We start from the raw sequence: 56,185 nt of genomic DNA, 5'->3' as shown, positions 1-56,185 counted from the left end.
CTACAACTCCGACAACTTCGACTTTCCCTACATATCAAGGAGGGCTGAGATACTGGGGGTTGACCTCAACCCTGGATGGGATGGTTCAGGGATAAGGACCATGAGGAGGGGATTTGCAAACTCAACAGCCATCAGGGGCACGGTGCACGTGGACCTCTACCCTGTAATGAGGAGGTACATGAACCTTGACCGCTACACCCTTGAGCGGGTATACCGTGAACTCTTCGGTGAAGAAAAATTCGACCTCCCGGGCGATAGACTCTGGGAGTACTGGGACCGTGATGACCTCAGGGACGAACTATTCAGGTACTCCCTGGATGATGTCACCGCAACCTACCGTATCGCAGAGAAGATACTCCCCCTTAACATGGAACTCACCCGTGTGGTTGGCCAGCCCCTCTTTGACATATCAAGGATGGCGACGGGGCAGCAGGCGGAATGGTTCCTTGTAAGGAAGGCCCACCAGTACGGTGAACTGGTACCCAACAAGCCATCACAGTCAGAGTTCTCAGAGAGGAGGGGGAGGAGGGCTGTTGGGGGTTATGTTAAGGAGCCTGAGAAGGGCCTCCATGAGAACATAGTCCAGTTCGACTTCAGGAGCCTCTACCCGAGCATCATAATCTCAAAGAACATATCCCCTGACACCCTCACCACCGACCCTGAATGCGACTGCCATGTGGCGCCTGAATACGGGTACCGCTTCCTTAAGGATCCCAGGGGATTCATACCATCCGTTATAGGCGAGATCCTCTCAGAGAGGGTGAGGGTTAAGGGTGAAATGAAACGCTCAAAGGACCCTGTGGAGAAGAAACTCCTGAACGTCCAGCAGGAAGCCCTCAAGAGACTTGCAAATACCATGTACGGTGTTTACGGTTACTCAAGGTTCAGATGGTACTCGATGGAATGCGCCGAGGCCATAACAGCATGGGGTAGGGACTACATTAAAAGAACCATAAGGATGGCTGAGGACTTCGGCTTCCACACGGTTTATGCTGACACGGACGGATTCTACGCCACCTACACAGGCAGGAAGTCATAACTGTGGATTTCCTCGGCTTATCAGGATTTATGTCTGAGGGTCGTGCTGCACTTGTAAGGAAGGTGGTTGAGGTCGGGCTGATCCAGATGTCTGAAGGAACAGCATATGTAATGAATGGATGGACTTAGCAATGATTGAATGCTGAGATACTTAGCAATGATTGAATGCTGAGATACTTAGCAATGATTGAATGCTGAGATAATTCCAGGCCCTCAGTAAAGGGAAATAATTCAACCCCTGACTTCAGCCATGAACCTTTCAATTATCTCCACGGCGCTCATGTCGATGACAGGGACATCGGCGTTCCCCGGCTTTACGGGTACATGAACGAAAAGGGGGCCTGTGGCTTCAAGGGCCCTGGTGAAGTCCAGTTCCTCATCAAAACGGATAACCCTGAAACCCATGGCCCTGGCAACACCTCCAAGGTCTATGGTGTCAGCGTATGTGCACTGGGACCCTGTTGTGGCATAGCATTTATTGTCAAGGAGGACTATTATGAGGTTCCCTGGGGCCTGACCTGCAGCGGTTACAAGGCCCCCCAGGTTCATGAGGATGGACCCGTCACCGTCAAGGACAACAACCCTGCGCTCCTGTGTGAGGGCAAGTCCGAGTCCAATGGAGGAGGCCATTCCCATGGATCCAAGCATGTAGAAGTGGGTCCCCGAATCCTTGACACTGTAGAGTTCCCTTGATGGGAATCCCAGGTTGCATACAACGAGTTCATCATCAAGGACCTCAACGATCCTCTTTATGGCTTCGATTCTCTCAAGCATCGGCATCACCAGTATGAAATCTTTAAAAGGACGGCTGAGGGCCTCCTCATCTTCAGGGAATCATCTGTTAATTCCTTAATGGCCTTCCTGGCATCATCGGGGGTTTCAGGGGCCCTGAAGGGTATCCCGAGGATCTCAAGGATGCCCTCAGTGACCCTTCCCATGGGGACCTGGGCTTCCATGAACTCCCCCTCGGTACCCCTGTGGCTCACCACCATGGTTATGGGTATCCTGTAGAGACTGTAGAGTGATGCAAGGACATTGACCGAGTTACCGAGGCCGGAGTTCTGCATCAGTATCGCAGTGGTTTTACCGGCCATGTATGCGCCTGCAGCAACACCGAAGCCCTCCTCCTCCCTTGTCACGGGGATGTGCATGATTTCAGGGTCATCATCCACCATCTCAAGGACCCCTTTAAGGTTGACGCAGGGGACGCTGACGGCGAAGTCTATACCGGCATCCTTCATGCCCATGTAGACGGCGTCACTGCTATCCAATTTCATAACCCCTTGATTTCAAGGTCAAGGTTAAGGTCCTCGGAGATGCTTGTGAGGCTTTCAAGGAGTTTCTCATCGATCTCAATACCCTCCTCTCGCCTCCTTTTGATGTTCATGGCCTCGATGTCCCCGGGTATGAGGACGTCGCCGGAGGACTTGACCTCCTCTATGAATGCATCCACACTGGATTTGAATTCATCAACATCCCCCATCTTTGAGGGGTCTATGGCCATCATGAGATCTCCCTTGGTGCACATCTCCCTGGGATTGGCTGTGCCCTTAACCCCTGCTCCGAAGGCGGCCCCCACAAGGGGCCCTGCAAGTATCTCTATCATGAAGGATAATGCGTACCCCTTATGCCCCCCGAAGGGCAGTATGGATCCCTTAAGCGCCATTTCAGGGTCAGTTGTGGGCTTCCCGTCAGCATCAAGGGCCACGTTTTCAGGTATGCTTTCACCCTTCCTGGCGGCTTCAAGGAGCTTGCCCCTTGCAGATGCGGATGTTGCCATGTCAACAGATACGTAGTGCTTATCTGAGGGTATACCTATGGCGACGGGGTTTGTTCCGAGTATAGGTGTCTTACCTCCTACTGGCGCCACAGCTGGCTCCGTGTTTGCTATCACAACGCCTATCGTGTCATTCATCACCGCCATGTCCGAGTAGTAGCCGGCAACACCGAAGTGGTTGGAGTCATGGACACCCACGAGGCCGACCCCTGTGGATCCTGCCTTTTCTATTGCAATTTCCATGGCCCTGTATGCAACCACGTGGCCGAAGAGGTGGTTCCCGTTGATGATGGCGGTTGATTCTGTTTCCCTTTCAACGGTAATCTCACCATCCCTCTTTATGGTCCCGTAACGCAAACCCTCAACGTACTGGGGGAACCTTCCTATCCCGTGGGAGCTGAATCCCTTAAGATCGGCATCAAGTGTAACATCTGCAACGATGGCGGCGCTCTCCTCAGGGACCTCCATGGCCATGAGTATCTCCTTTATGATTTTAACTTCATCTTCAGCGCTTATCCTCATAGAAACCAACTCCTAAAGTATTATTGATTCTCCTGTGTAGGCTGTGATGTCCACACTGGAGGCTTTGTCCGTGACCTCTCCTATGACGTGTGCACGGTCACCCAGAACATCAACGGCATGGTCTGCTTCATCCTTCCCTACGATGGCGCAGAAACCAACACCCATGTTGAATACACGGTACATCTCCTCGATGGGGACACCTGAATCATGCATCACCCTGAAGATGTGCTGGGGCTCAGGGAGCATGTCAAGGCGATACCCCACCTCCTTTTTAAGCCTCTTAAGATTGCTGAATCCCCCGCCTGTAATATGGGCGAGTCCATTCACACCGACACCCGAGTCAATGAGCTCCATGACGGGCTCCACATAGATCCTTGTGGGTTTGAGGAGCGCATCCCCAACCGTAACATCGGAGCCAGGGAGGCTGTCATGGGGTGATAGTTCCAGTTCCTCAAAGAAGACCTTCCTTGCAAGGCTAAGGCCGTTACTGTGTATCCCGCTGCTTTCAATACCTATAACAGCGTCCCCTGGGGCTATCCTTTCCCCTGTTATGATTTTATCCGTATCAACGAATCCGATACCCGTGGCTGCAAGGTCAAAATTCCTTACTATACCTGGGAGGGATGCTGTCTCCCCACCGATTACTGCGATACGTGCCATATCAGCACCCCTTGCAAGGCCATGGCCTATCTCATCGGCCACCTCAGGGTCGGGGTGTTCGACTGCAAGGTAGTCGACGAGGGCGGCGGGCCTGGCACCGACACAGAGGATGTCATTGACCACCATTGCAATGCAGTCTATCCCCACGGTATCGTAGCGGTTCATCATCTCAGCCACGAGGATCTTGCTCCCAACACCGTCGGTGCTCATTGCAATGGCCACATCCCCCATCCTTACAAGGGCGGCGAAGTGCCCTGTTCCGGTAATAACGTCACAGTGTTTGAGTGTTCCGGCGAGCCTTGAGGTTAAACGGCGGACCGTCAGCTCCTCAAGGTCTATGTCCACTCCAGATTCAGAATAGGTTACCATTCAATCACCAAGATAATGATAGTCTGAGGTTATCTAAATAGCTCACTGTATACGGACCGTCTCAAGGTTGAGGGGCGTCTTTGTCTCTATACGGTAGGCCCTGTATATGCTTGAGGCAAGGTCAAGGGTCTTGTAGTTGTCACCGTGGCATATGAGTATCTTCTCGGGTTTGGGTGATATCCTCTTGACGTATTCCATGAGCTGCCTCCTGTCTGAGTGACCGCTGAACCCCTCGATGGTCTTAATGTTCATCCTGACATTGTAGACCCTCATCTTATCATCCTCATCCTTGAGGGGGATCTCCTTCCATCCCTTCTGTATCCTCCTACCCAGGGACCCCTCGGCCTGGTATCCCACGAAGACCAGGGAGTTGTCAGGGTCCTCACACAGCCACTTGAAGTACTCCAGGGAGTTTCCACCTGTCAGCATACCTGAGGTTGAGAGGATTATTGATGGTTCACCCTCCACTATCTCCCTGCGCTCATCCATACCGTTGACCTTGTGGAATATGTCGGAGATGAAGGGGTTGTGTCCCATATGGAATATCTGATCCCTCAGATCCTTACTCAGGTACTCGGGCCTTGCCGTGTGGATGGCGTTGGCCTCCCAGATCATACCATCGATGTAGACAGGGACATTATCTATTATACCCGTCCTTATGTATTCCTCAAGGACTATCATGAGTTCCTGGGCCCTTCCAACGGCAAAGACGGGTATGAGGATCTTACCACCCCTTTTGAGGGTGGAGTAGATGGTTTTAATGAGCTCCTTCTCTGCATGGTTCCTTGAGGGCTGGACATCATCGTGTCCCCCGTAGGTGCTCTCCATCACCAGGGTTTCAAGTCTCGGGAACCTGTTGGCTGCGGGTTCAAGGAGCCTGCTCTGCTCGTACTTGAAGTCCCCTGTGTAGACCATGTTGTGCTGTCCATCACCTATGTGGAGGTGGGCCATTGCAGAGCCAAGTATGTGGCCTGCATTGTGGAGTGTGAGCCTTATATCGGGTGCTATGTCGGTTACCTCACCGTAGTCAAGGGTTATGGTGTGCTTGACGCTCTTCTTCACGTGTTTCACGTTGAAGGGGAGGGGTTCGTCCTCACGGTGTGCTATGTCTATGTGGTCCAGCTGCAGCAGTGTCATGAGGTCCCTTGTCGGTGCCGTGCAGTAGACGGGTCCATCGTAGCCGTAGTGGTAGAGGTAGGGCAGGAACCCTGAATGGTCAAGGTGTGCATGGGTGATTATAACAGCGTCAAGGCTGTCCAGTGTGAACTCGGGGACGTTGAGGAATGGGTATGAGTTCTTATCGTCTCCACCTGCAACGTTAACACCGCAGTCAAGGAGCACCCTGCTGTTGGGGGTCTGGAGGTAGAGGCAGGATCTGCCCACCTCCCTGAACCCTCCCATGGCAGTCAGCCTTGCCCAGTCGTTGTCATACTTGGGCTTCTGGTGTATCCTGCTTCCAAGCTGCTGCAGGATCTTCTTACGCTCCTTGCTGTTCTTTCTGAGTGTTCTGCGGATTCTCTGGATTATCTCGGATGATATCGGCGGTGTCCTGAGTATCTTCGGGGCCCATCCAGTGTTCTTAACTATTTCCCTTGATGTTGACCCGTATTTACCTATAACGAGGCCTGGTTTACGGGCCTCTATTATAACCTCACAGGTCACATCATCGAAGGATATGTTGGTGATCTTGGCCTCTTCAGGGACTATCTCATGGATCTTCTTTATGGTCTTCTCAGGATCCATGAGGACTGACCTGTCGGATCTTATGATTATCCTCTTCCGTATGTCCTTCGCAATATCCCTTATGAGGTTGCCGTTCTCGGTTATTATTTCAGGGTTCTTTGTGTAGATAACCACCTCGGGCCCCTCAAATTCCACCTTGGCTACCTGGACCCTTTCAGGAAGTCTCTGTATTATCGTCCTTTTGATTTCTTCAAGCATCTCTGAAACCATAAAATCACTTCTAAAAAATAGGGGGTGTCAGTAAACGACTTGTTTACTGATTGTATGAAAATAAAGAAAAATCAGTTGAGGTCTTCAATCCTTTTCTGGATTTCCTCTTCAGTGATCATCCTGAAGCCTTCCTCCTCTGTCACGGTGGCCACGAGTATACCGTTTCCAGAGTATGTATCCCTTTCCATCGCAGACTTGATGGCCCTTATTGCGATATCCACTCCCTCATCAACGTAGAGGTCTTCTGTGTAGCGGTCCTCGAGGACACCGTAGGCGATGGGTGAGCCTGAACCTGTTGACACGAACTTATCGGGTATCATGCCGCCTGATGGGTCAAGGGAGTATATCTTGGCTCCTTTGTCATCAACCCCTCCCAGGAGGGTCTGGACGATGAATGGATAGAAGCGTGATGAGTGCAGTATGTTGGACGCAAGGGCAGCCGCTGCTTCTATGCTTATCCTTTCAGAATTCCTCATCCTGTAGAGGGCTGCCTCTGCCTTGAGGTACTTCATAAGGCTCTGGGCATCGGCCACTGATCCTGCGATTGTAGCCGCTATGTGTTCATCTATCCTGAAAATTTTGTCTGCGGTTTTATGGGCTATGAGGTTGCCCATGCTGGCCCTTCTTTCTGTGGCAAAAACAACTCCATCCCTGCATGTTATGCCAACAGTTGTAGTGCCTTTCAGTGTCTTTTTATCGTTCATGAATACACCTCGAGTAAAAATAATAAAAAACCAGTTCTTATTTTATAATTGTCCCCGGCCTGTATATAAAAGGTTGCCTTTAAGGGACTTTAAAACTTCTGGTATCAATATAACGCAGAGGTCCTTATTAAACTTTGCGATTTGATGATGTAAAAAAAATAGGTAATCAGGTTATGATTTCAGGGAGCTTGTCATTCTCTGCGGCAACCTTGATCTCCCTTGCAACACGCCGGCCCATACTCATACCTTCACCATGGAGGAGGCAGCTGTAGGTTGAACCATGCATGAAGGTGTTTGTACCTCCATCTGACCGTGCGCTTATCTCGAAGGTCACGATTTCAAGGTTGTCTGTGCACATTGTCTGGAGACAGAATGGACCGTTCATGCCTGGAGGCACCAGTTTTTCGGCTGCTTCAACCATGTTATCGCCCATGTCAAATACCTGGGGCAGCAGTGACTCCCTCATTGCAACCGGGTGGTTACCTGTTATCACATAGGATGGGTCAAGGTTTATCTCAAGCTGGTCCCTTGCCGGGATCCTGACAAGGCCGTCTATGTTTGATTCGAAACGGCTGTCCATACCCATGAGTTCCACTTCATCATTCATGATTGAGTAGAAGTAGTGAATGCAGAAGTTTGTACCTGAAACATACTCCTCGATGTGGGCATCCTTGATGTCGTCCTCGGTTATCCAGCCCCTTTCCATCATTGAGTCGATCTTCTCATTGAACTCCTCGGTGCTTGAGGCCACGAAGTAACCGCGACCACCCCTAGCGCCTGGGAATTTTACCATAACTGGCCTGTCGATATCTTCGGGATCCTTAAACTTCATAGGTATCCTTATCTCAGCCTCTGTAAGAAGTTTTCTTTCAAGTTCCCTTTCTGATTCCCAGCGTAGTATATCCCTGTTACCGAACATGGGGACATAGAAATCATTTTCAATGTGATCAAGACCCGCATAGGCTACAAATGACCCGTGGGGTACTATTATGCTGTTCATTGATCTCAGTTTCTCCTGTATGTCCTCGTTTACTATGTCGCTGAACCTGTCCACCATTATGAATTCATCAGCAACCCTGAAGCGCTGATATGGTACTTCACGTCCCTTTTCACAGACAACAGCAGTTCTGAAACCCTCTTTTTTTGCTCCGTGCAGGATGTGCATGGAGGTGTGGCTGCCAAGTGTTGCAATGGTCAGCTCTTCCTTATCGTACCCATCCAGGATGCCCAGTATCTCGTCTCTTTTTACCTTACTCATAAAGAATCCCCTTTTATTTATACAATTACTCTGCATAACCCTAATTATATTTTTTTTGCCTTCAAGAGAAGGCATTAAATATTTAAATCAAAAGAGTAACTATATCCTCCATTTTTCAAAATCACGCTTAAAAGTGGATGAACATGAAATGGTCAAGGATAGGTGACATCGTAGTTGTTAACCGGGAAGTGGATGAACCTTCCAAGTTCCTTAAAATCCCGGGTGTCCGGAGCGTTGTCTGTGTAGATGGCATCCAGGGACCCATGAGGAGGCCAACGGTGCGTGTACTTGCAGGGAGCGGCACCGAGACCCTTCACAGGGAGAACGGCTGCCTTTTCAGGATTGACCTCTCGAAGGTTATGTGGTCGCGGGGGAACATCAATGAAAGGGCCCGCATACCCCAACTCGTGGAGGACGGTGAGACCGTTGTTGACATGTTTGCAGGGATAGGGTACTTCTCAATACCAGTGGCTGTCCATGCAAACCCCCTGAGGGTCTACTCCATAGAGATAAACCCGGAATCCTTCAGGTACCTCAGGGATAACATTGTCCTTAACGGTGTTGAGGATGTGGTGGAACCCGTCCTGGGGGACTGCAGGGAGATGGCCCCGGAGCTGGAGGTGGACAGGGTTATAATGGGCTACGTGGGCACAACCCACCATTACCTTGAGGCTGCCATGGAGTGCCTGGTTGATGGGGGTGTTTTACACTACCATGAAACGGTGCCAGAGACCATGAAATTTTCAAGGCCCCTGAGGAGGATAGAGAGGGCCGCGCACCCAAGGAGGGTTAAACTATTGGACAGGAGGACCATCAAGAAGTACTCTCCTGGGGTCTGGCATGTGGTCCTGGATGCCAGGATAGGATGAGGTTCATATAATGATTTTCAGGGGGGCCACGGTAGCCACATCTGCTTGGACAGCTGCACAGATGAGGTTCATATAATGATTTTCAGAGGGACTGGAGGATGGCTGTAGCGGTGGATGACTTCAGGGTTGCAGGGGTTGACCTTGCAGCAGGAGAAGAGAATGAAACAGGATTTGCCGTAATAGAAGGCCTGAAACTCCACACATCTGGTTTATTCACATTGGATGAGATAACCGATGCTGTCATGGGCGCAGGGGTGGTGGCGGTGGACGCTCCCCTTTCACTACCATGGGGGAGGTGCTGCCTTGAAAGGGACTGTGGATGCAGCAGGTATGGCCACTTCAGACGCTCGGACATGGAGGCCAGGAGGTATGGAGGGGTCCTGCCACTCACATGGAGGGGGATGAAGGAACTCACACTCAGGGGAATTGAACTCAGAAAAAGACTTGAGGGTGAGGTGAAGGTCATAGAAACCCACGCCGGAACCGTGAGGAGGATGCGGAACATCACAGGGGAACTCAGGGAAACATTTAACCCTGGAGAACTTAACAGACACAGGATGGATGCGCTCATAGCCGCAGCAGTGGCCCTCTTTTACATGAGGGGCCGTTATATTGAACTTGGAGACCCTGATGAGGGGACAATAATCCTCCCCGCCCCGGAGGCACGCCTTAAGGATGTAATCTTCAGGGATCAATCCACTGGCACTAAATGAGGTCCTTGTAGAGTTCATTTATCTTATCAAGGACAAGGGGGCTCAGGAACTCCTCAGAGATGAACCTCCTGTACACTGGAAGCCTCTCCTCAAGGACGAAGCCAGCCGACTCGGTAACCCTTCTAAGCTCCTCAATGCCGGGCCAGGGAGCCTCAGGGTTCACATGGTCCCTGCCCACCGGTGAAACACCCCCCCAGTCATCTGCACCTGCAAGGAGGAACACCTCCCCTGTTTCCCTGTTGAGGTTGGGGGGGACCTGGACGCTCACATCAGGGAAGAGGAGACTTGTAACCGCAACCATCCTTACCATGTCAAGGAGTGGGGGCTCCGGATGGTTCTCCATGGGTATGCCCTCCTTTGACCTGAAGTTCTGTATGATTATCTCCTGTATATGCCCGTACCTGTCCTGGATGCGCCTGAGCTCCAGGAGGGAGTCGGCCCTCTCCTCAACGGTCTCACCTATACCCACAAGTATGCCTGTGGTGAAGGGTATCCTGAGACGACCGGCATCCCTGATTGTCCTGAGCCTCAGTTCAGGGTCCTTCCCGGGGCTTTCCCTGTGGGCATCTGTATACATGAGTCTGGGACTTGATGACTCAAGCATGAGGCCCATGGAGGCGTTAACCTCCCTCAGCCTTTTAAGGTCCCTGTAGGACAGGACCCCCATATTTGTATGGGGCAGGAGACCCGTCTCCTCAAGGGTCATCCTGCAGACATGACATGTGTAGTCCACCATGTCATTAAAACCCATCCCTTCAAGCTCCTCCCTGACAGCAGGGAACTGGTGGGCCTCCTCTCCGAAGGCGAAGAGGGCCTCGGTGCATCCGGCTCTGCGGGCACCTTTAAGTTCCTGGATTATAAGTTCAGGGCTCATTAAAGGGGGGTCAGGGGTGTCGGACCTGAAGGTGCAGTAACCGCACCTGTTGCGGCATGCCCTGGTGATGGGTATGAAGATATTCCTTGAGTAGGTCACCCTCCCCGGACTGCAGGCCCTCTTCATGAGGTCGAGGATATGGCAGCCCCCGGCTGAGAGCAGACCCACAAGTTCTTCCTTTGAGAAGACCATGGAGGCACCCTAATTATTCACCTATATCCGAGACCACAACCTCAACGAAGCAGGGCCCCACACCGCTCCTGTCCCTGTAGAGAACAACAAAGAGCCCTGTATCACCGGTGGTGAAGAGACGGTACTCCACGGCGAAATTCATATCCTCAAGGGACTCCTTCAGGCGGTGTATGCCCCCGATATCTGTTTCGGTTCCAACCTCAACACATGAACGTATCTGTTCATCCATTAAACCGATGAGGGCAGCGCCTTCATCTGAGAAAAGATCTATTTCAGTGGCATCAAGGTGTTCCAGGAGCCTGTCCAGTTCCTCACCCATATTATCTGATCCTATTCGTTTCCTGGACATTCCCCTTACGATAAGTATATCGCTGGCATTGAGGGCGGGTCTTGAGCCCTCAAATGCTTCAAGGTAGCCCATGATTTCTCCGGCTGTTCTGTGAAGCTTCATCATGGTATCAACTCCTGTTGTTGAGTTCCTCTATCTCGTAGCGGAGCTCTCCCATGGTGGCGACCTTCTCTGCGAAGGCATTGTGTCTGTGTATGCTCTCCTCATTTATCTGCCTCACGGTTACTATGGTGTCATCCGGCAGATGGGGGTATTCACTGACTATCCTGTGGACCATGTTACGGACACAGTCCTCAACGAACATGGGATTCTCATGGGCATTAACAACAACAGCATTCTCATCCGATCTTTTGAGGAGTTCATATACCGGTGAGCTCATGGAATCCTCTATGATCCTTATAAGGTTCTCGGCCCTTATGGTCTGATCCTCAGGGACCTCTATCATGATCATTCCACGGCCACGCTGGTTGTGGGATGCGAAGGAGACACAGTCAAGCACCCTCTCAACGGTTTCCTCATCAAGGAACTCCATGAGCTTCTGCCTGGAGGTTTCCTTGACAGATTCCTGTGCACATGGGCATACGGTCATCCCGACGACCTCTGCACCGATCATCTTACGTATCATTATCCCGTCATCATCACGGTACCCGATGGCGTCTGCCATGATCTTGGTCATCTCCTGGCTCTTCCTTCCGGTGACAGGGGATTTCTTCATGAACATGAAGTCGCTCTTCATGCTGACCTCAGCCCGACGGGCGTACCTGTGCTTATTGAGGAGTCTGTTGACGATCTCTGCGCAGAGTGACTCCAGTTCAAGGGCACTGTTTTCAACGACCTCCTCGAGGACATCGCTTATGGCCTCGGGGTTCCTTGACATGTGAATCCCCCTCTGCCTGCTCGGAAGGTCGACGAACGCATCAAATGTTGGTAGAAGGATTATGGGTCTTCTATTATCCCTTTCTATCTTCAGGAGCTTCTTAACACCTGTAACACCCACCCTTGTAAGGTGAACGGGGATGCTAGGTATATTGTCCTGTGTATCTGGAAAACAAACTAAGCCCAAATTTTACACCCCATAATAATAAATGACCATGGTTAGTCAGTTTTAAGTATAATAGTGGGAACTTGTTTATATACTTGTCCGGAGGGTATTACCATACCCTGGGGGGTTGTTAAATATCAGATCAGGTGCAGTTATCCCATAGAAGAGGATATGGAAAGGGGGGATTTCCAGGATCCGTGGCTGCACCGTACCATGAACCTAGGAGAGCATTTCCAGGATCTCCTCAGGGGTTGAGTCCTTGATGTTTTCCCTTAACCTTGCATCGGCACCGTAGAGTTCCCCGGCCCTCTCTGCAAGGAGTCTTGTGCTCTTATCATCCTCACCAAGGACGATAACCCTTTCAAGGGATTCAAGTTTTCTTTCTATATCATGTTTGAGGTGTTCGATCTTCTTCTCTATACCCTTAAGGGCTCCTTCAGGGATTTTGGGGTTTATTCTGCGCATATCCTCAATTGAAAGGGGGGCGCCTGCAACTATTATGTTCTGTGCTTCAGCACCGCTCTTTACAAGGAGTTTCTTCACTGAGCTGTTGTTGACTATTATAAGTTTACCCCCTGATATCTCCCGTATCCTTTCAGAGGGATCCTCCCTTTCAAGGACACCGAAATCTGCAAGCATATGGTCGATTGCATTCCTTGCAGATAGGAGTTTATGGCAGAAATCAGCAGCATCATCACCCCTGAGCTCATGTGATGGGAGGCTGAGGTATATGTATTCCTCGGCTTCAATCAGCATGTTCATGGCTTCCTGGAACTTTTCAGTGTTTATGGTCCCGTCACCCGGCTCTCCAGGAGTGATTACTCTTTTAATGTTTCTGCATGATTCTTTTATGAGTTTTTCAGCCTGCTTGAACCTAATTTTATCCATATAAGACACCACAGATCAATTTAACTAGAAGCTGAAGAAGGGTGAGAATGTGTCCTGCAGTTCTCTGAATATCTCGTGGACTCCTTGGGGGTCTGTGGAGTATCCTTCAGGTTCCTCACCTTCAAGGGCCCTCAGGAATGATACATTTGATTTTCCAAGGGCCACGGGATCATAGCCACCCTCAAGGACCACGGCGCCAGGCGCTCCTGTCCGGTGAAGGAACCAGCCGATCCATGAGAAGAAAAGTTCATCAACCTCCACAGAGGCTAAAGGATCGCTCCTGTGGGCATCAAAACCCGCGGATACGAATATCATCAGGGGTCTGATTTTCCTGATGACCTCGGGGAGGATTTCACCAAGTATCCAGATGTACTCATCGTTACCTGACCCTGGGGGCACGGGGATGTTAAGGTTGAAGCCCTCGCCCGCACCTTCACCGGTTTCAGCCACGAATCCAGTCCCTGGGAAGAGGGTCCTGGGGTCCTGGTGTATTGAGATGTACATGACCTCCGGGTCATGGTAGAATATGCTTGAGGTCCCGTTTCCATGGTGGACATCGAAGTCAAGGACAAGGAATCCTGAGACTCCATGGTTCTGGCGGCAGTGTTCAATGGCAACTGCCAGGTTGTTGAATATGCAGAACCCCATGGAGCGGTCGTAGCATGCATGGTGTCCGGGTGGCCTTGCCACAGAATATGACCACCCGCCATTGAGGGACTCCTCTGCAGCCACCATGGCGCCCCCTGCAGCGAGTCTTGCAACGTTGAAGGTGTCGGGGGTCATGTAGGTGTCGTAGTCAAGCCAGCCACCACCGCTACCAGAGAAGACCTCAAGGTACTCCACGTGTCTGCTGCTGTGGACCATCTGGATCTCATGGATGCCGGCGATCCGCGGCTCCATGAACTCGACTTCCAGGTCGGAGGCCCCTATGGCATCGATTATTGCGCGGGTCCTCCCCCTGTTTTCAACGTGATCCTCCCTGTTGTGGAGGTCATAGGTGGCTGAGTGGATGATCTTCATCAGAGATAATTATCTGCATTGTGGGATAAATAACTAATCGCCTATCATCTTTGAGGAGGTCATATCCTCCTTCACGATGTTGAGGACGGTCTGGGTGTAGGTCCTCTGGACGTCACCCTCACTGAGGAGGCCCTTTATGAAGCTGTCAAGTTCACTGGTGTCCTTGAACTTCCCTATAAGTATGGCATCGAATTCCCCTGTAACATCATAGACTGCAAGGACGTTCTTGTGGTAGGCTGTCCTTGTCTCCCAGTTTCTGAGGACACCGCCCTTAACCTTAACACCGATTATGGCCGTTAACTTGTAACCGAGCTTTGAATGGTCTATGATGGGTACGAACTTCTTTATAACACCCTTCTGGACGAGCTTTTCAACCCTGTTGTGGACGGTCCCCACCGAAACATCAAGTATCCTTGAGATGTTCCTGTAGGACATCCTTCCATCCTCATTAAGCAGATCTATTATTTTCCTGTCAATATCATCAATTTTGACGACTTCATCATCCATAGGAATCACCACTAAACAATGTATACTTGTATTGTTTGTATTATAAATTTTTTCAAAGGATAGGTCATTTCGTGTATTCTGATTTAGAAGAAGATGTTAACTCTTATATGCTTGGTGTCTGTTCCCTTATAAATGTTTAGAAAAAATTAAAAAATTGGGGGTTATTATTCGTAGGCGTATCTGAGTGCAAGGGCCCGGTTCCAGAACAGTACAATGTACGGAGTTATTATGAGGACCACTATGATTGCACCTATAACCGGGATGGCGCTGATAAAGCTTCCAACGAATCCGATGACAGCGGCTATTATCCCGACAACGATGTACCATATGATGTAGTCAACCCATCCGATCTGGGATATGACGTCAAGGATTTCACCGAACCTGAAGGCTGCTCCAAGTTCGCTGTCATTGTAGGCCATGTGGGCAATTGCAATTGTTTCTATAAGACCAAGGATTATTGCAAGTATGACGCCTATTATCATTGTACCGCCAAGGAGGCCTGTGAAGGCTGTGGGATTTGTTATCATTCCGGTGTCCGGTGATACCATTGAAAGGGAACCGAATACACCCGCAATTATTATTATCATTGGCACAATCATGTAGACTATCTGCACAACGAATACCTTGAGTCCATCAACAAACATCTCTCCCCATTCATCGAATTCAGGGAGCTCATCAAAACCTGCTATTGATGCCTTAAGGGCCCTGAACCCGTAACCAGTGGCCAGGAAGATGGGTATTATCAGAAAACTGATCAAAAAGAGAAGGCCAAGTATTATCACCTTCTTCCAGTCACTGGAGGGATACCTTATGGCATCATTCACAATTTCTCCTATATCCAATTTTACACCTCCGCGGAGTCATCCGCAACTAAAAATATATAAATCCCACTATATAAAACTGCTTTATCTTAACTGGACATATGATATTAATCCCTAGGAGGACGGTAACATTTCCAGAAGTGACTTGCAGGTGATGCATACTGATCATGGATGTTTATAAATGTGATGAAGCGGGTGTAATGGATGAATAAGGGCGCACTTATACTTGTAATCATAATTCTTGCAGGCAGCTATTTCTACTTCACCAGCACAGCAGGGGACTTCGAGCCCCTGGGGAGACTGGCCTTTGTTAAGATCGCCAACCCTGACATGTACCCGGGCCACATACATTCAAAGCTCCTTGCAGAGTATGCAAGGGAGGAGGGGTCCCCATGCATACTAGTTGTCCATTACGGCGGAAGCTCAAATTACAGGTGCTACATGGAGGGAGATGTTTACATCCTTGAACTGGCCTACGTTGAGAAGAATCAGTACACACCTGGTATAAACTGGACTGAGGTCTGGCAGGAGGGGATATACGGTGTTCCAGATGACAAATGGACCTACCGCTCAGATGGCAGGGAGTTCAGGACCCTTGACGAGGCCCTTCAATATATAAAGGAGAGGGCTGCCGAGCATGGCCAGACAGACCCCATACCCATGGTATACCATGGCACCGTGAGGCAGGGCGATGTTATTGTAAACCAGGGCTGCGGTTTCCCACTTTACTATAAGATTGCCAGGGAGGAGTACGGGCCCATCGCCGCCTACTTCTACGTTATAAAGGGGATAATCTTCCCCTACCTCAAGAACCCCTACAGGAACTTTGAACTTAAAAATGCCAGGGCACTCCAGTACTACTACAACCACAACATGCTCAACTATGAGTAGACACTTAAATATTAGATTAGGGAGCCCTTTATGGCATCCTTCACAGCCCCCAGATCAGCATCCGTCTTTATACCGGTGGGTTTGAAGTGGGTCCTTGAAACCCTGAAACCGTCACCCCTAAGGTGGTCCATCACTGAGTCGATGGGGGGCGCGCTGACACCCATACTGCTGCAGAGTTCATGGACATCATAGAATCCAGGGGGCATCCCCGCCTCCCTGATACATGTCTGCAGCAACCTGAGGACCTTCTCTTTCTGATTCAGCTTCTTATTCTCAGCCTCCTCTATCATGGAACCTATGAAGCCGGCGTCCTGGATATCACCAACCCACAGGGGCCCTGCAACATCAAGTTCCCGGCCACAGGATGGGCACTTCATGTTAATGGGGGTGAAGCCATTAACGTGTCCATGGAAGAGGCAGCTGAAACAGTGCAGGATGAAACCGATGTTTTTAAGCGACTCATCAGCCCTCCTGGCACCCCTACGCACCATGACGTACAGGCGCATGTAGTGCTTGGTGCTGTGTGAAAGGAGGAACTCCGAACCCTTCCGGTACCTTGCAAGGTTCATGGCAGTAAACCCTGCAAGTATACGCACACCTATCTCATGACAGTACTCTGTCTTAAGGGGCCTTGAAGAGTACTTCCTGAGGCAGGGCTTAACATAGGTCCCGCAGAGGCCTGATGTGTCTGTTGCGGTAACACCTATCATTGAACGGTTCCTTATGGCTGCTGCCGCAGAGTCCATGAAGGGTGCGGGGGTCCCGAAGGGATCAACATCAATAAAATCAAAGACCCCCTGGTTACTCCTTAAAAATACGCCGGCATCCTCCCGGCTCACAAGGGGTGACACGGAGTTCATCCTGGAGTTCCTCTCTATACATTCAACTGCAAGGGGGTTTATGTCATTGGCCCAAGCCTCTGCAACACCGTCAACCTCCTTCAGGTACCTTATGGCCCTTATACCGCTCCCTGCAAAGGTGTCTGCAACCTTTATCGCCCTGTCCACCATCCTCTGGAATACCTGCAGTGCAAGGACAGAAACGTCCCGGTTAAATTCCATGTCAGGGTTATAGAATACCGGGGCCTTCGATGAAACCCTGCTGAAATCAGGGACCTGTATTTTCACTGAACCCTCATTTACCGTTATCATACCTACCACTTTTCCCTGGAAAATATTTATTAGTCACCTGCACTTAATGATGTATGCTCATAACTCTAAGTAAATGTGGTATTATGTATCGGTTCCTGGACAGCGTCCACAGGGGGAGGAATGAGCTCTGGAGGTATGCCTTCACGGTGTTCCTGAGCTTCATAGTATCAAACCTGGGGGCGGGCTTTATAGCCGCAATCTTCATAGCAGCAGCTGTCATCTTAAGCAGGGGAGTCCTGAGTCCCGAGATAATTTCAGGGGGATTTTCAGGGCCCATCCTCCTGCTCCTTGTTGCCGTTAGTTTTTCGGCTTCGCTCTTTTTCCTCTACGTTGGTGTGAGGTTTATCCATAAACGTGAATTCATATCTGCGGTGAATGCAAGGGGCTACCTTGACTGGAGGAGGATCCTCAGGGGCGCCCTGGTATGGCTTCTTATTGTTGGTGTCGTTGATGCTGTTTCAATGATCCTTGACCCTTCAGGTTTCAGGTTCAGCTTCAACCCATCATCCTTCGGGTGGCTCCTCCTCCTTGCACTCATAGCCTTCCCGGTCCAAGCGTCCTTTGAGGAGATATTCTTCAGGGGTTACCTAATGCAGGGGATGTGGTCCGTCATAAGAAAACCTGTCCCCCTCATAATCCTTAATTCAGCCATATTCGCTGTTATGCACTGGTGGAACGGGACAAGCATCACCATGAGCCTGTCAATCGTCATAAGCACCTTCATAATAGGCGTTGCACTTGCGGTAACAGCCCTTGCAGATGATGGACTGGAACTTGCCATGGGGGTGCATATTGCAAACAACCTCTATGTGAGCGTGATACACAGCTCACCAGACAGCGGCCTCGGGGACCTTCCATCCATCATAATAAGCCCAACCGACCCCTACTCATCACCGGTCTTCCTTATAATCGCTTCACTGGTCATGATCCTCATACTATTCAGGGGGAGATATGATGATGTGTTGAGGATCTTCAGGGACCATTACTGAGGTTAATTATATTGTTGTTGACCTGGGTGTTCTTATATCATTTTCAGGGGGGTGTGTCATGGGGGATCCGTAACTTCAAGCACAGCCTCTGTGACATCAACCATAACCCTGCAGTGGTACCACACCAGTTTCAGGCACATCCTCTTCATGACATCCACCCAACCAGGATAATGGTGATGGTTTTTTTAAGGATAAAATTGAAACTGTAACTGTGAAGTTCATTTTCAGGTGTTCATATGATACCGGTCGCTACTCCAGTAATCGATGAAGAGGAAATAGAGGAAGTTGTAAAGGTGCTCAGATCAGGTTTCATCGCCCAGGGACCAAGGGTGGCTGAATTTGAGGAGAAATTCGCATCATACACGGGTACAGAGTATGCTGTTGCAACCAGTTCAGGTACAACAGCCCTCCACCTGGCCCTCCTTGCAGCGGGTGTGGGGAAGGGGGATGAGGTTATAACAACACCCTTCAGCTTCGCGGCAACAGCAAACGCAGCACTCTACGTGGGTGCGGAGCCGGTCTTTGCAGACATAGACCCCCTCACCTACAACATTGACCCTGAGGGGATAGAGGAACTGATAACCCCAAGGACCAGGGCCATAATCCCGGTCCACCTCTATGGCCAGCCCGCTGACATGGACCCCATCATGGATATAGCCTCAGAACATGACCTCATGGTCATTGAGGACGCTGCACAGGCCCATGGTGCCGAGTACCGTGGGAGGAAGGTGGGTTCAATGGGTGATGCGGCCTGCTTCAGCTTCTACCCCACCAAGAACATCACAACAGGCGAGGGAGGTATTATAACTACAGATAACGAGGAAATTGCAGAGATGGCCTCTGTTTTAAGGGCTCATGGTGAAACAGAACGATACAGACACACCTACCTGGGCTACAACTTCAGGATGACCGATATAGCCGCTGCAATAGGGATAGCGCAGCTTGCAAAGCTTGATGAGTTCAACAGGAGGAGGGCTGAGAACGCAGCATACCTTACAGAGAACCTCAGGGATATTGATGGTCTTGAAACACCCTTCGTTGCAGATGGTGTAGGGCACGTCTTCCACCAGTACACCCTGAGGGTCCCGGATGTGAGGGATGAACTCATGGAGTTCCTCAATGGGGAAGGTGTTGGCACCGGCATACATTACCCGATGCCCATATACATGCAGGAACTCTACAGGAGGCTGGGCTTCAAGGCAGAGTGTCCAGTGAGTGAAAGGGCAGCATCCGAGGTTCTCTCAATCCCTGTGCATCCAGCCCTCACATCAGATGACCTTGAAATGATTACAGGCACCATCAGGGCATTCTTTGAGCGGTAAACATATCGTGACACTCATTTCATCGGAAATCAAAAGTAACAGGGGGCAGGTTGTGTAAGGCTCAGGTATTCTCCTGCTTTAAGCAGAGAATTCTGAGGCAGGCTAATTTTTTTTAAAGGAGTCAAAATTTGAGGTTCATTTTAGTATTGACGGTTAAATTTTCCTTTTAACGGACTCCACCTTGTCCTTAAGGCCCCTATCAGCATCCCTCCGGTCATCTATCCTGATGGTTGTGTAGACCCTCTCTGAGCCGGCTTCAAGGACAGCCTCATGGGCAGCCTTCACAGCCTCAAGGAGCTCATCCAGGTCTTCAGCTTCAACCAGGGTGCCCATACCTGAGATCTCATACTTGACATCAAGGTCCTCAAGGGCACCCACCGCCGCAGCCACGTAGCTGCTGAGGGAGGTGCTACCTGTACCCAGGGGTATTATGGTGATTTCAGCCGTTATCATGGTTAACTATATGGGGCCGCCTTCATATATAGGGTTCCATGGACCATGAAGAATTCAACAGGAGACTCACAGCCCGCATCAGGGACCTGATAGAGTCCTTCAGACTGATAGATGAGGGTGAACATATAGCAGTGGCCCTTTCAGGTGGAAAGGACAGTGTGCTCACACTCCATGTCCTTGCAGATCTTCGTGAAGAACTTGAATTTGAATTAACAGCAATAACGGTCGATGAGGGTATCTCAGGTTACAGGGAGCACGGCCTTGAGGCTGCAAGGGAGAACGCCAGGCTTAAAAAGGTTGAACTCATAGAGAAATCCTTCATGGACGAATTCGGCTTCGGGCTTGATGATGTGGCCGATGGATTCAGGAGCCCCTGCATACCCTGCGGGGTCTTCAGGAGGTGGATACTTAACAGGACAGCCCATGAACTCGGTGCTTCAAGGATAGCCACCGGCCACAACATGGATGATGAGATACAGTCCTTTACCATGAGCCTTGTAAGGGGGGATGTGCGTAAATTTTCAAAGTTCGGCCCATCACTCCAGCGGATACACCCGGCCATGGTCCCCCGCATAAAGCCTCTCTGGAACACCCCCGAGAGGGAGGTGGGGATCTGGGCTGTCATGAATCAGGTGCCCGTGCACCTGGAGGAGTGCCCCTACTCCCACCTGTCAATGAGGTCCGGGATAAAGGGCTTCCTTAACAGGATGGAGTCAGATAACCCAGGGATCAAGAAAAGGATAATGGAATCCTTCAGGAGAACCTTCAGGCAGGTGGAGGAACATGGAAGAATCAGGGAGTGCATCAGGTGCGGTGAACCATCATCGGCTGATCTATGCAAGGCCTGCGAGTTACTTGAGGATTTAGGCTAGATTCTGTGGTCGGATGCGACCTAAAATGGTGCGACACAGCGAGGAGTTAGGTAGATGGGTTCTGTGCCGTGCTGGAGTATCTGTGGATCAGGTCTTAAGGCGGCCTGATTGATTCACCTGATGATCCCTGTTATTGAGCCAATACCCTTACTCCGCCCCTCACGGAAGATTATCTTCTGACCCTCCCTCACATGGTAGGGGCGGTACTTGAACCTCATCCTCACCCTCCCCCTGTCCCCTGCAGACATGAATTCAGAGTCAAGGGGTTCAAGGACGGTTGTTTCTGCTATGGTCTCAATGTGGGTCACGCTCTCATATCCCGCCTTTATTGTTGTCGGGTGTACGAGTATGGCAACCTCAGCCTCAAATTCCCTGACGGCTTCAGGCTCATATGAGGGGTCAGCAAGTATCATCCCCCTCTCTATTTCATCGGAGGACGCGCCAGATATGGATATCCCCACTATATGCCCTGGCTCAGCACACCCGATCTGGTAGTGGTGCATCTCGATGGATTTAACCCCGACCTCCCTGAATTCACCCGTCCTGAAGGGTCCCAGGAGCAGCTTGTCCCCCTTGCTGACACGGCCCTGCTGGATGGTGCCGCTGACAACGGTTCCAACACCCCTTATGGTGTACACCTTATCAATGTACATGAGGAAGGGCTTCTCCTCATGTTCAAGGTCCCTGTGAACCCTGAGGTTCATGAAGAGCTCATCCAGGAGTTCAAGGCCCTCACCGGTGACAGATGACACACTGATTACGGGTACTATGTGCCTGTTCATCTTGCCTGCTATTTCCTGGGCACCAGCCCTGTCATCCACCCTGAAGGGGATCCTGCCAACGAGCTTAAGGAGTTCGGATACCTTCCCGAGGACCTCATGGATCCTTTCCTCCGATGCCGTGTCGGTCTTTGTGATGGCGACGATGACAGGAAGCTCCATTGCAATCATGATCCCCAGGTGCTCCCTTGTGATGTGGGTGGGCCCGTCATCTGCAGCCACCGTGAGGAGGCCATAGTCCAGGTTCTGCCCCACTATACCCCTTATTGTTGTGCGGAGCCATGGTTCATGTCCAACGGTATCAACGAAGGATATGACCCTGTCCGCGTCACTCATGAGGCGTGACTTCTCCCGCCGGTCAAGGGGGTTGGTCATCCTTATGGCCTCACCACCCCTGAATCCATAGATGGCGAAGGAGAGGTCTGCTGACAGTCCCCGTTCTATCTCATGCTTCTGGACATCAAGGAATATCCTTGTTTTACCGCTGCCGTCATCAAGGGAACCCGTTGTGAGGGTCCCGAGGAGGGTGCTCTTACCATGGTCCACGTGGCCAGCGACGCCTATGAGGAGGTGCTCCCTGCTGAAGTCGTGCTTCCTTGAAATTATAACCTCCGCCACCCTCCCGTGGGTGCCCTCATGGATTATGACGTCCTCCACGGCGGCATCTATCTCATGGCTGAGGGTCCTGAGCACGTCAATGGATTCCCTCAGCTCATCATCGGGGAGCCCCACCGGTTCCCCGCTGTCCTCAACACCTATAAGGTAGATGGCCTTCCCGTCACCCCTCTCCATACGGTACTTCATCTGGGATATAAGACCATTCCTACGGTCGGTTTTCAGGTGGTAACTGGTTGAGAGGGACTTTTTAAATTCAATGTTTCTTCTCTCACCCTTTGATGTGAATGACTGTATATCCTCTATCATCTCTGCGTCTGTTCTCCTCTCGCTGGATTTATAAATCCGCATGAACCGTACTTTTCTTCCTGGAGTTTCCTTACAAGTTCTGATGCTTCCTGGAAGGTTTCCGCCCTTCCAAATATCCTCCGGGTTTTAACCTTGACGGTCCTTCCGCAGACACATTTACGTGTCATGTTACCCTCCTTTGAGTAGAGGGCCCTTCCACAGTCGCACCGGAAGATCAGGTACATAATCTCACCATGTGACTATTAAATGCCAGCTCCATATACACTGTATATTGAACCTTAAATATTATATACTGCCTCAGGGTATCTTCAGGAGTTCATGGATCGGGGGTATTCTTTCAGGGTTTTTAAGGTATTCACATATGCCCCTGCGGTGGCCTGCCCCAACAACCGCCACGACAGAGTCCTCCTCGATTTCAAGGAGACGGCGGGCCATGTAGGCGTCCCTCTCCTCAACAAGAACATGGTATGCTGAGGGTGAAATATCCCTGAACTGGGCCATGACATCCCTCAGGGTTTCTTCACCCTTGAGGCTCTCAATATCATCGATTCCCTCACTGTCCCAGAAGGACCTTATAACTCCAAGGAAGAACTTCATCTTCTCCAGGGCACCCATGGATTTCAGGGCCCTCTGCATTGTCACGCCGATATCACGGTCAATGAGGACGACCCTTGCCCCGACTTCCTGGGCGGCCTCGATGGCTGCAAGCATTTCCGCCCCGGGTTTAACACCGAGGTCATCACCCACCTTCCTCTGGAAGTATGTCAGGAACCAGGCAGCCAGGAGCACGCCGATGTTTCCATGTCTTAGGGCATCCCTCAGTGAGAACTCATCCCTTTCAACCCCGAGCTTTTCATCCAGCAGTCTGCGGTATCTGCCAGGGTCCAGTTCAACCGCAACAACATCAGGTTCTACCTCGGCTATGGTCCTTCTGACCTCCTCTATACTTTCACTTGATACATGTGCTGTCCCTATGATTCTGAGCTGATCAATCTTCATCTTCGACCCACTGACACTGTATTCAGGCACCTCTGCAGGCTGCATACCTTTCCACATGCATCTGGAGGAATTTTATCATCATCCTATTGGCAGGCGCCATACAATGCAATAATTATAGGAGTTTCATTATCTTACCGTCCCTGTATACCGGTACGTTGTCTGTTATGTTCCTCCTGAGGCAGTACTCAACATCCCCTCCAAAGCCAAGTTTTTCAAGCCTCCTCGCTGATCTGGACCTCCTTATGGCGTCATCAACCAGTCTCCTGTCCTGGACCGCGAGGACAGCGGCCTCTGAGTATTCATCAATTTCACCGCCAATGACCCTTATTATTTCACCGGCACATAGAAAGTCCTCTATTGCAAATTCCCCGTTAACACCTGCCATGATAACCTCAACCTCATCGGCCATATCCCTGGCGGCGGCTGCAACCGCCCTGACATTGTTGAGGCATCCTATAAGGGCTGTGGACTTCACGGATTCAAGGATCCTTGTCCCGTTACTTGTGGTGAGCACCAGACAGTCACCCCCATGTTTCCTGATTTCAGGGGGTGAGTTGGCAATGAAGCCAGGGAGGGTTTCGCCTCCACGCTCCCCTGCAACAGGGTAATCCATTGAAAGGTACTCCCTGGCTCTTTCAGCGTCCCTAACAGGTATTATGCATCTGAAACTGTCAAGGGCGGCTGTAATGGTTGCGCTGGCCCTGAGGAGGTCAACCATTATGCACAGATCAGTGCCTTCTGATTCTTCAAAGCTAAGGGTTACCCTCATCACCACACCTTATAAATATTTTATTACAGAGAATTATCTGCATGAGGTATTTATATGCTTCAGTGCTGTGGCTGTGTGCGGGTCTTTGCTGATATTTTGTTTCATGGTCATGGTACATGGATGGGACTCTAAACCTATTGGAGTGGAGTGTGAATCGATGAGGATAGTTACAACCCCCATGTGTGAGGGCGTGCTCAGAATTGCAGGTGTCAGGGAGTACCTGGTGAGCAGGGACCCGGCGGAGGAGGAGGCCGACCTCAGGGTTGTCCTCTCTGAGACAGACATGGATGATGCACTTAAACTTAAACTGAACACCTTCAGCCAGATAAAGGATGCCGTAGGCAGGGTGTTCAGGACAGTGAAGCTGATGGACCCGTCAATCCTCCGTTACTCCTCGGAGGATGAGATAGACTTTGATGTGTGTTCACCATGGTGGCATGACCCATCCGTGCTCAGGGAGAGGAACAGCAAAATAAAAGTGAAGGTTTATTCAAATTTCTTAACGGAGATAGTTGAAGATATGGGGTTCAGGATTGTCACCGATGATCCTGACTTCACGGTCTGCCCGGACTACATGGAACTTGACTGTATAAGGGTCCCGTCACACAGGAACCTTCCACTGGACCCTGTTAAGAGGGCTCTGTTCAGGTACAGGTATCTGGAGAGGAAACTATGTATGAAACCTTAACATACCAGGGCGGTGTTCATCGCCATGAGGAATTGAAGGAACTCATTGAGGACCTGGGGGGATTTGTGCTTCAGGAGAACATGCTTCAGATGGACCTGATACTCACCCTTGCGGTTCCAATTGAGGACGTTGACAGGGTGAGGGATAAGGCCAAAGAGCTCCTTGGGAAGGTTAAAATCGCCCCAATGGCAGGTACAGAGATAGCGATAGTCTCACCCACCCTTGCAAGGCATCACCTGCCCCATTCTGCATGTGACATTTCGGAGTACCTCCGGAGGTACGGTGCCAAGGATAACATGATAGGCCTTGCCAGGGGAGCCGGGAAGGGGATTTCAAGGATATCTGAGGATGAGAAGAGGCTCATAGAGGAGCATGACCTTGCAGTCTTTGCCCTTGGCAGCTTTGAACAGTGCATAAAGGATAAGGCCCACCTCTTCAGCGACATAAACATCCCGGTGGTTGTCACGGGTTCACCCAGGGATATTGATATCGGTGAACTTCCAGGTGCAGATGCCTACGTCGGGGGCCTGGGGAGGATACCAAGGAGGCTGAAGAGGGGCGAGGATATCAGGGCACTCAGACGCCTCGTGGAGGTGGTTGAGGACATCCTTGACAGGAGGAGGCGTGAAATGGCTGCTGACCCTCCACTGGTTCCTTCAATACTCGTTAAGACCGAGATTGAGAATCAGGTCCCTGCAATCAGGGAGGTCTACTCACCAACACCCGTCACGAGCCAGCTTGATGGTGTCAGGGTGAAGCTCAACTACGACCGCCACCAGGAGGAGATAGCGGATGTGAGGGTCTCCGATTACAGGCTTGGGGATATAGCTGATATCAGAAGGTCCATGATGTATGACTACATCCTTGTCAAACTCCTGCCTGAAAGCTCCATAATCCAGTGATCCGATGAAGAGAGAGTTTCAGGTTTTTATCTTTCTAACGTTCCTTACAGCAGGCTACTACATCCTCAACAGCATTGCCCTGGGGTTTCTTGGCGCCGGATTCATGAGCATTCCCTTTACCATCCTTCTGCCCCTGTCGGTCATGCTTGAGAGGGCACGGCCCTCCTGGCCTTCAAGGGCAACTTATATCATTTCAATGATATGGCTTGTTTTTCTGATTTACATCCTCACTGGCTATGTGGTTTTATTTGTACTATCCTTTGATGGGGTAATCTGGGTTAAGATGATCCTTGTGGTCTCCGCAGCACTCCTGGTCGTCTACGGGGTCGTGAATGCCATGAACTTGAGGGTGAGGGTGCTTGAAGTCCCACTGGGGGTGAGTGACAGGGTAAGGTTTGTGCATCTTTCTGATCTTCACATCGGCACGGTTCGCTCCGGCGGGTTTCTCAGGAGGGTTGCCAGGGCCGTGAATGAACTGGAACCCGACGCTGTCCTCATAACAGGGGACCTTATTGATGGCTCGAGACCGGTTGATTCATCCATATTATCCGAACTTGATGTGAATGCACCGGTATTCTTTGTTTCAGGGAACCATGACACCTATGCCGGTGACTTCAGGTCCATAATATCTGATACAGGTATAAGGTGTATTGACCAGTCTGTTGTTGAGTTCAGGGGTGTGCAGATTGCGGGTGTGGGGTATTCCATGGCCAGGCACTCCCTCCCGGCCCTCCTCGATGCCCTTGACTTTGACCCTGAGGAGCCCCTTGTACTTTTACACCACCTCCCGGTTGACTGGGAATATGCTAGGGAGAGGGGCGTTGACCTGCAGCTTTCGGGGCACACCCATGGCGGCCAGTTCTATCCCTTCAACCTTCTTGTTGGATTGATGTTCCCCCACCTATCTGGTCTTTACCGGGATTCTGCTGGGTTTCTTTTTGTTTCGGAGGGTACGGGTACATGGGGGCCTCCGGTGCGTATTGGATCATCATGTGAGGTTGCGGTGCTGGATATTGTACCCATGGACTGACCTCTGATCTGGTTTTCTGGTGAGGGTTCCGTAACCGGTACATTTAAATAGGAGTTTTGAATATATATTCAAAACATGCCTAGGCCAAGAAGACGCAGAAGAATTTTAGGAGAACCACAGGTGGCTTCATTCTCACCGGAATCTTTAGGGTCATGTGCGAGGATTGAAATAACCCTGGATGAATTTGAAGCCATAAGGCTCAGGGACTACCATGGTATCCAGCAGAAGAAAGCAGCTGAAATCATGGGCATATCCCAGCCAACATTCCACAGGGCCCTGAAATCAGCAAGAAGCAAAGTTGCAGAGGCACTGGTCGAGGGCAGACCAATAATACTGAAAGGAGGTGATTATATTATGGATAGAAGAAGATACAAATGCATGGACTGCCAGTTTGAATGGATATCACCAGGAAAAAGCTATGAAAAATGTCCTGACTGCGGATCAGAAAATATAACTTCCGTATCAGCAGACACACTACCACGTGCTGGTAGAGGTCCCGGAAGGGGATTTGGAGCTGGAAGGGGGGCACCACGCGTATGTAAATGCATTGAATGCGGATACGAAGCACCCAAGACACCAGGCATACCATGCAGAACAGAAAAGTGTCCAAAATGCGGAGCCCCGATGTGCGGCTCTGATTGAGGAATGGAGTGTAAATAAATGAGAATATGTCTACCAGTGATAGAAGATAGGGGCATGGATTCACGGATTTCAGAACATTTCGGCAAAACGCCCCTATTTGCTTTTTATGATGATGAAACACAGAAACTGGAAATAATAAAAATTAATGGAAAACATGGTGGAGGTCGGCTAACACCAGCTGAGATCATTCTTGCTGCAGGTGTAGATCTTCTATTATGTGCAAATCTTGGATCAAAGGCTGTGCAGGTTCTTAGCAACCATGGAGTTGATGTTCTAACAGGCGCCAGAGGAACCATAGCAGAGGTACTTGAAAGCTTTAAAAAAGGGGAGCTTAAAAGCGGCGCTGAGAACCCATGCAGGAAAGATTAGAGGGTTGCAGAATGAATAAGGAAGATGCTCAAAAACTTGCAATCATGAAACAGGATGTGGAAATAGCAAGGGCACTTTCCAATATAAAACATAAGATCGTGGTTATGAGCGGCAAGGGCGGCGTCGGGAAGTCCACAGTCACAGTGAAGCTTGCTGAAGAATTCAACAGGGATGGTTACAGGTTATGTGTACTGGATGCAGATATACATGGTCCAGACATCCCGGAGATGATGCAGGTTCATGACCCAGAGGTTACCCTAACAGCAAACAGGATAAACCCCATAGTAACACCTTCAGGGGTCAGTGTACTGTCAATAGAGTTTTTCCTCCCATCAAAGGATACACCGGTGATATGGAGAGGACCAAAAAAGACAGGAGCCATAAGGCAGCTTCTTTCAGATGTTAACTGGGATGAAATTGATGTTTTAATGGTGGACAACCCTCCTGGAACGGGTGACGAGCCCCTTACGGTGCTGCAGTCAATTCCGTCTATTGATGGTGTGGTTATTGTCACAACACCCCATGAGTTTGCAATCCATGATGTTGAAAAATGTGTTAACATGGTTAAACACCTGAAGATACCCGTCCTGGGGATAGTTGAGAACATGTCATATCTCATGTGCCCCTCATGTGGAGAGAAAATATTCCTGTTTGGCAAGGAGGGTGGAAAATATCTTGCAGAGAAGTTTAACCTCCCTTTCCTGGGCGAAGTTCCATTTGACACAGGGATGACAGCTGCAGATACACCGCCCGAATCAATTCATTCTGAGATAAGGAAGATCTTTAAAAAATTTAAAGGAAAGCTTAAAGGATAGATGAGGTGTTAATTATGAAAATAGCCATTGCATCTTCTGAGGAAGATATCAAATCAGAGATTAGCAGATTTTTTGGAAGGGCGCCCTTCTTTGTTCTTGTGGATATGAAAGATAAAGAGATAACGTCTTCAGAGGTCATTGAAAATTCTTCTGCATTACAGTCAGGAGGTGCAGGTATAAAGACGGCCCAGCTACTTGCAAATGAGGGTGTGGATGCGCTGATATCATTTTCAACGGGGCCGAATGCATTCGAGATTCTGAATAAACTTGACATAAAGATTTATAAGGCAACTGAGGGGTCGGTTGAGGAAAATCTCATGCTCTTTAAGGAGGGAAAGCTGGAGGAGATAAAATCACCGGCCAATGCCCAGGGAGGAATGGGTAGAAGAGTTCGCTGAACCGCCAGTTCCACAGGATATGATTCTTTGAGTCGATTAGATGGCAGATTGTCCTGCCGCAAATGTTTCCTATGCAGGTGTTTCCATGAATAATAAACCATTAAGAGTAGCGGTAACTGGTGGGAAAGGCGGCACTGGAAAATCAACTATAGCGTGTTCCCTTGCACTGCTCCTTGCTGAGAAGTTCAGGGTTCTGCTTGTGGATGCAGACGTTGAGTGTCCAGATGATCATATAATTTTATCAGTCCAGAGGGAAAAGAGATGTGACGTAACTATTCAGGTGCCGTCCCCTGATTTTTCAAGGTGCATCATGTGCGGTAAATGTTCAGAGATATGTAGAGAAAATGCAATAGTATTCGTGGAGGGCAGGCACCCTATTTTTATTGAAGACAGGTGTAATGGATGTGGAACATGCATCATCGCATGCAGAAATGATGCCATAAACCCTGTAGAGAAGATTATAGGGTCAATATATGAAGGCAAAGTTTCTGAAAATTTCAGGTTACTTTCTGGTGAGACAGCGGTGGATACGGTGACCAGCGCAGCAGTGGTGGATTCACTTATAAAAAATGCAGGAAGTTACAGTGATGTGGATTTCATTATCATTGACACCCCGGCAGGAGTGCACTGTAATGTGATACATGCTCTTCTGGACGTTCAGATGGCATTTGCCGTCACGGAACCAACCCCCTTCGGGGCCCATGACCTGAAATTAATCCTGAAACTTCTGAACAAACTGGGTATAGATTCAAATATCATACTCAACCGTGCAGGCATGGGTAATGCTGATACGGTGTTTGATGTCTCCAAAGAAAGTTCAAGTCCACTTGTTGCCCAAATACCCTATTCTGAGGATGTTTTGAAGGCTTACTCAGATGGAAAACCATTTAAACTTTCAGGGATAGAGGATGTTGGCAGGTTACTTGAATCCAGGAGGGGCTAATGTGCAGGAGATATGTGTTCTCTCAGGTAAGGGCGGTGTTGGGAAGAGCAGCATAGTAGCATCAATGGCTGTCTTACTTGCTGATAGGATGGAAATCATTCTGGGAGACTGTGATGTGGACGCACCCAATCTGGAGCTTGTTCTGGGATTCACAGGAGACAGGATATGTGAAACCATAAGGGCTTCTGAAAAGGCATTCTTCATGGCTGAACACTGCAAATCAAGAAGGAAGTGTGTAAATGTATGCAGATTCAATGCAATAAAATGGAACTCTGAGACATCAACACCTGAAATAAATGAACTGATCTGTGAAGGCTGTGGTGCGTGTGAATACATATGTCCGGATAGAGCAATAGAAGTCAGAGCGGTGGACACAGGAAAGGTTTGCACTTTCACATCGAATTATGGTTTCAGGATAGTTTCAGGGCACCTGAAAATTGGTGAAAGGGGCTCTGGAAAAATCGTGGACGCTGTTAGGAAAATGACCCTTGAAATCGGTGAAGTGGAGGGTGCGGAGATTTCACTCCTGGATGCTGCTGCAGGCATCGGATGTCCTGTTGTATCTTCAGTTAAAGGCGTTAACCATACAGTTATAGTAACTGAGCCCACGAAGGCAGCTTTAAATGACTTTAAACGAGCACTTCAACTTGTAAGACATTTTGGGATTCGGCATAGCATGATAATCAATAAATGGGATATAAATAAACATATTACAGCCAGATTTGAAGAATTCGCAGCAAAAAACAGAATCCCGATCATCGGTAAAATACCATATGAAGTGACCTTCATGGACGCTCTGGTCAACGGCACCCCTCCTGTCCTGCACAACCCTGACCTTAAAGAAGTCTTCATGGAGATAACCGACAATCTGATGTTAAACATGGGGCTTTAAAAGCCATATTTTATTCCAATGGCAGAGAAACAGGATCCGATTCACTTGCAGGGAGTATGGCAGATGTGAATCTGGATAGATAGATAACGGTGTTGATATGCCACATAACAGCGGAGTGAATATTAAAGAGGGTGAAACCGCTTCAAAATACTCCATAATTTCAAACATAGTTTTGATGCTAATAAAAGGAATTATAGGTTATCTATCAGGGAATATAGCTCTTATAGCCGATGCTCTGCATTCCTTTGCAGATGTGTTTTCATCAGCCGCTGTCTTCATAGGTTTAAGGCTATCACAGAGGAAACCCGACGAACTCTTTCCATATGGATACTACAGGATTGAAACCCTGGCTTCCCTTCTTGTTTCAGTGATAATAATTATTACGGGACTTGAAATAGGATGGGATTCTCTTATCTACCTGATGGATCCGCCTCCAGCGGTGTCCATGGCCGCCATAAGCCTTGTTGTAAGTTTAATAGCAATTGCAGTATCCTATGCCGTTGCAGTTTATAAGGAAAGGGTGGGGGAAAAAATTGGTTCAACAGCTCTTATAAACGATGGGAAGCACAGCTATATTGATGTAGTATCTTCAGCACTCGTTTTCACGGGAATAATTGGAGAGTACATTGGACTTCATGGTTTTCAGGGATTTGCAGGGATGATCATCGCAGTAATAATAGTATATGTCGGCAGTACCCTTACAAAATATAATCTTCTGGTGCTTCTTGATGCATGTATTGACAGGGATTCTCTGGAACTCTTAAGAAAAACGGTTTTATCTGTAAAGGGAGTTGAGGGAGTCCATGCAATTCGAATAAGAAGATCAGGACCCTACCTTTTTGGAGAAATCCACATTGAAATTGAAAGGAGCCTGTCGGCAGATAAAATTGAGGGCATGATCTCTAGGATAAACTCTGAAGTTAAAAGGGTATTACCATCCATTGACCATCTGATAATCCAGCCAGAAACATTAAAAAAGGATGAAATAGTTGTAGCAGTACCCATTGAAGATAACAGGGGACTTGATTCAAAGATCAGCCCTCATTTTGGAAGGGCAGCCTTTTTCATAATTGCAAGAACCCGCAATGGCGATATAATTGATTATAAGATACTGGAGAATCCTGCAAGATCTCTTGAGAAAAAGAAAGGAATAAAAACAGCTGAAGCACTAAAAAAGAGGAACATAGATGTTTTAGTGGTTGAAAAACTATCTGAAGGGCCGGGATATGTATTTTCAGACTCCCTCCTTGGAACAGCACAACCGGAAGGCTCATCCCTCAAAGAGGTTATAATAAATGCATCCACAAAATTTGCGGAAGGGCAAGGTTCAGATAGTTAGTGTTTCACCCAATGTCCTGAAGCATCCCTGTAACGGTTTTTATATGCTCCTGCTGACTGCGGACCTCATCAAAGATGGATTTAAGGAGCTGGGATGTCACCGGAACAGGCACGCTCCTGAATACATAGGATTCAAGTAGAAGATTGAAGGCCCTCTCCTCAGCAACACTCTCAAAGCGCCTGTTCTCAGACTTCATGAACACTGGGTTTTCCTCTGGAGGAAGATCAACCACCTCTTCACCCAGTTCGGTGCCTGGAAGGGGCTCTGCAATACTCACAAAGTAGTCATCAAGCATGAGTTCATCTGCAAGTTCAAGGGTCTCCCGGTAGTCATCCTCCTCTTCAGAGGGGTAACCAACGATGAATGATCCTGCAACCTTAAGGCCGTATTCCCTTGCAAGTTCAACGGCATCAACTACCTGGTCAGGGCTTATACCCTTCTTCATCCTCCTCAGAATCCTCCTGCTCCCTGACTCGATACCGTAGAATACCCATCCGTTGGTGTACTCTGAAATCGCCTCAAGGACCTCAGGGTTCACCATGTCCACCCTTATATCAGGCACAGTAAGGTTCCGCCTCCCGGTAACCTCACTTATACCCCTGAGGAGGGTCCTGAAGGCCTCCCCGTCAATACCCCTGAACTTGCTGCTGCCATAGAGAGTGCCTGTACCCCCGCTTATTGCAAATCTCCTAGCCCCTGACTTTCTGAATTCCCTTACCTCGGCAACAATATCCTCCACAGGGCGGCTCCTGACATTTCTCCCGAAGAATTCAGGGACCTGGCAGAAGGTGCAGTTACCGGGGCAGCCCCTGTGGGTTTCAATGTAGACGCTGGCACCCCTTATGTTTTCTCTGCCTATGTCCCTCGGGACAAGGGGTAGGGGCCTCCCCATGGAGGGACAGGGGGACGTCGGGTTCATGAAAACACCATCCCCTGATCGGAAGGCAGCACCCGGGACATCCTCAGGTCTGCATCTTCCAGCTGCAAGCTCCATCACCCCTTCAACCTTGTCCTCACCCTCACCCTGGATAACAAGGTCCACGTCAAGGTACCTGAAGACCATTTCAGGGTCTATGCTCACGGGACCACCAACAACCCTGAACCCCTCCATCCGGTTGATGATCTCCCGGTACCTCAGGAGGTGGATGGTTGACTGCAGACTTATAAAAACAACCTCAGAACCGACACCCTCAAATCCCTTCCTTATTTCAACATGGTGTCCAAGGTCCCTCAGAACTCCTGCAATGACCATGGAACCATAATTATAGTGTTCAGGTGTTACAACGGTCACATGACTCATCTGGAAGCACCGAAGAAGTTTATGGCCTGTATGAGTTCATAGAATGCCTCCATCTCCCTCTCAATAACTTCATATTCTGAGAGGGTGCCGCTCATCTCCCCATCCACGGTGAGACGGTCAGGGCCCCTGACAACTATCCTGTCAACACCATCACGACTCAGAACCCTCCGGGCATCCATCTCATGCACGAAGGCCCTTCCAGGTATTATAACGGTGTCCCTGAGCCTGGAGGTGTCAACGGCCTCAAGGTCCCTGAGGGTTATGAGGCAGGCTATGTCCTTATCAACACCGATGACATTCACAAGGTCAGAGGCATTGAGGTTTCTGATTATCCTCTCGATGTAGGGTGCGGCAATTGAACCGGTGATTATGGTGGCCTCACCGGTGATTTCAGGGAGAATTTCAAGGTACTCGCGGCTTGAATCTGCTGCAAGTACAAAGGGGGTTCCGTTCACGGGGTCGCAGACAGGGGTGCCTGTAACCCTCAGATTGAATTCTCTGTCAATCCTCCTTACAAGTTCCTCAAATTCAGCGACACTGTGGGGCTCCACGCCATCAATGATGGGTTCATTCCCAAGGATAAGGCCCTGATGTTCATAATTTGCAAAGCGCATCATTATGAATCCCCGGGCACCCCACTCCTCAAGTCTGGCGCAGGTCTCAAGGAGGTCCTCCCCATCGTTGACCCCGGGTATGATTACCGAGGCTGCATGGACCTCACAGGATTCGCAGAATATTTTAAGGGATTTAAGGGCTTCTTCAGCATTTTTATCCCTCATCCATTCCTTCCTCAGGGATGGGTTAGCCGAGAAAACCGTGAAGGTCACCTCATCAACACCGTTATTTATGAGTGTGGATGCGATCTCATGGTTATCGATTCCCTTACCGCTGGTGTAGCCCAGGTGAATCGGAATACCGAATTCCCTGAGGCCCGCCGTCAGTTCCTCCAGGTGCGGGTAGCAGCTCACGTCGCCTCCCCCGCTGATGTTTATCTTTAGGTCCCTGTCAGTGAAGTTTCCCATCATGAGGCTTGTCTGGACGTTTCCCATGACGATAAATGGGGGTATGAATTCCTTACCCCTCTCTGCAACCTCTGATCCGCAGGTATCACACCCTACCCTGCCAGGGGAGCAGTTCCTGCAACCGAAGGGCTTGAATTCCCCCACCTTCCTGAAGTAACAGTACCTGCAGAAACCCCTGCAGTCCCTTCCAGGCACACCGCCCAAATCAGCTATTATCTGCATAGGATGATATTCTATGATGTGCGGTAAATATAACTTATGACGGTAATACTCCATGACTCCATGATCATAAAAATCAGGAATTTTTTATAAAAAATCCAGAAAAGCCAGAGAAAATCTGGGGATACATATAAATCTTTCGACTTGATTCAGAAAGAAATCTTAATTAATTATAATCAAGTTAAATATGCTCCGTATACTGGAACCGGTGTTAAGGCACCTTCCAGGGGTCTTCCTGAATTTTAAAGGGGGGTCCCGGATATCTGGTATACAGAACTGATTGTTAGGAGGGAAAAAATGGCGAAGTTTGAGGATAAGGTCGACTTGTACGACGACAGAGGCAACCTCGTCGAAGAACAGGTGCCATTAGAAGCTCTAAGTCCATTAAGGAACCCCGCCATTAAGAGCATTGTACAGGGGATAAAAAGGACAGTGGCTGTGAACCTGGAAGGTATAGAAAACGCCCTGAAGACAGCAAAGGTCGGCGGACCTGCATGTAAAATAATGGGCCGTGAACTCGACCTCGACATAGTCGGGAACGCCGAGTCAATAGCAGCCGCTGCAAAGGAAATGATACAGGTGACCGAGGACGACGACACAAAAGTCGAACTCCTTGGTGGAGGTAAAAGGGCTCTCGTACAGGTCCCAAGTGCAAGGTTCGATGTTGCAGCAGAATACTCTGCAGCACCACTCGTAACCGCCACAGCATTTGTCCAGGCCATAATCAACGAATTCGATGTTAGCATGTACGATGCTAACATGGTTAAAGCAGCCGTTCTGGGAAGATACCCACAGTCTGTGGAGTACATGGGGGCAAACATAGCAACAATGCTGGACATTCCACAGAAACTGGAAGGCCCGGGATATGCGCTCAGGAACATCATGGTAAACCATGTGGTTGCCACCACACTCAAAAACACACTCCAGGCAGCCGCCCTGTCAACAATACTTGAACAGACAGCAATGTTCGAGATGGGTGACGCTGTAGGAGCATTTGAAAGGATGCACCTCCTTGGACTTGCATACCAGGGTATGAACGCAGACAACCTGGTGTTCGACCTTGTCAAGGCCAACGGTAAGGAAGGTACAGTGGGCTCAGTCATTGCAGACCTCGTGGAAAGGGCTCTTGAAGACGGTGTCATAAAGGTTGAGAAGGAACTGACAGACTACAAGGTCTACGGAACAGATGACCTTGCAATGTGGAACGCATACGCAGCAGCAGGTCTCATGGCAGCAACAATGGTGAACCAGGGTGCTGCAAGGGCAGCCCAGGGTGTATCATCAACACTGCTATACTACAACGACCTCATTGAATTCGAAACAGGACTTCCAAGCGTTGACTTCGGTAAGGTAGAAGGTACAGCTGTAGGATTTTCATTCTTCAGCCACTCCATCTACGGTGGTGGTGGACCAGGTATCTTCAACGGAAACCACATCGTCACAAGGCACAGTAAGGGATTCGCCATACCATGTGTGGCAGCTGCAATGGCACTTGATGCAGGAACCCAGATGTTCTCACCAGAAGCAACCTCTGGACTCATAAAAGAAGTATTCAGCCAGGTTGACGAGTTCCGAGAACCACTCAAATATGTTGTGGAGGCAGCAGCTGAAATTAAAAACGAAATTTAAATAATCTCTCAAATCTGGGGGCAAAAAATCAATGGACGTTCAGATATTTCCTCACAGGCTTCTAGGGGCCGACACCACCGAAAGACTCCTTAACCGCCTTGAGGACATCAACGGTGTAAAGAGAATGGTGATACACGGACAGAGACTACCGCTTGGAGACCACCCGGACAGACGTATAATAAGCGTTAAGGGCCAGGAATTCGAACTTCAGGTGAAAACAGGTCGTGTACTCCTTGAAATAGAAGACGAGGATACAATAACAGACATCAAGAGGGTTTGTGAGGATCTCCTGCCCTTCGGATACGATGTGACTCCTGGAAAGTACATAAGGACACAGAAAACCGTCACGGATGAAATAAAATACGGTGAAGACCTCGATGAGATTCCAGACGAACTTATCGGTCTCACAGATCAGAACGCAAGGCTCAGTGAAAGGGCCACGATAATAAAAAGGAAGAAGGAGCATTAGATGATCGGAAAGTGCACTCACGTAGTTGACTGCAGGGAAACAATGGGTATGGGTGAAGGAGGAGGAATCGCCCAGAGAGGCACCTTTGCCCAGTGCGGAAGTGAGGTTCTGGCAGTTGCAATGTCACCTGGCAGACGCCACATAACGAAACCTGTATGCGAGATAACATTTGCCCTGAGGGAAGCCAACATAATGACCAGCACGCTGGTTCTCAATGCAGGCGCAGGGGTCCCGCAGGACGCTCCAAGCGCCGGATCTGGGAGCCTCTTTGGTCTCACACCCAGTGAAATAGAGCAGATGAAGAGGCACAAGTTACTTGTTGTGCACCTTGGCGGAGTCAGGAACCACATCACCTACAAGGCACGCCTGATACTCAGGAACGTTGACAGGCCATGTATAATAATATGTGAATACCCTGTGGACTTCGAGGACTTTGCAAGGATAGGTGTTAAGACAAGGGCAGTCATGCCGGATGAACCAAGGACCAGGGGCACCATCGTTGACATTGTGAGTGGAGTCATTAGAGGAGAAACATGTCCCCAGGAAAAACTGGATGAGATTATAAGGAAGGTTAAGTTAGCATTAGGAGGTGCATGATATGGCACAATACTATCCCGGAACAAGTAAGGTTGCTCAGAACAGAAGGAATTTCTGTAACCCTGAATATGAGCTTGAAAAACTGAGAGAAATCTCAGATGAGGATGTAGTGAAGATTCTGGGTCACAGGGCCCCAGGGGAAGAATATCCAAGCGTTCACCCACCACTGGAAGAAATGGATGAACCAGAAGATGCAATAAGAGAAATGGTGGAACCCATAGACGGTGCAAAGGCCGGTGACAGGGTCAGGTACATACAGTTCACAGACTCAATGTACTTCGCCCCTGCACAGCCATACGTACGATCAAGGGCATACCTCTGCAGGTACAGGGGTGCAGACGCAGGTACCCTTTCAGGACGTCAGATCATAGAAACAAGGGAAAGGGACCTTGAAAAGGTCTCAAAGGAACTCCTTGAAACAGAGTTCTTCGACCCTGCAAGATCCGGTGTCAGGGGTAAATCCGTCCACGGACACTCACTCCGTCTCGACGAAGACGGTATGATGTTCGACATGCTCAGAAGACAGATCTACAACAAGGACACAGGAAAGGTCGAAATGGTTAAAAACCAGATCGGTGACGAACTGGACGAACCCGTGGACCTTGGTGAACCACTGGATGAGGAGACCCTCATGGACAAAACAACCATCTACCGCGTGGATGGTGAAGCCTACCGTGACGACGTAGAAGCCGTGGAGATCATGCAGAGAATCCACGTTTTAAGATCACAAGGAGGGTACAACCCAGAATAATCCGGGGGAGGTGTAGATTATGGCTGACAAATTGTTTATAAATGCATTAAAGAAAAAATTTGAAGAATCCCCTGAAGAGAAGAAAACCACATTTTACACACTTGGAGGCTGGAAACAGTCCGAAAGGAAAACCGAGTTTGTGAATGCTGGTAAAGAAGTGGCTGAAAAAAGAGGAATCCCACAGTACAACCCTGACATAGGTACCCCTCTTGGTCAGAGGGTGCTCATGCCCTACCAGGTTTCAACAACTGACACCTATGTTGAAGGTGACGACCTACACTTCGTCAACAACGCTGCAATGCAGCAGCTGTGGGACGACATAAGAAGGACCGTTATAGTCGGTTTAAACCATGCCCACGCCGTTATAGAAAAGAGGCTGGGTAAAGAGGTCACACCAGAGACAATAACCCACTACCTTGAAACAGTGAACCACGCAATGCCAGGTGCAGCCGTTGTCCAGGAACACATGGTGGAAACCCACCCAGCACTGGTGGCAGACAGTTACGTCAAGGTATTCACGGGTAACGATGAAATAGCAGACGAAATCGACCCTGCATTCGTCATAGACATCAACAAACAGTTCCCAGAAGACCAGGCAGAAACCCTCAAGGCAGAGGTCGGAGACGGAATCTGGCAAGTTGTCAGGATCCCAACCATAGTCTCAAGGACATGTGATGGTGCAACAACCTCACGATGGTCTGCCATGCAGATCGGTATGTCAATGATTTCAGCCTACAAACAGGCAGCAGGTGAAGCCGCAACAGGTGACTTCGCATACGCTGCAAAACACGCCGAAGTCATTCACATGGGTACCTATCTACCTGTGAGACGTGCAAGGGGTGAAAACGAACCTGGTGGTGTACCATTCGGTTACCTGGCAGACATCTGTCAGAGCTCAAGAGTCAACTACGATGACCCTGTCCGCGTAAGCCTTGACGTGGTTGCAACCGGTGCAATGCTCTATGACCAGATCTGGCTAGGATCCTACATGTCAGGTGGTGTTGGATTCACCCAGTACGCAACAGCAGCCTACACAGATAACATTCTGGATGACTTCACCTACTTCGGTAAGGAGTACGTGGAAGACAAATATGGACTCTGTGAGGCACCGAACACCATGGACACGGTCCTTGATATTGCAACTGAGGTCACGTTCTACGGACTTGAACAGTACGAAGAATACCCAGCACTCCTGGAGGACCAGTTCGGAGGATCCCAGAGGGCAGCCGTAGTTGCAGCCGCAGCTGGATGTTCAACAGCATTTGCAACAGGAAACGCCCAGACAGGTCTGAGTGGATGGTACCTTTCAATGTACCTCCACAAGGAACAGCACTCCAGGCTTGGATTCTATGGTTACGACCTGCAGGACCAGTGCGGTGCATCCAACGTCTTCTCAATAAGGGGCGACGAGGGACTGCCACTGGAGCTTCGTGGACCTAACTATCCAAACTACGCCATGAACGTGGGCCACCAGGGTGAATACGCAGGTATATCACAGGCACCGCACGCTGCCCGTGGAGACGCCTTCGTGTTCAACCCGCTTGTGAAGATAGCCTTCGCAGACGACAACCTCGTCTTCGACTTCACAAACGTCCGTGGCGAGTTCGCCAAAGGTGCTCTACGAGAGTTCGAACCGGCAGGTGAAAGGGCACTTATAACACCTGCAAAGTAGATTAACGAAGGTGCATTACACGTAAACTTTTTAAGTGTAATGCACCTAATTTTTTTTATCTAAAAAATAAAAGGAGGAAGAAATATGGACCCTATGATAACAGGTTTAGGTGTTGTAGCTCTCATGGGTGCAGCTGCAACCATAGCAGGAGCCGCAGAGGACTTAGAGTCCGACGTAGGATCCCAGAGTAACCCTAACTCACAGGTTCAGCTGGCACCACAGATGGGGCACCTGCACCGTATAATCAACAAGGCCGTGTCAGGGGAACCCGTTGCATACGGTACCTGGTGCGGAATTGCTGGTTCAGTTGCATACGTGCTTCTAAACTCAATGCAGCTACCTGTAATAATGGCTATTGCAGTTGGTTCAGTGATCGCTGCGATGGTGCACACAACCTACGCTGTAACATCCCACATGGGACGAATAGTAAGCCAGTCCCAGTTCAACCAGCCACTCTTCATGGACATGCTGGTTCAGCACTTAGGCCCGATAGCAGGGCATGGATTTATTGTGACATTCTGTATCGTGGGATTATCCTACCTCATGACACTACCGATCCCTGGCTTTGGACACCCATTCCCGCTGCCACTTCTTGCAGTGCTCTGGGGTATAACCGTCGGTGCAATAGGTTCATCAACAGGGGACGTCCACTACGGTGCTGAGAGGGAGTACCAGCAGTACCCCTTCGGTGGAGGTATACCTGTTGCGATTCACGGTGACATAACAACAAAGGCAGAGCTTGGAGCCAGGAACTCAATGGACGTAGCTCACTTCTGTGCAAAGTACGGAGGACCATTAACAGGCTTTGCATTCGGAGCAATAGTATTCCTGAGCTTTTGGAACACGATAGTCTTCGGTATAACCGGCGGAATAATATCAGGTCTCATCATAGTCTTGTTACTGATAATCCTCAACAACAGGCTTGAAGTCTTTGCAAGAAACACATATGGACCATACAAGGAGGATGAATAGATGGATCCATTACTACTGATAGGAGCTATAACCGCTGGAGGAGTACTCATAGGTGGAGGTGTACACTTCGTACCTGTGGGTGGTGCGCCGGCAGCTATGGCAACAGCAACAGGTGTGGGTACCGGTACAGCTATGCTTGCTGCAGGTGCAGGTCTAACAGGACTCATAACCGCCGCAGCAATGACAGGCCAGCCCCCACTACTCATAATGGCTGCAGGGGCTGTTGGTTCAATGCTCATGATCGGTATCACCATGCTTGTGGGTAACCTTATCTACGTCTTTGGTGTTGGCACGGTCCCTGTATCTGCAAAGGTGGCTGTTGACCCGATAACAAAGATGGAGCAGGAAAAATACGTCACCCCTGGTACCGAGGGGCACGGCCTCCCAACAGTCTGCTTTGTGAGCGGTATAATCGGAGGGGCCCTTGGTGGAATAGGCGGTGGACTGATCTACTGGGCACTGAACGAGGCCCTTAAGACCCTGTCATATGGTGCAATGGGGGCTGCAGGTGTTGCAGCGATCTTTGCCGTGGGCATATTCTTCATAAACGCGGTAATTGCATCATATAACATTGGAGGTACAATTGAAGGTTTCCATGATCCTAAATTCAAGAGGATAGGGCGTGGAATAGTGGCCTGTCTTATAGCCTCCATTGTTGCAGGCGCTCTTTCAACATTACTGGTATATGGAGGTGTCTTCTAATGTCAGTAGCAGCAGGAGGACCGGCCGGCGCAGCCATACCTGAAACAAACCTGATGGCCCTTGGAATAATCGGCGGACTTGCAGGGATCTATTTATCTGCATTTAACCCTGTAATAGGCCCTGTACTGGCCTCCCTCGGGGCAGTCTGCGCAATAGTATGGGGTGCAGACGCCATAAGGAGGGTTGCAAGTTACGGTCTCGGTACGGGTGTGCCATCAATAGGCTACATGTCCCTTGCAATAGGTATAGTGGGTGCCGTCGCTGGACTCGCATCAGTCTTTGTGGTGCCTGCAATAGCAGTGCCAGTGGTTGGATTTGTACTTGCCATGATACTGGGTATCGTGGTGGCTGTGCTGGGTAAAAGGATAGTTAAGATGAAAATTCCGATACTCGAGAAGTGCACGGCTGAAATATCAGGTGCGGCTGCACTTTCAGTCCTTGGATTCTCAGCAGCCATAGCCGGAAGCTACACAATGCAGGCAATGCTCACATCAGTCATATCAACAGGGTTCATAGGCCTGCTCTTCATACTCAACACAATGGCAATCCAGCACCCATTCAACGCATGTCTAGGTCCAAACGAGAACCAGACCAGGACACTTAAACTGGCAGCCTCAACAGGTTTCCTCTCAATGGCCATTGTAGGGCTCCTTGGAATAGGCTTGAACCCTGGCTGGTGGCTGGTTTCACTGGTGGGTGCACTCGCATGGGTTGTTGCTATAAAGTCATTCATAGAAGCATCCTTCGAGGAAGCCGCATCTGTGAAATGGTCAGGTCTCTGGCCTAAGGAGGAAGAGCAGTAGGAGGCTCCAAAATGGAAATGCTACCAATAGTTAAGATAGTACCGGAATACAACCTGACCCTTGATCCATCCACCGGTATGATAGGGGCTTCTCTTGGAAGAGAAGTTATAATATTATCCATGGATGAAATAAACGAACAGATAGCTGCACTAGAGGCTACAGCAGATGATCTGATTAACTCACTGGACCCAACAACCGTTTCCGAGGGTTCCTACCCTGGAAGGGAAGGTGTTTATCTCACAGCAGGTAAACTCACAAACATGGTCTATGGGTTCATTCTTGGTCTGATCATCATGTTTGCCGTGCTCTTATAGGAGGTGTTATGAGTGGTTGAAAAGAAATCACCTGCTGAAGGATGGCCCGTGGTTAACGGGGACTACATTGTAGGGGACCCTGAAAGTCCAGTGGCTGCCACCACCCTTGCCTCACACATAGAGGACGTTCCAGTAGAAGCAGGCGCTGCAATCGCAGGGCCATGCAAAACAGAGAACCTCGGTATTGAAAAGATGATCGCCAACCTCATATCAAACCCCAACATCAGGTTCCTCATTCTATGCGGTTCAGAGGTCCAGGGCCACATAACAGGTCAGAGTATAGAGGCCCTCCACCAGAACGGTGTTGACCCTGATAAAAGGAACATCATCGGTGCAACCGGTGCAATTCCATACATAGAGAACATACCTGATGAGGGTATTGAGAGGTTCCAGAAACAGCTGGAAATTGTAAACCTCATTGACGTTGAGGACGCCGACGCAATCAAGGCCAAGGTCAAGGAGTGCATCGAGAAGGACCCAGGGGCATTCGAAGAAGAGGCAATGATTATAAAAGTGGAAGAAGGCGGCGAAGAAGAAGAGGGAGAGGAAGTCAAACCTGTGGCTCCTGAAACAGCCCTTATAGAGGCCAGGATGAGGAACATCCAGACACAGGTTAAGATGATAGGTTCCACCAACAGAATGTTCGCCGGTATGTACTCAGGTAAGGTTCAGGGCATAATGATCGGCCTCGCCTTCACCCTGACACTGGGTATACTTCTACTGGTCTAGGGAGGTTTCCAGATGATTATACTATCCAATAAACCCAACATACGTGGCATCAAGAACGTTGTAGAGGACATAAAATACCGAAACCAGCTCATCGGTAGAGATGGCAGGTTATTCGCAGGTCTAATAGCCACAAGGATTTCAGGTATAGCCATCGGCTTCCTCCTGGCAGCACTCCTTGTCGGCGTGCCTGCAATGATGAGCATGTTAGGGGTGATCTGATGTCAGATGAAGAAAAAACCACAATACCCCGCGTACTTGTCTCTGCTGATGAATTCAACAGGGCCAACGAAAGACTTGATGAAATCGAAGAGAAGGTGGAGTTCACCGTCGGCGAATATTCACAGCGCATAGGACAGCAGATCGGTAGAGATATAGGTATTTTATACGGTATTGTGATAGGTCTGATTATCCTTGCAGTAACCAACATACTGTTTGCAGGATTGTTAAGAGGACTTTTAAGATCCCTATTCGGACTATAACTCGGAGGTTTACATATGTTTAGGTTTGATAAGGAACAGATCGTACTGGATATAGCTGGAACCAAAATTGGTGGTCAGCCAGGAGAGTACCCAACTGTTTTAGCTGGAACAATATTTTATGGTGGACACAGTATCATCGATGATGAAAAGGCAGGTGTCTTTGACAAGGACAAGGCAGAGGAACTCATAAAGACCCAGGAAGAGATGTCTGACGTCACAGGAAACCCTCACATCGTCCAGACCTTCGGTCAGACACCTGAGGCAATCGTGAAGTACCTTGAATTTGTGGGTGACGTTACAGACGCACCATTCTTCATAGACTCAACATCCGGTGAGGCAAGGATCGCCGGTGCACAGTACGCCAGTGAAGTCGGCCTTGAGGAGAGGGCAATCTACAACTCAGTTAACATGTCCGCCGATGAGTCAGAACTTGAAGCCCTTAAGGACACAAAACTCTCAGCTTCAATTGTCCTGGGTTTCAACCCAATGGACCCAACAGTTGAGGGTAAAATAGGCATATGGGAAGACGGTGCAGGCACAATAGACAAGGGTCTCCTTGAAATGGCAGCCGACTGCGGTATTGACAAGTACCTCATGGACGTTGCTGTAACACCACTCGGTCAGGGTGCAGGTGTTGCTGTGAGGACATCCTTCGCAGTTAAGAGCAAATGGGGTTACCCTGTTGGTAGCGGTATACACAACGTGCCATCAGCATGGGACTGGCTCCGAGGATACAAGAAGGACCACAAGGAGGCCTGGCCTGTCTGTGACGTTGGATCCAACCTGATCCAGCAGATGGCCGGTGGTGACTTCGTCCTTTTCGGTCCAATAGAAAACGCAAGGATAGCCTTCCCTGCCTGTGCAATGGCTGACATATTCATAAGTGAAGCAGCCAAGGACATAGGCACAGAGCCAGTTGAGGACCACCCATTCTTCAAGTTGCTCTAGGAGCAACCAAAATTTATTTTTTTCCAACATGTTTTAATACTTATTTTATTTTTTATATTAACAAATTATTTAAATAGGAGAAGACGGCAACATACTTCCGTGATAAGGTTTTAAGTGACCATGCACAATTAATATACTGGTTCATCTGGTGATCCAGTGGAAACATCAGGATAAACTTTAACGGTGGTACCTTGATTGAGAGAATACTAATCCTGGTAGCTGCCCTTGCAGCTTCTTTGATTATCGTCATAAAATCAGCAGATTTATTTGTAGACAATCTCGTGGACCTTGGATCATCCTTCGGGATATCAGAGGTTATACTTGGTGTCACAGCATCTGCAATCGGCACATCACTCCCTGAATTCGGATCAGCACTCATAGCATCCCTCTCTGGAAGCACGGATATAGGGGTGGGGTGTGTTATAGGATCAAACATATGGAACATTGCAGGGATACTCGGTATCTCCGCGGTGGTTGCCGGGGTCATAGAAACAAACACCGATGGACTTAAAAGGGATTTCAGCGCAACCATTCTAACCGGACTGGTTCTACTGTTTTTCATGTTCTTTGGAAGCATCGGAAAAGTCGCAGCGGTCATAATGGTCGTGGTCTACCTGGTATACCTCATGCGCCTTATAAACGCCCAGAAGGCGTATTCAAAGGACAGTTCAAATGAAAGGATGAAGGAACCCCTTGATGTTAAAAAGATTGGACTTACGGTGCTTGGATTCACGGGTCTTGTAATAGGCTGCCGTATCCTTGTATACACGGGTGTTGAACTTGCAGACATTGCAGGGATCCCTGCCATGATAATGGGGCTCTTCACCCTCGCCATAGGTACAAGCATACCTGAACTTGTTGTTACACTATCCTCCGCTGTTAAGGGACTTCATGAACTCTCAATAGGCACAGTACTTGGAAGCAACACCTTCAACATACTCATAGGCATAGGGGTACCTGCCATGATAAACCCGGTCCCTGTTGAACCACTGTCACTGAGCTTCGACGCCCCGGTGATGATCCTTGTGTCCGTACTCCTTGTCCTCCTTATCAGACAGGGGGGCATGAAACTTAGAAGGAGCGGGGGAATTATTTTACTTGCAGTATACATATCATATATTGTAATGAGATTGTTTGTACTGGCGTGATTGAAATGTACCGTAAAATTCTTGTTCCAACAATGGGCGAATACATGGATGAACTCATAGAGCACACACTTGACCTCCTGCACGGCAGAGAAGCCGAGGTTATCTGCCTCTATGTTGTTGACACCTCGGTCCCGTTCCTGACACCTAAAAAGGTTAAGGAGATGATGATCAGGGAACTCACAGCCCGCGGAAAGGAGATACTCCGAGACATGGAAAAGGCCCTTACAGGTTCTGGAAACCCCAACATCAAGTTCAGGGGTGTTATGCTTGAGGGCGACCCGGCAGATGAGATAGTTAAACTTGCAGAGGAGGAGGCTGTTGATGTGATCATAATGGGGACAGGTAAGAGCCTCGTGGACAAACACCTCCTTGGCAGTGTATCAGAGAAGGTCGTACACTACGCCCCATGCACCATACACCTGGTAAGGACAGTTTAAATTTATCAGCGGGATTCTTCTTCACCACTTCACCATTTTATTTTTCCATTTTCAGGGGCTACAGAGCCACAGGGAAGGGTTAACTTTTATTATTTTCTATCGGCGCCTATTCATAAGATTTATATTATTTCCTGGAATACAATATTACATTGAATAAGGGGGTAATCACTTGTCATTTTTGAGTAAAATCTTCGGTCCCAAACCGGTAATTGCAAAAAGCAGATTCATAACCATAGAAGATACGAGAGCGGCGCCATTCACAAAAAAAACTGTTGGATCCGGCTACTCAATGCGCCCGGATGTATACTACATCGTGGCATCAGTTGAACTCGGTAACACAACAACAAAGTGCATACTCACAGCAACCAACTTCAACACGAGCCGCAGCTACCTCCTCGACAAGACAGTGAAGATGACACGTGACATAAGACCCCCGAAGGAGTGCGAGGAGGTCTTCGGCAAGACTGTCTGGGGGGTTGAACTTACAAAGGAATCAGTATCCGAACTTGTAAGGGACACCATCCTTGAATCAGTAAAAAGGGCGAAGGTTGACATCGAAAAGGACCTTGACTTTGTTGTAAGATCAACCGGTGTTACAGCAGGCTTCGGGTCTCCTGAGGAGGTGGGGAAACTCATAATAGCCCTTGCAGAGGGTTGCCTCAAGGCAGGGATACCCCCCAGGAAGATGGCCCCGGCCCTGTCCATAGACAACATACCCGAACGCCTCAGGGATTTCTCCTACCTGGACAGGGTAATCTTTGACGGTGCGGTTGCAAGCGTGATACCCCCAACCGGCAGGGAGGTTGTTGCAAATGAGATGGAGGGGGAACTTGTAACGGCCGGCATAAAGCTTGGCTCAAAGTGGACGACCGTTGACTACAGGAACCCATGTGTTTCCCTTGACTTCGGGACAACCCTCGCCGGCCGTATAGTTAATTCAGATGAACCCTACGCAAGGACCGTTGGCAACTTCTGCGGACTCGCCGGTGCCATATCCGACGCCCTTATAAGGGGTACCGAGATGGTTGACTGCAGGGGAGGCGCAGCACTGGACCTCTACAAGAAATCAATCATGAAGGGCGCCAACTGGAAGAAGGCGAAGGAAAACGCTGCCATGATCCATGAGGAGATCATAGACATCCGCAAGGTACCCGTGAACAGGAAAAGGTTCGGTACGGTCCCCGTGGATACAGAGGCGGCCTACACCGCAGGCACAACACTCATAGGATGCGATGCAGGCAAGAACGGTGATAAACTCCCTGAACTCACAGAGATAGGCCATACAATATACCAGGAGGATGGTATACACACCCTCTTCGCAACCCTTGACCATGTGAGTGCAATGATAGTTAAAAGGCTCATAGATGAGGCCTTTGATGAGGAGGTTATAGAGGAGGGCTCTGTGCTCGGGGTCACAGGCAGAGCAGGTATAACAGGTACAAAGCCAAAACTCATACTCGAGTACGTTAAGGACAGATTCGCTGACTGCATCTTTGTATCGGATGCCCTTGCACTGGGAGCTGCTGTCATGGCACGTTGCATGAACTCAATGGGGACACCCCACACACCCATCGGAGGCAGACAGAACGGGCCATGCATCCTTGGCATGAGGAGAAAGCTCCAGTCACGCAAGGAAGATAAGTGGATTGAATGATTAAGGTGCGGGGTTGCCAATTGGCTAACCATAAGTTAAGCGGACCTGATGGGATGAGGGCGCTTGTAATGGCCGGTGGAAGGGGCACCAGGCTGAAGATGGATAATGAAAAACCACTTATAAGGGTTTTGGGAAGGCCCCTCATTGATCACGTCCTTGAAAACCTTGAATCAGCAGATAAAATCACGGATATAACCGTGGTGACCAGTCCAAACACTCCACAGACAGAGAAGCACGTTAAAGATAAGGGGTACGCTGTCATCAGGACCTCGGGGCGTGGATACGTTGAGGACCTCCAGGAGGTGCTTGAAAAGCTTGAAGGGCACCCTGCTGAACCCTTGTTTATCATGAATGCAGACCTCCCCCTTGTTTCAGGTTCAACCATAGACTGGATAATATCAGAGTACACATCTTCGGAGGAGCCGGCCATGTGCGTGGCTGTCCCTGAAGAGCTCTGCAGGAAGCATGGAATTGATGTTAATGGATGGATGGATGGATTAGTACCCTGCGGGGTAAATATATTAATGAGTAGAAACATAGTACAGACCGAGAAGATCCTTGAGGCTTCCATACTGGAACTGGCTGTTAATGTAAATACCCCCAGGGATTTGAGGATTCTTGAGGAAATTTTAGGTGAGAATGATGGAAGAAAAGAAGCTGATTAAAGGGGAAGAAAAGTACTGGAGTGAGATAAAGGGCTACCAGGTGGCCACCAACAACGCCCGCATCCTCGGGGAGCTGGAGGAGCTCATAATCAATGACAAGACAGGCAAGATAACCGATGTTGTCATAAAGGTTGAGAAGGGAAGGAATGTGAATGTTAAGGGGGCGAAGAAGAAGGGCGACTACCTCCTGGTGCCCTTCGGCAAGGTAGAGAAGGTTGGTGAGTTCATCATAATCTCAGAATAGACCTGGCCACCATATTTAAAAGGTTAATGATCCCTTTACCAGGTACATCTAATTTTATTAAAAAAAGAATTTTTTCAGGTTCTAATTCTAAAATAAAAGGAATGTTCTTTACATTCCCTTAAGGCTCATGTCAAGCATCCTCTTTGTTTCAGCGGCCAGTTCAGGTGGCAGTCCTGTTATGTCCATGCTCAGGAATCCACGGACTATCATTGAGGCTGCTTCATCCTCTGTAAGCCCCCTTGATGTGAGGTACATGACCTCCTCCTCAGCTATCTTTCCAACGGCCGCCTCATGGGACATTTCAAGTTCAGTGGCACTTCCCTCAAGCTCGGGGACAGCGTAGATCATTGAATCATCTGAGAGTACAAGTCCATGGCATTCAAGGTGACCCTTTACCTCAGGGACCCTTCCTGCCAGGTGACCCCTTGAGTAGATCTGTGAGGCGTCTTTGGAGACCGCACGTGAAACTATCTCAGCACTTGAACCCCTGCCCTCAAGGATGACCCTTGAACCCACATCCAGGACAGAATCCTTCTGACCACCAAGGATTGACTGGAACACGACCCTTGAATTTTCACCTGTACAGTAGGCTGTTGGATAGGACTGTATGCTCTTAACGGGGCTTGTCAGTATATAGTTATTTATGTAGGTGGCGTCGTCACCCACCATGATACCCGTCCTCGGCCGGACCTCAACCTGTTCGGCCCAGTTATGGACCATGGTGAAGGTTATCTTGGCACCCTTCTTAAGGTAGAACTCGGATACACCCACATGGAGGGCTGAACTCACATCCTCGCCGGTGGCGCATCCTGTGATTATATGGAGTTCAGAGTTCTCCTCGGCTATTATGATGTTGTGGGCTGTCTGCATGACATTCTCATCACCTATGAACATGCAGGCCTGGAGAGGGAAGACCTCCCTTGAACCGGGCATGGACCTTATGAAGTAGCCCCCCATTTCACCTTCAGCTTCCCTGAGGGCCGTTGTTGCGGTGTACTTGTCGGTATCGACAGCGACGGCCTTCCACATGTAGTCCTTCAACCAGCTGTACCTGTCGAGGGCGACGTTCATCCCCATTATCTCTATGGATTCAGAGGCGCAGGTTGTGCAGATACCTGACTGGTCCACCTGTATGAACGTACCTGCCCTTTCCCTCTCCTCAGGGTCAACACCCACCTTCAGTAGGGTCTCCTGGACCTTCTTCGGAACCTCCCTGGCCCTCGGGACCTCTTCATGTTCACCTGCCTCCTCCTTTATGAACCTTTCAAGGTCAATGTCCTCACCATAAAGGGCCTTCTTGTCCCTGGCCTTTTCAGCCTTCTTCAATGTATCCCGCAGCATTCAACACACCCCTTGAATCCATCCTTCCTTATATCTTCAATGATCTCATCAGGGTTACCTGAACATGCAATTCTACCATCCATGAGCACATGGGCGGTGTCTGCATTCACGAAGTTCAGTATGTATCCTAGGTGGGTTATGAGGAGCCCTGATTTCCTCCTTAAACCCGGCTTCTTGTCCTTATCAAGAAGCACATTTATCTCCTCTGCAAGGAGCTCAACGTTTTCTATATCCACCCCTGAGTCTGGCTCATCAAACATTATGAAGTCAGGTTTCTGGGCGAGTAACTGGAGTATCTCGGACCTTTTAACTTCACCACCTGAGAATCCAAGGTTAACATCCCTTTCAAGGAAGCTCTTATCAAATTTCATCTTCCTTGCAAGTTCAATGAGCTCCGGTGTTAACTCGTCCTCGGTTGTAAGGCCACTTTCAACCTTGAGGAGGTCCATGAGTTTCACGCCCCTGATGACAGGGGGGTTCTGGAAGCTGACACCGATACCCATCCTTACCCGTTCGGTTGTGCTGAGCTCGGTTATGTCCTCACCCTTGAAGATTATCTGGCCACCCGTAACCCTGTACTTCGGGAAGCCGAGGATCGTCATGAAGAGCGTGCTCTTACCCGAACCATTGGGGCCAAGGAGTACATGGGTTTCCCCTTCATCAATATAGAGGTCTATGTCCTTGAGGACCTGCCTTCCGCTAACCTCAACTGCAAGGTCGGTTATTTCAAGAAGCAGTTAAACCACCACCATTTTTCTTTATATGATTAATATTCTCTGCATGAAATAAATATGTTCTTATCGGTCCTTAAAGTCGACGATGAATGATTCAAGTAGCTGAAGGGCCCTCTGAATCCCTGATTTTTGCCTTTCAAGGATCCTTTCAGTGTCAGGGTATCTCAGGTCTGCATGGACCTCCGAGTTTATAACATCCCACCGGTCCCTGCTTGCAATCGCAATACCACCCCTCCCGATACCCGCGGTTGTACCTATACCTATATCCGAATCTGCAAGTTCCCTCACGGCCCTTGCCATCATGAGGGCCACCTCCTCATCCTCCTCCTCACCGTAGACCTTTATGTCGTTTATCGTCGCCCTTGGCATGGGGGGTTCAAATCCAAGTATGTTCCTCACACCCGACAGGGTTGGTATGAAGAGCCCTGCCACCAGGACGAGTTCCGCGCTGATCTTCCAGTTATAATTCAGCGGGTAGCCCATTGAGAAGGCATGTATCTCCCGCGCCACCTTACCATGGGTAAAGCACTCTGCAGTGGCAACCCTTATCATTCCATTCTCCTCCTCAGGAGTTTAAGCACCTCTGATGTCATCACCTCGGAGACCCTGTCAAGGACGTAGGGTGTGACGGGCTCCCAGTCCCTTATTAGTTTACCGGTCCCCACAAGCAGGTGGTCCCTGATCCCTGCAGCCTGGAGATACTCAACAACAGGGTTTTCAGGGGGGGCCTCGTCCAGCCATTCCACCTTCACATCATCCCTGTCTATACCGAAGACTCCCATGGTGCTTATGGTTGCAGCTCCTGATCTATGGGCGTGTTTTATTATATCCGCAGTCACAGGGAGGGTGTCGCCTCCTGCAATCTGTATGCAGACAACATCGCCACTGATGAGGTCAAGGTTCTCTCCTGTGATGTACTCGGGAAAACCCTTCACCTCCCTTGAGAAACCCTTACCTGCAAGTCCCTCGATGAACCGGGCCTTGTAGTCACCCACCCTTGCACCGAGGAACCTGAATATGAGGTCATCTGCAGATATCCTCTGGCCGTCAATAACGTTTATCCTTGATGGTCCCCCCCTGTGGATCTGCATGAGGTTCAGGGCGGTCCTGAAGCCCAGCCTCCCTGCACCGACAAGGGTGACCTCTCCGTGGGGTGATTTTCTCTTCTCAAGTTCAGCGATGTCCAAGTTATCAGCCTCTCAAATTTTTATCCTGTGAAGAGCCCTGAATGGACCGTGACACCATCATGGGTTCAATCCGGTGCCATGTACTCCTGCCAGGGCGTCCCGGTGTCAAGGATATCGGCGGTGATGCCAAAGTCCTCTATGATGTCACGGAGCCTCAGAAGGCCGGGCATCTCGGTTGAGTAGTGTCCGGCGTCAACAAGGGTTATCTGGAGGTTCCTTGCAAGGACAGCGCACCTGTGGGTCAGGTCCCCTGATATGAAGGCCGAAACCCCCTCATTGAACGCCCTTATTATGAGGTCCTCCTGTGATAGTCCGAATCCCGATACAACAGCGACCCTGTCAATGTTCTCTGCAGGATTAACTATCCTGATTGATGAGGGGTTCAGTCCGGAGACCCTCTCAAGGAGTTCATCCAGGTAGATGTCCCCACTGCATATACGGCCGATACCGGTTGCAGGGTCAAGTAATGATTCAGGGTAGAGGTTGAGGGCCTCTGCAAGGGCATCGCATGCCCCGCCATCTGCCACGTCCCAGTTGGAGTGTATGACGTAGTAGGGTACGGGTGGTCTCAGAAGGGGAGGGTGGTGGAGTACCAGGAGGTCGTATCCATCCACAACCGCACCCTCAATGTAGTCCATCATGATCAGTGCAGATTCAACACTGATGTCCGGGCCATGATACCCTACAGGGTCCCCTTCAAGGGCAAGGGACTCAGGGGCTATTCCATTCATGATTTCAACGAACTCTTCTATTCTAATTTTTTCACCCTTCAGCATGTTATTCATTTAAATAAGTCTGCAGGGATCACCCTGGATTTTATCATGGAAAGGTTTCTCTCAAGGACCGTGTCACAGTCAACGTCAAGGAGGGAGGACACCATAAGGGCCGTAGATTCTAGGCGACTGAGGAAACCTGCAGGGTCCTTCTTCCTGAAGAGTAGCCTTTCAAAGAACTCAAGGGTGGCGGTGCTGTAGAGGACACCATCAAGTTCCATGATGTCAGCCATTGACCGTCTGAGGACCTCAACGGTGAGGGTCATGGTGCCCGAGGTCTTTGTCCTAAGCCCCCAGGTACGGAGGGATCCCCTGTAGTCTGATTCAATCATATCAAGCCTTTCTTCTGTTTCATTTAACCTCATTATGGTTCCGTCACTGCCATCAGAGGTGGGGTCCTCAACGAGGAATGCTCCTGAATCAAGGCCTGAGAGTTCATCCTCCCCCACACCACCCAGGCCCGTTGTGTCTACGATGAGGTCCCAGGTCCCGCTCACATCATGGATGCTATCATGGAATTCCACACCCTCACCAAGGAGGAATTTCAGCTGGGGATTTATATCAACCACCGTGACCTCACAGTCAAGGCTCTCTGCAATGAATGCTCCTGTGAAGTATGAACCGATTATAAGGGCCCTTTCTGGTCTGAGTTTGATATCATCAAGCCACCCTGTGACTGCAGAGGCCTTGGTTTTACCTATATGTCTGATTATGTCATGGACCGTGTATTCCGAGAAGAAAGTCCTGACGGTCTCTGTTATTCCTGTCTCATAGGATCCCATTTCAATCATTCCAGTTTCATCATTTTTCCATGGTGAAACCTAGCCTTTCAAGGGCAAGTCTCATCTCGGATCTCACAGCTTCAGCCACGGGTTTCCCATGCAGTACATGTGGTGGGGAGGTGGCTGCTGATAGCAACCTGCCCCTGGAGTCCATTATTACAAGGAGTGAACCTGAACCCGGCACACCCAGCCTCCCCCTGGCTATCACAAGGTCAGCACCAGATATATCCAGGGCGAGGAGGGCCTTTGTAACAGCGGGCATCCTTGTAAGGTCAACCCAGCTGGTGTTGAACTGGAGGTGCTCCGCCTCTGGGAGGCCGAATTCGGCCAGGACTTCATTTATGACCCTTATTTTTTCCTGGTTCCAGTTGGGCACCGCTATCCGCCCGGCGCTCCTGATGTAATCCCTTATGGCCCTAACTTCTTCCTCCCGGTCACCGCGCCTCCTGTTTTCTGCAGATTCAAGGTAGGCTTCCCTGATAAGGTCCTCCAGCATTCAATCACCTGCTTTGTCTCATGTAAGAGTCCAGTTACTGTATTTATGCACATTTATGGAAATTAGGCAGTAACTGTCTGATGTTAGATTATTGCAATGACGATATAAAAAATTAGTTAGAGGATTGCAACACCCTCTGCCTCAGGTGCAAAATTTAACTGTGGTTTGAGACCCATCTCCTGGATGACCATGAGGACATCGTTGAGGTTGCCGTACCTTGGTGAACCCACACCCTTGACGTCATGGGGGTATCCGTCGGGTATGACGGTTGCAAGGTTATCTGCACCTGCCATGAGTGAGAACCTGGCATTTTCAGGGCCGATGGTTGGTGTCGGAACGGTTATCCTGATATCTGGGTAGAGGATCCGTGTAATGGCTATGGTCTTCATCTGTTCGTCAAGTGGACATGGGGGGTGGTTCTCCATGGGGGTGCCGCTGTAGGGGTTGAAACCCATTATGGGTATCTCACCAAGGCTTTCAAATTCATCCAGAAATCTGAGGTGTCTTATTCGATCAGCATAACTTTCACCAAGCCCGATGAGAAGACCGCTTGAAAGTTCTATTCCACTGTCACATACAGACTCGCATACCCTTATACGATCTTCAAGCCTTTCACCCGGCTTTATAAGATTAAAAAGATCATTATTGATGGTTTCAAGGTTGCAGCAGACAGTGTCAGTTCCGTAGTCTGCAAGTTTTCTTGTTGAGCTTAAGGTGAGGTCGGCTCCAACATTTATGAGGAGCTCGAGTGAGGTGTTCTCCTTGACTATCTCAGCAGCCTTAACCGCGTGTTCCCCATTAAAGCCGTGGGCTCCTGAGCAGCTGACCCGTGGAATCCCTGATTCCTCTATTATCCGTACCGCTTCAAGTATCTCATCATCGGTTTTGAAGAAGGGGGTGTAGTATCCATTTTTTGATGTGCCGGCGGCGAATCCACAGTACCTGCACCTTGGGGTGACCTGGCAGATGTTTGTTATGTGCACCGTTGATGTTAATTTAACACGATCCCTGTGGTCGCGCATGATATTGAATGCTGTGTCCATCAGGTCTGCAAATTCCTCTGGCCTGTTTATCCTGAACAGTTCAAGTAATTCCTCATCACTAAGGGGGTTCCCGGACTCTGCCCTTTTAAGTATCCTGTTTATCAATTTAACACCGGTTTAAGCTGCTTTATCAGGATTGATAAGAAGTTTTTGTTTAACTCATTTATGCTATAAAAAATAAATAAATTTTTTCCGGGATGAGCCCGGTTATTTTTTCCTCTTCTCGAGGACTTCAAATACTGTTGGCAGTATTTCTGCTGATGCTCCGAAGTTCATGGAGTCGGCGGTACCCAGAAGTGCACCGGGGTCAAGGCTTTCTTCCATTTTGTCTATTCCAACCTTATCCATGAGG

At 49.4% G+C, this 56,185-nt stretch carries 66 protein-coding genes (2 of these 66 cut by a window edge); 35 read left to right on the top strand and 31 right to left on the bottom strand.

Going from position 1 to position 56,185, the window contains the following annotated elements; genetic code table 11:
• Positions 1-1,039, top strand: the 3' portion of a protein-coding gene (gene polB1 / locus N5910_RS08070; RefSeq protein ID WP_261599541.1) for a DNA polymerase PolB subunit 1. Its footprint begins 731 nt before the window's first position; only the last 1,039 of its 1,770 coding nucleotides appear in the window; its start codon lies off the left edge, out of view; the stop codon is at positions 1,037-1,039.
• Between the two features lie 230 nt (positions 1,040-1,269).
• On the opposite strand, the gene comE is transcribed toward polB1, so the two are convergent.
• The 7 genes from comE to N5910_RS08035 form a co-directional block, all read right to left on the bottom strand.
• A complete protein-coding gene (gene comE, locus N5910_RS08065) occupies positions 1,270-1,812 on the bottom strand; it encodes a sulfopyruvate decarboxylase subunit beta (protein WP_261599540.1) in 543 nt (180 codons plus the stop codon).
• Between the two features lie 5 nt (positions 1,813-1,817).
• A complete protein-coding gene (comD, locus tag N5910_RS08060; RefSeq protein WP_261599539.1) occupies positions 1,818-2,315 on the bottom strand; it encodes a sulfopyruvate decarboxylase subunit alpha in 498 nt (165 codons plus the stop codon).
• Positions 2,312-3,337, bottom strand: a complete 1,026-nt coding sequence (comC, locus tag N5910_RS08055; protein ID WP_261599538.1) for an L-sulfolactate dehydrogenase — start codon at positions 3,335-3,337, stop codon at positions 2,312-2,314. Before comC ends, comD begins: the two co-directional genes overlap by 4 nt.
• A gap of 12 nt (positions 3,338-3,349) precedes the next feature.
• On the bottom strand, positions 3,350-4,366 hold the full coding sequence (gene purM, locus N5910_RS08050; RefSeq protein ID WP_261599537.1) for a phosphoribosylformylglycinamidine cyclo-ligase: 1,017 nt from the start codon (positions 4,364-4,366) through the stop codon (positions 3,350-3,352).
• Between the two features lie 42 nt (positions 4,367-4,408).
• Complete coding sequence (locus N5910_RS08045) at positions 4,409-6,319, bottom strand: beta-CASP ribonuclease aCPSF1 (RefSeq protein WP_074359468.1); 1,911 nt, start codon at positions 6,317-6,319, stop codon at positions 4,409-4,411.
• A 71-nt stretch (positions 6,320-6,390) separates the two neighbouring features.
• The gene (psmB, locus tag N5910_RS08040) at positions 6,391-7,023 is read right to left on the bottom strand and encodes an archaeal proteasome endopeptidase complex subunit beta (RefSeq protein ID WP_191216181.1); all 633 of its coding nucleotides are present in this window, start codon (positions 7,021-7,023) and stop codon (positions 6,391-6,393) included.
• A 166-nt stretch (positions 7,024-7,189) separates the two neighbouring features.
• The gene (locus tag N5910_RS08035) at positions 7,190-8,281 is read right to left on the bottom strand and encodes a formate--phosphoribosylaminoimidazolecarboxamide ligase (RefSeq protein ID WP_191216180.1); all 1,092 of its coding nucleotides are present in this window, start codon (positions 8,279-8,281) and stop codon (positions 7,190-7,192) included.
• Positions 8,282-8,424: 143 nt separating this feature from the next.
• On the opposite strand from N5910_RS08035, the gene N5910_RS08030 reads away from it, so the two are divergent.
• Together N5910_RS08030 and N5910_RS08025 are read left to right on the top strand one after the other, a co-directional pair.
• Entirely contained in the window at positions 8,425-9,150 is a 726-nt protein-coding gene (locus N5910_RS08030) for a class I SAM-dependent methyltransferase (RefSeq protein WP_074359465.1), read from the top strand.
• 98 nt (positions 9,151-9,248) lie between these two features.
• Positions 9,249-9,863, top strand: coding sequence for a DUF429 domain-containing protein (locus N5910_RS08025; RefSeq protein ID WP_074359464.1), 615 nt, complete (start codon positions 9,249-9,251; stop codon positions 9,861-9,863).
• Here N5910_RS08025 and cofG read toward each other — a convergent pair.
• From cofG to N5910_RS07990, 7 genes are all read right to left on the bottom strand, one after another.
• Positions 9,856-10,929: a 7,8-didemethyl-8-hydroxy-5-deazariboflavin synthase CofG gene (cofG, locus tag N5910_RS08020; protein WP_191216178.1), complete on the bottom strand. Its 1,074-nt coding sequence runs from the start codon at positions 10,927-10,929 to the stop codon at positions 9,856-9,858. The genes N5910_RS08025 and cofG overlap by 8 nt on opposite strands.
• Before the next feature lie 13 nt (positions 10,930-10,942).
• Positions 10,943-11,383 carry a DUF2120 domain-containing protein gene (locus tag N5910_RS08015; RefSeq protein ID WP_261599536.1) on the bottom strand — a complete coding sequence of 147 codons (441 nt, stop codon included), beginning with the start codon at positions 11,381-11,383 and terminating at the stop codon, positions 10,943-10,945.
• 4 nt (positions 11,384-11,387) lie between these two features.
• Positions 11,388-12,341: a GTP cyclohydrolase MptA gene (gene mptA / locus N5910_RS08010; protein WP_261599535.1), complete on the bottom strand. Its 954-nt coding sequence runs from the start codon at positions 12,339-12,341 to the stop codon at positions 11,388-11,390.
• Positions 12,342-12,539: 198 nt separating this feature from the next.
• Positions 12,540-13,208, bottom strand: a complete 669-nt coding sequence (locus tag N5910_RS08005; protein WP_074359461.1) for a DUF2100 domain-containing protein — start codon at positions 13,206-13,208, stop codon at positions 12,540-12,542.
• 24 nt (positions 13,209-13,232) lie between these two features.
• Positions 13,233-14,228: a histone deacetylase family protein gene (locus tag N5910_RS08000; RefSeq protein ID WP_261599534.1), complete on the bottom strand. Its 996-nt coding sequence runs from the start codon at positions 14,226-14,228 to the stop codon at positions 13,233-13,235.
• Positions 14,229-14,261: 33 nt separating this feature from the next.
• Positions 14,262-14,735 (bottom strand): Lrp/AsnC family transcriptional regulator, encoded by a 474-nt coding sequence (locus tag N5910_RS07995; protein WP_074359459.1) that lies wholly within the window; start codon positions 14,733-14,735, stop codon positions 14,262-14,264.
• 164 nt (positions 14,736-14,899) lie between these two features.
• Positions 14,900-15,577, bottom strand: a complete 678-nt coding sequence (locus tag N5910_RS07990) for a DUF4013 domain-containing protein (protein WP_261599533.1) — start codon at positions 15,575-15,577, stop codon at positions 14,900-14,902.
• Between the two features lie 183 nt (positions 15,578-15,760).
• Here N5910_RS07990 and N5910_RS07985 point away from each other — a divergent pair, with 183 nt between their 5' ends.
• Positions 15,761-16,447, top strand: coding sequence for a hypothetical protein (locus N5910_RS07985; RefSeq protein WP_074359458.1), 687 nt, complete (start codon positions 15,761-15,763; stop codon positions 16,445-16,447).
• A gap of 11 nt (positions 16,448-16,458) precedes the next feature.
• On the opposite strand, the gene N5910_RS07980 is transcribed toward N5910_RS07985, so the two are convergent.
• Positions 16,459-17,598, bottom strand: coding sequence for a tRNA (guanine(10)-N(2))-dimethyltransferase (locus N5910_RS07980; protein ID WP_261599532.1), 1,140 nt, complete (start codon positions 17,596-17,598; stop codon positions 16,459-16,461).
• An 83-nt stretch (positions 17,599-17,681) separates the two neighbouring features.
• Here N5910_RS07980 and N5910_RS07975 point away from each other — a divergent pair, with 83 nt between their 5' ends.
• On the top strand, positions 17,682-18,587 hold the full coding sequence (locus N5910_RS07975) for a CPBP family intramembrane glutamic endopeptidase (RefSeq protein ID WP_261599531.1): 906 nt from the start codon (positions 17,682-17,684) through the stop codon (positions 18,585-18,587).
• A 236-nt stretch (positions 18,588-18,823) separates the two neighbouring features.
• Entirely contained in the window at positions 18,824-19,909 is a 1,086-nt protein-coding gene (locus tag N5910_RS07970) for a DegT/DnrJ/EryC1/StrS family aminotransferase (RefSeq protein WP_191216172.1), read from the top strand.
• A 153-nt stretch (positions 19,910-20,062) separates the two neighbouring features.
• Here N5910_RS07970 and N5910_RS07965 read toward each other — a convergent pair whose 3' ends face one another.
• Positions 20,063-20,362 carry an MTH1187 family thiamine-binding protein gene (locus tag N5910_RS07965; RefSeq protein ID WP_074359454.1) on the bottom strand — a complete coding sequence of 100 codons (300 nt, stop codon included), beginning with the start codon at positions 20,360-20,362 and terminating at the stop codon, positions 20,063-20,065.
• Positions 20,363-20,400: 38 nt separating this feature from the next.
• Here N5910_RS07965 and N5910_RS07960 point away from each other — a divergent pair, with 38 nt between their 5' ends.
• Entirely contained in the window at positions 20,401-21,234 is an 834-nt protein-coding gene (locus tag N5910_RS07960) for a TIGR00269 family protein (protein WP_261599530.1), read from the top strand.
• A 113-nt stretch (positions 21,235-21,347) separates the two neighbouring features.
• Here N5910_RS07960 and N5910_RS07955 read toward each other — a convergent pair whose 3' ends face one another.
• From N5910_RS07955 to comB, 4 genes are all read right to left on the bottom strand, one after another.
• On the bottom strand, positions 21,348-22,937 hold the full coding sequence (locus tag N5910_RS07955; RefSeq protein ID WP_074359452.1) for a GTPBP1 family GTP-binding protein: 1,590 nt from the start codon (positions 22,935-22,937) through the stop codon (positions 21,348-21,350).
• Positions 22,934-23,161, bottom strand: coding sequence for a DUF1922 domain-containing protein (locus tag N5910_RS07950; RefSeq protein ID WP_074359451.1), 228 nt, complete (start codon positions 23,159-23,161; stop codon positions 22,934-22,936). The genes N5910_RS07955 and N5910_RS07950 overlap by 4 nt, the downstream gene beginning before the upstream one ends.
• Positions 23,162-23,234: 73 nt before the next feature.
• On the bottom strand, positions 23,235-23,936 hold the full coding sequence (locus N5910_RS07945) for a TraB/GumN family protein (RefSeq protein WP_074359820.1): 702 nt from the start codon (positions 23,934-23,936) through the stop codon (positions 23,235-23,237).
• 112 nt (positions 23,937-24,048) lie between these two features.
• Entirely contained in the window at positions 24,049-24,705 is a 657-nt protein-coding gene (comB, locus tag N5910_RS07940; protein WP_074359450.1) for a 2-phosphosulfolactate phosphatase, read from the bottom strand.
• 157 nt (positions 24,706-24,862) lie between these two features.
• Here comB and N5910_RS07935 point away from each other — a divergent pair, with 157 nt between their 5' ends.
• From N5910_RS07935 to N5910_RS07890, 10 genes are all read left to right on the top strand, one after another.
• Positions 24,863-25,393 (top strand): hypothetical protein, encoded by a 531-nt coding sequence (locus tag N5910_RS07935; RefSeq protein WP_191216170.1) that lies wholly within the window; start codon positions 24,863-24,865, stop codon positions 25,391-25,393.
• On the top strand, positions 25,378-26,295 hold the full coding sequence (locus N5910_RS07930; protein WP_074359448.1) for a methanogenesis marker 7 protein: 918 nt from the start codon (positions 25,378-25,380) through the stop codon (positions 26,293-26,295). The genes N5910_RS07935 and N5910_RS07930 overlap by 16 nt, the downstream gene beginning before the upstream one ends.
• Before the next feature lie 4 nt (positions 26,296-26,299).
• Positions 26,300-27,325, top strand: a complete 1,026-nt coding sequence (locus N5910_RS07925; protein WP_191216169.1) for a metallophosphoesterase — start codon at positions 26,300-26,302, stop codon at positions 27,323-27,325.
• 75 nt (positions 27,326-27,400) lie between these two features.
• Positions 27,401-27,967: a DUF134 domain-containing protein gene (locus N5910_RS07920; protein ID WP_261599529.1), complete on the top strand. Its 567-nt coding sequence runs from the start codon at positions 27,401-27,403 to the stop codon at positions 27,965-27,967.
• Between the two features lie 18 nt (positions 27,968-27,985).
• A complete protein-coding gene (locus tag N5910_RS07915) occupies positions 27,986-28,336 on the top strand; it encodes a NifB/NifX family molybdenum-iron cluster-binding protein (protein ID WP_074359445.1) in 351 nt (116 codons plus the stop codon).
• 11 nt (positions 28,337-28,347) lie between these two features.
• A complete protein-coding gene (locus N5910_RS07910) occupies positions 28,348-29,151 on the top strand; it encodes an Mrp/NBP35 family ATP-binding protein (RefSeq protein WP_191216168.1) in 804 nt (267 codons plus the stop codon).
• Between the two features lie 14 nt (positions 29,152-29,165).
• Positions 29,166-29,549, top strand: coding sequence for a NifB/NifX family molybdenum-iron cluster-binding protein (locus N5910_RS07905; protein WP_191216167.1), 384 nt, complete (start codon positions 29,166-29,168; stop codon positions 29,547-29,549).
• Positions 29,550-29,634: 85 nt separating this feature from the next.
• Positions 29,635-30,492 carry a nucleotide-binding protein gene (locus N5910_RS07900; protein ID WP_074359442.1) on the top strand — a complete coding sequence of 286 codons (858 nt, stop codon included), beginning with the start codon at positions 29,635-29,637 and terminating at the stop codon, positions 30,490-30,492.
• 1 nt (position 30,493) lies between these two features.
• Positions 30,494-31,384, top strand: coding sequence for an ATP-binding protein (locus tag N5910_RS07895; RefSeq protein WP_074359441.1), 891 nt, complete (start codon positions 30,494-30,496; stop codon positions 31,382-31,384).
• 97 nt (positions 31,385-31,481) lie between these two features.
• Entirely contained in the window at positions 31,482-32,723 is a 1,242-nt protein-coding gene (locus tag N5910_RS07890; RefSeq protein WP_261599528.1) for a cation diffusion facilitator family transporter, read from the top strand.
• 4 nt (positions 32,724-32,727) lie between these two features.
• Here the strand turns inward: N5910_RS07890 and N5910_RS07885 are convergent, their stop codons facing one another.
• Together N5910_RS07885 and mmp10 are read right to left on the bottom strand one after the other, a co-directional pair.
• Positions 32,728-34,023: a methyl-coenzyme M reductase glutamine C-methyltransferase gene (locus tag N5910_RS07885; protein WP_191216166.1), complete on the bottom strand. Its 1,296-nt coding sequence runs from the start codon at positions 34,021-34,023 to the stop codon at positions 32,728-32,730.
• Entirely contained in the window at positions 34,020-35,267 is a 1,248-nt protein-coding gene (gene mmp10, locus N5910_RS07880) for a methyl coenzyme M reductase-arginine methyltransferase Mmp10 (protein WP_191216165.1), read from the bottom strand. The genes N5910_RS07885 and mmp10 overlap by 4 nt, the downstream gene beginning before the upstream one ends.
• A gap of 294 nt (positions 35,268-35,561) precedes the next feature.
• On the opposite strand from mmp10, the gene mcrB reads away from it, so the two are divergent.
• The 18 genes from mcrB (at position 35,562) to N5910_RS07790 (ending at position 49,477) form a co-directional block, all read left to right on the top strand.
• A complete protein-coding gene (gene mcrB, locus N5910_RS07875) occupies positions 35,562-36,893 on the top strand; it encodes a coenzyme-B sulfoethylthiotransferase subunit beta (protein ID WP_074359436.1) in 1,332 nt (443 codons plus the stop codon).
• Positions 36,894-36,924: 31 nt separating this feature from the next.
• Complete coding sequence (mcrD, locus tag N5910_RS07870; RefSeq protein ID WP_261599527.1) at positions 36,925-37,362, top strand: methyl-coenzyme M reductase operon protein D; 438 nt, start codon at positions 36,925-36,927, stop codon at positions 37,360-37,362.
• Positions 37,363-37,959, top strand: coding sequence for a methyl-coenzyme M reductase I operon protein C (gene mcrC / locus N5910_RS07865; protein ID WP_261599526.1), 597 nt, complete (start codon positions 37,363-37,365; stop codon positions 37,957-37,959).
• A gap of 1 nt (position 37,960) precedes the next feature.
• Positions 37,961-38,710 carry a coenzyme-B sulfoethylthiotransferase subunit gamma gene (mcrG, locus tag N5910_RS07860; RefSeq protein WP_261599525.1) on the top strand — a complete coding sequence of 250 codons (750 nt, stop codon included), beginning with the start codon at positions 37,961-37,963 and terminating at the stop codon, positions 38,708-38,710.
• A 19-nt stretch (positions 38,711-38,729) separates the two neighbouring features.
• Complete coding sequence (gene mcrA, locus N5910_RS07855) at positions 38,730-40,382, top strand: coenzyme-B sulfoethylthiotransferase subunit alpha (protein WP_074359432.1); 1,653 nt, start codon at positions 38,730-38,732, stop codon at positions 40,380-40,382.
• An 84-nt stretch (positions 40,383-40,466) separates the two neighbouring features.
• Positions 40,467-41,354 (top strand): tetrahydromethanopterin S-methyltransferase subunit E, encoded by an 888-nt coding sequence (mtrE, locus tag N5910_RS07850; RefSeq protein WP_191216163.1) that lies wholly within the window; start codon positions 40,467-40,469, stop codon positions 41,352-41,354.
• A complete protein-coding gene (mtrD, locus tag N5910_RS07845) occupies positions 41,355-42,056 on the top strand; it encodes a tetrahydromethanopterin S-methyltransferase subunit D (protein WP_191216162.1) in 702 nt (233 codons plus the stop codon).
• A complete protein-coding gene (gene mtrC, locus N5910_RS07840) occupies positions 42,056-42,859 on the top strand; it encodes a tetrahydromethanopterin S-methyltransferase subunit MtrC (RefSeq protein ID WP_074359429.1) in 804 nt (267 codons plus the stop codon). Before mtrD ends, mtrC begins: the two co-directional genes overlap by 1 nt.
• 11 nt (positions 42,860-42,870) lie before the next feature.
• On the top strand, positions 42,871-43,173 hold the full coding sequence (gene mtrB / locus N5910_RS07835) for a tetrahydromethanopterin S-methyltransferase subunit MtrB (RefSeq protein WP_074359428.1): 303 nt from the start codon (positions 42,871-42,873) through the stop codon (positions 43,171-43,173).
• A 12-nt stretch (positions 43,174-43,185) separates the two neighbouring features.
• The gene (gene mtrA, locus N5910_RS07830) at positions 43,186-43,902 is read left to right on the top strand and encodes a tetrahydromethanopterin S-methyltransferase subunit A (protein ID WP_074359427.1); all 717 of its coding nucleotides are present in this window, start codon (positions 43,186-43,188) and stop codon (positions 43,900-43,902) included.
• A gap of 12 nt (positions 43,903-43,914) precedes the next feature.
• Positions 43,915-44,121 (top strand): tetrahydromethanopterin S-methyltransferase subunit F, encoded by a 207-nt coding sequence (gene mtrF / locus N5910_RS07825; RefSeq protein WP_074359426.1) that lies wholly within the window; start codon positions 43,915-43,917, stop codon positions 44,119-44,121.
• Positions 44,121-44,381 (top strand): tetrahydromethanopterin S-methyltransferase subunit MtrG, encoded by a 261-nt coding sequence (gene mtrG, locus N5910_RS07820; RefSeq protein ID WP_074359425.1) that lies wholly within the window; start codon positions 44,121-44,123, stop codon positions 44,379-44,381. Before mtrF ends, mtrG begins: the two co-directional genes overlap by 1 nt.
• Before the next feature lie 15 nt (positions 44,382-44,396).
• Complete coding sequence (mtrH, locus tag N5910_RS07815; RefSeq protein WP_074359424.1) at positions 44,397-45,329, top strand: tetrahydromethanopterin S-methyltransferase subunit H; 933 nt, start codon at positions 44,397-44,399, stop codon at positions 45,327-45,329.
• A 194-nt stretch (positions 45,330-45,523) separates the two neighbouring features.
• Entirely contained in the window at positions 45,524-46,477 is a 954-nt protein-coding gene (locus tag N5910_RS07810; protein ID WP_370518350.1) for a calcium/sodium antiporter, read from the top strand.
• 5 nt (positions 46,478-46,482) lie between these two features.
• Positions 46,483-46,914, top strand: a complete 432-nt coding sequence (locus N5910_RS07805) for a universal stress protein (protein WP_261599524.1) — start codon at positions 46,483-46,485, stop codon at positions 46,912-46,914.
• 169 nt (positions 46,915-47,083) lie between these two features.
• Positions 47,084-48,568 (top strand): methanogenesis marker 14 protein, encoded by a 1,485-nt coding sequence (locus N5910_RS07800; protein WP_261599523.1) that lies wholly within the window; start codon positions 47,084-47,086, stop codon positions 48,566-48,568.
• A gap of 20 nt (positions 48,569-48,588) precedes the next feature.
• Entirely contained in the window at positions 48,589-49,233 is a 645-nt protein-coding gene (locus tag N5910_RS07795) for a TIGR00454 family protein (RefSeq protein ID WP_261599522.1), read from the top strand.
• The gene (locus N5910_RS07790) at positions 49,211-49,477 is read left to right on the top strand and encodes a PRC-barrel domain-containing protein (RefSeq protein ID WP_074359420.1); all 267 of its coding nucleotides are present in this window, start codon (positions 49,211-49,213) and stop codon (positions 49,475-49,477) included. The genes N5910_RS07795 and N5910_RS07790 overlap by 23 nt, the downstream gene beginning before the upstream one ends.
• Positions 49,478-49,585: 108 nt before the next feature.
• Here the strand turns inward: N5910_RS07790 and N5910_RS07785 are convergent, their stop codons facing one another.
• From N5910_RS07785 to hmd, 9 genes are all read right to left on the bottom strand, one after another.
• A complete protein-coding gene (locus N5910_RS07785; protein ID WP_074359419.1) occupies positions 49,586-50,818 on the bottom strand; it encodes a SufB/SufD family protein in 1,233 nt (410 codons plus the stop codon).
• Complete coding sequence (gene sufC, locus N5910_RS07780) at positions 50,800-51,555, bottom strand: Fe-S cluster assembly ATPase SufC (RefSeq protein WP_074359418.1); 756 nt, start codon at positions 51,553-51,555, stop codon at positions 50,800-50,802. The genes N5910_RS07785 and sufC overlap by 19 nt, the downstream gene beginning before the upstream one ends.
• A 60-nt stretch (positions 51,556-51,615) precedes the next feature.
• The gene (locus tag N5910_RS07775) at positions 51,616-52,104 is read right to left on the bottom strand and encodes a UPF0254 family protein (RefSeq protein WP_074359417.1); all 489 of its coding nucleotides are present in this window, start codon (positions 52,102-52,104) and stop codon (positions 51,616-51,618) included.
• Complete coding sequence (locus tag N5910_RS07770; protein WP_074359416.1) at positions 52,101-52,739, bottom strand: hypothetical protein; 639 nt, start codon at positions 52,737-52,739, stop codon at positions 52,101-52,103. Before N5910_RS07770 ends, N5910_RS07775 begins: the two co-directional genes overlap by 4 nt.
• A 65-nt stretch (positions 52,740-52,804) precedes the next feature.
• On the bottom strand, positions 52,805-53,524 hold the full coding sequence (locus tag N5910_RS07765; RefSeq protein WP_238337893.1) for a Nif3-like dinuclear metal center hexameric protein: 720 nt from the start codon (positions 53,522-53,524) through the stop codon (positions 52,805-52,807).
• Positions 53,521-54,303, bottom strand: a complete 783-nt coding sequence (locus N5910_RS07760) for a DUF1188 domain-containing protein (protein ID WP_261599521.1) — start codon at positions 54,301-54,303, stop codon at positions 53,521-53,523. Before N5910_RS07760 ends, N5910_RS07765 begins: the two co-directional genes overlap by 4 nt.
• Before the next feature lie 10 nt (positions 54,304-54,313).
• A complete protein-coding gene (locus tag N5910_RS07755) occupies positions 54,314-54,790 on the bottom strand; it encodes a DUF3236 domain-containing protein (RefSeq protein ID WP_074359415.1) in 477 nt (158 codons plus the stop codon).
• 116 nt (positions 54,791-54,906) lie between these two features.
• Positions 54,907-55,938, bottom strand: a complete 1,032-nt coding sequence (gene hmdB, locus N5910_RS07750) for a 5,10-methenyltetrahydromethanopterin hydrogenase cofactor biosynthesis protein HmdB (protein ID WP_074359414.1) — start codon at positions 55,936-55,938, stop codon at positions 54,907-54,909.
• A 102-nt stretch (positions 55,939-56,040) separates the two neighbouring features.
• Positions 56,041-56,185: the final stretch of a 5,10-methenyltetrahydromethanopterin hydrogenase gene (gene hmd, locus N5910_RS07745; RefSeq protein WP_074359413.1), read on the bottom strand. 890 nt of this gene lie beyond the right edge of the window; 145 of the gene's 1,035 nt are visible here — the last part of the coding sequence; its start codon lies beyond the right edge, outside the window — the gene reads right to left on this strand; the stop codon is at positions 56,041-56,043.

Origin of the sequence: Methanothermobacter wolfeii (genome assembly GCF_025397995.1) — an archaeon.
GTDB classification, from domain to species: Archaea; Methanobacteriota; Methanobacteria; order Methanobacteriales; family Methanothermobacteraceae; genus Methanothermobacter; species Methanothermobacter wolfei.
This window is presented reverse-complemented; position numbering and strand designations above follow the sequence as displayed.

Coding starts and splice junctions, on each gene's coding strand:
- N5910_RS07760 (WP_261599521.1), bottom strand. CDS start 54,303: ATGATTGAAATGGGATCCTATGAGACAGGAATAACAGAGACCGTCAGG.
- mtrH (WP_074359424.1), top strand. CDS start 44,397: ATGTTTAGGTTTGATAAGGAACAGATCGTACTGGATATAGCTGGAACC.
- mtrD (WP_191216162.1), top strand. CDS start 41,355: ATGGATCCATTACTACTGATAGGAGCTATAACCGCTGGAGGAGTACTC.
- mtrF (WP_074359426.1), top strand. CDS start 43,915: ATGATTATACTATCCAATAAACCCAACATACGTGGCATCAAGAACGTT.
- N5910_RS07945 (WP_074359820.1), bottom strand. CDS start 23,936: ATGAAGATTGATCAGCTCAGAATCATAGGGACAGCACATGTATCAAGT.
- mmp10 (WP_191216165.1), bottom strand. CDS start 35,267: ATGCAGATAATAGCTGATTTGGGCGGTGTGCCTGGAAGGGACTGCAGG.
- mcrD (WP_261599527.1), top strand. CDS start 36,925: ATGGACGTTCAGATATTTCCTCACAGGCTTCTAGGGGCCGACACCACC.
- N5910_RS07985 (WP_074359458.1), top strand. CDS start 15,761: ATGAATAAGGGCGCACTTATACTTGTAATCATAATTCTTGCAGGCAGC.
- mcrG (WP_261599525.1), top strand. CDS start 37,961: ATGGCACAATACTATCCCGGAACAAGTAAGGTTGCTCAGAACAGAAGG.
- comD (WP_261599539.1), bottom strand. CDS start 2,315: ATGAAATTGGATAGCAGTGACGCCGTCTACATGGGCATGAAGGATGCC.
- mcrB (WP_074359436.1), top strand. CDS start 35,562: ATGGCGAAGTTTGAGGATAAGGTCGACTTGTACGACGACAGAGGCAAC.
- N5910_RS07755 (WP_074359415.1), bottom strand. CDS start 54,790: ATGCTGGAGGACCTTATCAGGGAAGCCTACCTTGAATCTGCAGAAAAC.
- mcrA (WP_074359432.1), top strand. CDS start 38,730: ATGGCTGACAAATTGTTTATAAATGCATTAAAGAAAAAATTTGAAGAA.
- purM (WP_261599537.1), bottom strand. CDS start 4,366: ATGGTAACCTATTCTGAATCTGGAGTGGACATAGACCTTGAGGAGCTG.
- N5910_RS07980 (WP_261599532.1), bottom strand. CDS start 17,598: ATGATAACGGTAAATGAGGGTTCAGTGAAAATACAGGTCCCTGATTTC.
- N5910_RS07975 (WP_261599531.1), top strand. CDS start 17,682: ATGTATCGGTTCCTGGACAGCGTCCACAGGGGGAGGAATGAGCTCTGG.
- psmB (WP_191216181.1), bottom strand. CDS start 7,023: ATGAACGATAAAAAGACACTGAAAGGCACTACAACTGTTGGCATAACA.
- mtrB (WP_074359428.1), top strand. CDS start 42,871: ATGGAAATGCTACCAATAGTTAAGATAGTACCGGAATACAACCTGACC.
- comC (WP_261599538.1), bottom strand. CDS start 3,337: ATGAGGATAAGCGCTGAAGATGAAGTTAAAATCATAAAGGAGATACTC.
- N5910_RS08025 (WP_074359464.1), top strand. CDS start 9,249: ATGGCTGTAGCGGTGGATGACTTCAGGGTTGCAGGGGTTGACCTTGCA.
- N5910_RS07920 (WP_261599529.1), top strand. CDS start 27,401: ATGCCTAGGCCAAGAAGACGCAGAAGAATTTTAGGAGAACCACAGGTG.
- N5910_RS08015 (WP_261599536.1), bottom strand. CDS start 11,383: ATGATGAAGCTTCACAGAACAGCCGGAGAAATCATGGGCTACCTTGAA.
- N5910_RS07900 (WP_074359442.1), top strand. CDS start 29,635: ATGAATAATAAACCATTAAGAGTAGCGGTAACTGGTGGGAAAGGCGGC.
- N5910_RS07765 (WP_238337893.1), bottom strand. CDS start 53,524: ATGAATAACATGCTGAAGGGTGAAAAAATTAGAATAGAAGAGTTCGTT.
- mtrG (WP_074359425.1), top strand. CDS start 44,121: ATGTCAGATGAAGAAAAAACCACAATACCCCGCGTACTTGTCTCTGCT.
- N5910_RS07805 (WP_261599524.1), top strand. CDS start 46,483: ATGTACCGTAAAATTCTTGTTCCAACAATGGGCGAATACATGGATGAA.
- N5910_RS07775 (WP_074359417.1), bottom strand. CDS start 52,104: ATGATAAGGGTTGCCACTGCAGAGTGCTTTACCCATGGTAAGGTGGCG.
- N5910_RS08030 (WP_074359465.1), top strand. CDS start 8,425: ATGAAATGGTCAAGGATAGGTGACATCGTAGTTGTTAACCGGGAAGTG.
- N5910_RS07950 (WP_074359451.1), bottom strand. CDS start 23,161: ATGTACCTGATCTTCCGGTGCGACTGTGGAAGGGCCCTCTACTCAAAG.
- N5910_RS08005 (WP_074359461.1), bottom strand. CDS start 13,208: ATGGATAAAATTAGGTTCAAGCAGGCTGAAAAACTCATAAAAGAATCA.
- N5910_RS07935 (WP_191216170.1), top strand. CDS start 24,863: ATGAGGATAGTTACAACCCCCATGTGTGAGGGCGTGCTCAGAATTGCA.
- N5910_RS07955 (WP_074359452.1), bottom strand. CDS start 22,937: ATGATAGAGGATATACAGTCATTCACATCAAAGGGTGAGAGAAGAAAC.
- N5910_RS07925 (WP_191216169.1), top strand. CDS start 26,300: ATGAAGAGAGAGTTTCAGGTTTTTATCTTTCTAACGTTCCTTACAGCA.
- N5910_RS07885 (WP_191216166.1), bottom strand. CDS start 34,023: ATGAGTCATGTGACCGTTGTAACACCTGAACACTATAATTATGGTTCC.
- N5910_RS07960 (WP_261599530.1), top strand. CDS start 20,401: ATGGACCATGAAGAATTCAACAGGAGACTCACAGCCCGCATCAGGGAC.
- N5910_RS08035 (WP_191216180.1), bottom strand. CDS start 8,281: ATGAGTAAGGTAAAAAGAGACGAGATACTGGGCATCCTGGATGGGTAC.
- N5910_RS07995 (WP_074359459.1), bottom strand. CDS start 14,735: ATGGATGATGAAGTCGTCAAAATTGATGATATTGACAGGAAAATAATA.
- cofG (WP_191216178.1), bottom strand. CDS start 10,929: ATGGTCTTCTCAAAGGAAGAACTTGTGGGTCTGCTCTCAGCCGGGGGC.
- mcrC (WP_261599526.1), top strand. CDS start 37,363: ATGATCGGAAAGTGCACTCACGTAGTTGACTGCAGGGAAACAATGGGT.
- N5910_RS07890 (WP_261599528.1), top strand. CDS start 31,482: ATGCCACATAACAGCGGAGTGAATATTAAAGAGGGTGAAACCGCTTCA.
- N5910_RS07970 (WP_191216172.1), top strand. CDS start 18,824: ATGATACCGGTCGCTACTCCAGTAATCGATGAAGAGGAAATAGAGGAA.
- N5910_RS08045 (WP_074359468.1), bottom strand. CDS start 6,319: ATGGTTTCAGAGATGCTTGAAGAAATCAAAAGGACGATAATACAGAGA.
- comE (WP_261599540.1), bottom strand. CDS start 1,812: ATGCTTGAGAGAATCGAAGCCATAAAGAGGATCGTTGAGGTCCTTGAT.
- N5910_RS07790 (WP_074359420.1), top strand. CDS start 49,211: ATGGAAGAAAAGAAGCTGATTAAAGGGGAAGAAAAGTACTGGAGTGAG.
- N5910_RS07965 (WP_074359454.1), bottom strand. CDS start 20,362: ATGATAACGGCTGAAATCACCATAATACCCCTGGGTACAGGTAGCACC.
- mtrC (WP_074359429.1), top strand. CDS start 42,056: ATGTCAGTAGCAGCAGGAGGACCGGCCGGCGCAGCCATACCTGAAACA.
- N5910_RS07915 (WP_074359445.1), top strand. CDS start 27,986: ATGAGAATATGTCTACCAGTGATAGAAGATAGGGGCATGGATTCACGG.
- mtrE (WP_191216163.1), top strand. CDS start 40,467: ATGGACCCTATGATAACAGGTTTAGGTGTTGTAGCTCTCATGGGTGCA.
- N5910_RS07930 (WP_074359448.1), top strand. CDS start 25,378: ATGTATGAAACCTTAACATACCAGGGCGGTGTTCATCGCCATGAGGAA.
- N5910_RS08000 (WP_261599534.1), bottom strand. CDS start 14,228: ATGAAGATCATCCACTCAGCCACCTATGACCTCCACAACAGGGAGGAT.
- N5910_RS07910 (WP_191216168.1), top strand. CDS start 28,348: ATGAATAAGGAAGATGCTCAAAAACTTGCAATCATGAAACAGGATGTG.
- comB (WP_074359450.1), bottom strand. CDS start 24,705: ATGAGGGTAACCCTTAGCTTTGAAGAATCAGAAGGCACTGATCTGTGC.
- N5910_RS07785 (WP_074359419.1), bottom strand. CDS start 50,818: ATGCTGCGGGATACATTGAAGAAGGCTGAAAAGGCCAGGGACAAGAAG.
- N5910_RS07905 (WP_191216167.1), top strand. CDS start 29,166: ATGAAAATAGCCATTGCATCTTCTGAGGAAGATATCAAATCAGAGATT.